The 57,671-nt window shown below is 51.3% G+C and carries 51 protein-coding genes (1 of these 51 running past the window's edge); 23 read left to right on the top strand and 28 right to left on the bottom strand.

The genetic code is table 11. The features are described from left to right. Positions 1-700: the 5' portion of a photosystem I biogenesis protein BtpA gene (gene btpA, locus NDI52_RS04195; RefSeq protein ID WP_190772631.1), read on the bottom strand. Its footprint begins 158 nt before the window's first position; only the first 700 of its 858 coding nucleotides appear in the window; its start codon is at positions 698-700; the stop codon falls past the left edge of the window. A gap of 524 nt (positions 701-1,224) precedes the next feature. Between btpA and rimO the strand changes: the two genes are divergently transcribed. The 5 genes from rimO to NDI52_RS04220 all read left to right on the top strand — a co-directional run bounded on the left by rimO (position 1,225) and on the right by NDI52_RS04220 (position 7,356). Beyond that, a complete protein-coding gene (rimO, locus tag NDI52_RS04200) occupies positions 1,225-2,592 on the top strand; it encodes a 30S ribosomal protein S12 methylthiotransferase RimO (protein ID WP_190772621.1) in 1,368 nt (455 codons plus the stop codon). A 9-nt stretch (positions 2,593-2,601) separates the two neighbouring features. After that, positions 2,602-4,068, top strand: a complete 1,467-nt coding sequence (locus tag NDI52_RS04205) for a DEAD/DEAH box helicase (RefSeq protein WP_190772620.1) — start codon at positions 2,602-2,604, stop codon at positions 4,066-4,068. A gap of 342 nt (positions 4,069-4,410) precedes the next feature. Continuing rightward, entirely contained in the window at positions 4,411-4,815 is a 405-nt protein-coding gene (locus NDI52_RS04210; RefSeq protein WP_190772619.1) for a GNAT family N-acetyltransferase, read from the top strand. A gap of 248 nt (positions 4,816-5,063) precedes the next feature. After that, on the top strand, positions 5,064-5,852 hold the full coding sequence (locus NDI52_RS04215) for a 3'-5' exonuclease (protein ID WP_190772618.1): 789 nt from the start codon (positions 5,064-5,066) through the stop codon (positions 5,850-5,852). 163 nt (positions 5,853-6,015) lie between these two features. Beyond that, the gene (locus NDI52_RS04220) at positions 6,016-7,356 is read left to right on the top strand and encodes an S-layer homology domain-containing protein (RefSeq protein ID WP_347280079.1); all 1,341 of its coding nucleotides are present in this window, start codon (positions 6,016-6,018) and stop codon (positions 7,354-7,356) included. 333 nt (positions 7,357-7,689) lie between these two features. Here the strand turns inward: NDI52_RS04220 and NDI52_RS04225 are convergent, their stop codons facing one another. After that, positions 7,690-8,454 carry a DUF6817 domain-containing protein gene (locus NDI52_RS04225; protein WP_190772707.1) on the bottom strand — a complete coding sequence of 255 codons (765 nt, stop codon included), beginning with the start codon at positions 8,452-8,454 and terminating at the stop codon, positions 7,690-7,692. A gap of 669 nt (positions 8,455-9,123) precedes the next feature. Here NDI52_RS04225 and NDI52_RS04230 point away from each other — a divergent pair. The 6 genes from NDI52_RS04230 to nblB all read left to right on the top strand — a co-directional run bounded on the left by NDI52_RS04230 (position 9,124) and on the right by nblB (position 13,484). Next, on the top strand, positions 9,124-9,882 hold the full coding sequence (locus NDI52_RS04230; RefSeq protein ID WP_190772708.1) for a histidine kinase: 759 nt from the start codon (positions 9,124-9,126) through the stop codon (positions 9,880-9,882). 182 nt (positions 9,883-10,064) lie between these two features. Continuing rightward, positions 10,065-10,247 (top strand): YqaE/Pmp3 family membrane protein, encoded by a 183-nt coding sequence (locus tag NDI52_RS04235; RefSeq protein WP_190772709.1) that lies wholly within the window; start codon positions 10,065-10,067, stop codon positions 10,245-10,247. Between the two features lie 107 nt (positions 10,248-10,354). After that, positions 10,355-10,777 (top strand): phage holin family protein, encoded by a 423-nt coding sequence (locus NDI52_RS04240; RefSeq protein WP_190772710.1) that lies wholly within the window; start codon positions 10,355-10,357, stop codon positions 10,775-10,777. A gap of 178 nt (positions 10,778-10,955) precedes the next feature. Continuing rightward, positions 10,956-11,999: a M42 family peptidase gene (locus NDI52_RS04245; RefSeq protein ID WP_190772711.1), complete on the top strand. Its 1,044-nt coding sequence runs from the start codon at positions 10,956-10,958 to the stop codon at positions 11,997-11,999. 233 nt (positions 12,000-12,232) lie between these two features. Further along, positions 12,233-12,706: a CBS domain-containing protein gene (locus tag NDI52_RS04250; RefSeq protein ID WP_190772712.1), complete on the top strand. Its 474-nt coding sequence runs from the start codon at positions 12,233-12,235 to the stop codon at positions 12,704-12,706. 115 nt (positions 12,707-12,821) lie between these two features. Beyond that, positions 12,822-13,484, top strand: coding sequence for a phycobilisome degradation protein NblB (gene nblB, locus NDI52_RS04255; protein WP_190772713.1), 663 nt, complete (start codon positions 12,822-12,824; stop codon positions 13,482-13,484). A 75-nt stretch (positions 13,485-13,559) separates the two neighbouring features. Here the strand turns inward: nblB and NDI52_RS04260 are convergent, their stop codons facing one another. From NDI52_RS04260 to NDI52_RS04300, 9 genes are all read right to left on the bottom strand, one after another. Next, on the bottom strand, positions 13,560-14,516 hold the full coding sequence (locus NDI52_RS04260; protein ID WP_190772714.1) for an asparaginase: 957 nt from the start codon (positions 14,514-14,516) through the stop codon (positions 13,560-13,562). A 198-nt stretch (positions 14,517-14,714) separates the two neighbouring features. Continuing rightward, the gene (locus NDI52_RS04265) at positions 14,715-15,215 is read right to left on the bottom strand and encodes a CGLD27 family protein (protein ID WP_190772715.1); all 501 of its coding nucleotides are present in this window, start codon (positions 15,213-15,215) and stop codon (positions 14,715-14,717) included. 95 nt (positions 15,216-15,310) lie between these two features. Continuing rightward, positions 15,311-15,733 carry a ribosome silencing factor gene (gene rsfS / locus NDI52_RS04270; RefSeq protein ID WP_190772716.1) on the bottom strand — a complete coding sequence of 141 codons (423 nt, stop codon included), beginning with the start codon at positions 15,731-15,733 and terminating at the stop codon, positions 15,311-15,313. Between the two features lie 234 nt (positions 15,734-15,967). Continuing rightward, positions 15,968-16,609 carry a bis(5'-nucleosyl)-tetraphosphatase (symmetrical) YqeK gene (yqeK, locus tag NDI52_RS04275; protein WP_190772717.1) on the bottom strand — a complete coding sequence of 214 codons (642 nt, stop codon included), beginning with the start codon at positions 16,607-16,609 and terminating at the stop codon, positions 15,968-15,970. 479 nt (positions 16,610-17,088) lie between these two features. After that, positions 17,089-18,372 (bottom strand): glycosyltransferase family 4 protein, encoded by a 1,284-nt coding sequence (locus NDI52_RS04280; RefSeq protein ID WP_190772718.1) that lies wholly within the window; start codon positions 18,370-18,372, stop codon positions 17,089-17,091. 595 nt (positions 18,373-18,967) lie between these two features. After that, positions 18,968-19,264, bottom strand: coding sequence for an acylphosphatase (locus tag NDI52_RS04285; protein WP_190772757.1), 297 nt, complete (start codon positions 19,262-19,264; stop codon positions 18,968-18,970). 414 nt (positions 19,265-19,678) lie between these two features. Then, complete coding sequence (locus NDI52_RS04290) at positions 19,679-20,062, bottom strand: DUF423 domain-containing protein (RefSeq protein ID WP_190772719.1); 384 nt, start codon at positions 20,060-20,062, stop codon at positions 19,679-19,681. Further along, positions 20,055-20,489 (bottom strand): hypothetical protein, encoded by a 435-nt coding sequence (locus tag NDI52_RS04295; RefSeq protein ID WP_190772720.1) that lies wholly within the window; start codon positions 20,487-20,489, stop codon positions 20,055-20,057. Before NDI52_RS04295 ends, NDI52_RS04290 begins: the two co-directional genes overlap by 8 nt. A 562-nt stretch (positions 20,490-21,051) precedes the next feature. Then, entirely contained in the window at positions 21,052-21,216 is a 165-nt protein-coding gene (locus NDI52_RS04300) for a hypothetical protein (protein WP_348256319.1), read from the bottom strand. A 1,055-nt stretch (positions 21,217-22,271) separates the two neighbouring features. Here NDI52_RS04300 and NDI52_RS04305 point away from each other — a divergent pair. Then, the gene (locus tag NDI52_RS04305; RefSeq protein WP_190772721.1) at positions 22,272-22,991 is read left to right on the top strand and encodes a universal stress protein; all 720 of its coding nucleotides are present in this window, start codon (positions 22,272-22,274) and stop codon (positions 22,989-22,991) included. A gap of 535 nt (positions 22,992-23,526) precedes the next feature. Further along, positions 23,527-24,540, top strand: coding sequence for a methionyl-tRNA formyltransferase (gene fmt / locus NDI52_RS04310; protein ID WP_190772722.1), 1,014 nt, complete (start codon positions 23,527-23,529; stop codon positions 24,538-24,540). 63 nt (positions 24,541-24,603) lie between these two features. Here the strand turns inward: fmt and pcrA are convergent, their stop codons facing one another. From pcrA to NDI52_RS04355, 9 genes are all read right to left on the bottom strand, one after another. Next, positions 24,604-26,949 carry a DNA helicase PcrA gene (gene pcrA / locus NDI52_RS04315; RefSeq protein ID WP_190772723.1) on the bottom strand — a complete coding sequence of 782 codons (2,346 nt, stop codon included), beginning with the start codon at positions 26,947-26,949 and terminating at the stop codon, positions 24,604-24,606. Positions 26,950-27,425: 476 nt separating this feature from the next. Continuing rightward, complete coding sequence (locus tag NDI52_RS04320) at positions 27,426-28,247, bottom strand: peptidoglycan-binding protein (protein ID WP_190772724.1); 822 nt, start codon at positions 28,245-28,247, stop codon at positions 27,426-27,428. 147 nt (positions 28,248-28,394) lie between these two features. After that, complete coding sequence (locus tag NDI52_RS04325) at positions 28,395-29,411, bottom strand: hypothetical protein (RefSeq protein ID WP_190772725.1); 1,017 nt, start codon at positions 29,409-29,411, stop codon at positions 28,395-28,397. A 374-nt stretch (positions 29,412-29,785) separates the two neighbouring features. Further along, positions 29,786-30,268 carry a hypothetical protein gene (locus tag NDI52_RS04330; protein ID WP_190772726.1) on the bottom strand — a complete coding sequence of 161 codons (483 nt, stop codon included), beginning with the start codon at positions 30,266-30,268 and terminating at the stop codon, positions 29,786-29,788. A 193-nt stretch (positions 30,269-30,461) separates the two neighbouring features. After that, positions 30,462-33,851 (bottom strand): PAS domain S-box protein, encoded by a 3,390-nt coding sequence (locus NDI52_RS04335; protein ID WP_190772727.1) that lies wholly within the window; start codon positions 33,849-33,851, stop codon positions 30,462-30,464. A gap of 183 nt (positions 33,852-34,034) precedes the next feature. After that, complete coding sequence (locus NDI52_RS04340) at positions 34,035-34,748, bottom strand: heme oxygenase (biliverdin-producing) (protein WP_190772728.1); 714 nt, start codon at positions 34,746-34,748, stop codon at positions 34,035-34,037. Positions 34,749-35,160: 412 nt separating this feature from the next. Next, the gene (gene bchM / locus NDI52_RS04345) at positions 35,161-35,844 is read right to left on the bottom strand and encodes a magnesium protoporphyrin IX methyltransferase (protein WP_190772729.1); all 684 of its coding nucleotides are present in this window, start codon (positions 35,842-35,844) and stop codon (positions 35,161-35,163) included. 38 nt (positions 35,845-35,882) lie between these two features. Continuing rightward, positions 35,883-36,410 (bottom strand): phycobiliprotein lyase, encoded by a 528-nt coding sequence (locus NDI52_RS04350; RefSeq protein WP_190772730.1) that lies wholly within the window; start codon positions 36,408-36,410, stop codon positions 35,883-35,885. Between the two features lie 236 nt (positions 36,411-36,646). Beyond that, positions 36,647-38,359 (bottom strand): hypothetical protein, encoded by a 1,713-nt coding sequence (locus tag NDI52_RS04355; RefSeq protein ID WP_190772731.1) that lies wholly within the window; start codon positions 38,357-38,359, stop codon positions 36,647-36,649. Between the two features lie 470 nt (positions 38,360-38,829). Between NDI52_RS04355 and NDI52_RS04360 the strand changes: the two genes are divergently transcribed. The 3 genes from NDI52_RS04360 (at position 38,830) to NDI52_RS04370 (ending at position 42,638) form a co-directional block, all read left to right on the top strand. After that, the gene (locus NDI52_RS04360) at positions 38,830-40,374 is read left to right on the top strand and encodes a glycosyltransferase family 39 protein (RefSeq protein ID WP_190772732.1); all 1,545 of its coding nucleotides are present in this window, start codon (positions 38,830-38,832) and stop codon (positions 40,372-40,374) included. 204 nt (positions 40,375-40,578) lie between these two features. Then, the gene (locus NDI52_RS04365; protein ID WP_190772733.1) at positions 40,579-41,076 is read left to right on the top strand and encodes an HNH endonuclease; all 498 of its coding nucleotides are present in this window, start codon (positions 40,579-40,581) and stop codon (positions 41,074-41,076) included. Positions 41,077-41,408: 332 nt separating this feature from the next. Continuing rightward, complete coding sequence (locus NDI52_RS04370; protein ID WP_190772734.1) at positions 41,409-42,638, top strand: bifunctional oligoribonuclease/PAP phosphatase NrnA; 1,230 nt, start codon at positions 41,409-41,411, stop codon at positions 42,636-42,638. A gap of 115 nt (positions 42,639-42,753) precedes the next feature. Here the strand turns inward: NDI52_RS04370 and NDI52_RS04375 are convergent, their stop codons facing one another. Next, on the bottom strand, positions 42,754-45,018 hold the full coding sequence (locus NDI52_RS04375) for a transglycosylase domain-containing protein (protein WP_190772735.1): 2,265 nt from the start codon (positions 45,016-45,018) through the stop codon (positions 42,754-42,756). A 22-nt stretch (positions 45,019-45,040) separates the two neighbouring features. Here NDI52_RS04375 and NDI52_RS04380 point away from each other — a divergent pair, with 22 nt between their 5' ends. After that, a complete protein-coding gene (locus NDI52_RS04380; RefSeq protein ID WP_277874453.1) occupies positions 45,041-45,172 on the top strand; it encodes a hypothetical protein in 132 nt (43 codons plus the stop codon). A 182-nt stretch (positions 45,173-45,354) separates the two neighbouring features. Here the strand turns inward: NDI52_RS04380 and NDI52_RS04385 are convergent, their stop codons facing one another. Both NDI52_RS04385 and NDI52_RS04390 read right to left on the bottom strand, forming a co-directional pair. Then, positions 45,355-45,834, bottom strand: a complete 480-nt coding sequence (locus NDI52_RS04385; protein WP_190772736.1) for a DNA starvation/stationary phase protection protein — start codon at positions 45,832-45,834, stop codon at positions 45,355-45,357. Positions 45,835-45,929: 95 nt separating this feature from the next. Beyond that, positions 45,930-46,259: a hypothetical protein gene (locus NDI52_RS04390; protein WP_190772737.1), complete on the bottom strand. Its 330-nt coding sequence runs from the start codon at positions 46,257-46,259 to the stop codon at positions 45,930-45,932. Between the two features lie 133 nt (positions 46,260-46,392). Between NDI52_RS04390 and NDI52_RS04395 the strand changes: the two genes are divergently transcribed. The 3 genes from NDI52_RS04395 (at position 46,393) to NDI52_RS04405 (ending at position 48,181) form a co-directional block, all read left to right on the top strand. Continuing rightward, positions 46,393-46,863 carry a PPC domain-containing protein gene (locus tag NDI52_RS04395; RefSeq protein WP_190772738.1) on the top strand — a complete coding sequence of 157 codons (471 nt, stop codon included), beginning with the start codon at positions 46,393-46,395 and terminating at the stop codon, positions 46,861-46,863. Between the two features lie 246 nt (positions 46,864-47,109). Continuing rightward, positions 47,110-47,376: a glutaredoxin 3 gene (gene grxC / locus NDI52_RS04400; RefSeq protein ID WP_190772739.1), complete on the top strand. Its 267-nt coding sequence runs from the start codon at positions 47,110-47,112 to the stop codon at positions 47,374-47,376. Between the two features lie 4 nt (positions 47,377-47,380). Then, the gene (locus NDI52_RS04405) at positions 47,381-48,181 is read left to right on the top strand and encodes an ABC-2 family transporter protein (protein WP_190772740.1); all 801 of its coding nucleotides are present in this window, start codon (positions 47,381-47,383) and stop codon (positions 48,179-48,181) included. A gap of 186 nt (positions 48,182-48,367) precedes the next feature. Here the strand turns inward: NDI52_RS04405 and NDI52_RS04410 are convergent, their stop codons facing one another. Continuing rightward, a complete protein-coding gene (locus NDI52_RS04410; protein ID WP_242045927.1) occupies positions 48,368-49,273 on the bottom strand; it encodes a DUF6671 family protein in 906 nt (301 codons plus the stop codon). Between the two features lie 36 nt (positions 49,274-49,309). On the opposite strand from NDI52_RS04410, the gene NDI52_RS04415 reads away from it, so the two are divergent. From NDI52_RS04415 to NDI52_RS04425, 3 genes are all read left to right on the top strand, one after another. After that, complete coding sequence (locus NDI52_RS04415; protein ID WP_190772742.1) at positions 49,310-50,257, top strand: RluA family pseudouridine synthase; 948 nt, start codon at positions 49,310-49,312, stop codon at positions 50,255-50,257. Between the two features lie 110 nt (positions 50,258-50,367). Further along, the gene (locus NDI52_RS04420; protein ID WP_190772743.1) at positions 50,368-51,270 is read left to right on the top strand and encodes a polyphosphate kinase 2 family protein; all 903 of its coding nucleotides are present in this window, start codon (positions 50,368-50,370) and stop codon (positions 51,268-51,270) included. A gap of 252 nt (positions 51,271-51,522) precedes the next feature. Then, the gene (locus tag NDI52_RS04425) at positions 51,523-51,903 is read left to right on the top strand and encodes a DUF2721 domain-containing protein (RefSeq protein ID WP_277874848.1); all 381 of its coding nucleotides are present in this window, start codon (positions 51,523-51,525) and stop codon (positions 51,901-51,903) included. A gap of 176 nt (positions 51,904-52,079) precedes the next feature. On the opposite strand, the gene NDI52_RS04430 is transcribed toward NDI52_RS04425, so the two are convergent. The 4 genes from NDI52_RS04430 to NDI52_RS04445 all read right to left on the bottom strand — a co-directional run bounded on the left by NDI52_RS04430 (position 52,080) and on the right by NDI52_RS04445 (position 57,596). Next, positions 52,080-52,544 carry a BON domain-containing protein gene (locus tag NDI52_RS04430; protein ID WP_190772745.1) on the bottom strand — a complete coding sequence of 155 codons (465 nt, stop codon included), beginning with the start codon at positions 52,542-52,544 and terminating at the stop codon, positions 52,080-52,082. 82 nt (positions 52,545-52,626) lie between these two features. Continuing rightward, entirely contained in the window at positions 52,627-53,826 is a 1,200-nt protein-coding gene (locus NDI52_RS04435; RefSeq protein WP_190772746.1) for a general stress protein, read from the bottom strand. A gap of 738 nt (positions 53,827-54,564) precedes the next feature. After that, entirely contained in the window at positions 54,565-55,410 is an 846-nt protein-coding gene (locus NDI52_RS04440; RefSeq protein WP_190772747.1) for a nitrate ABC transporter ATP-binding protein, read from the bottom strand. 167 nt (positions 55,411-55,577) lie between these two features. Beyond that, entirely contained in the window at positions 55,578-57,596 is a 2,019-nt protein-coding gene (locus NDI52_RS04445; protein WP_190772748.1) for a nitrate ABC transporter ATP-binding protein, read from the bottom strand. Positions 57,597-57,671 lie beyond the last annotated feature (75 nt).

The following is a 57,671-nucleotide window of genomic DNA, read 5'->3' on the forward strand; positions in this document are numbered from 1 at the left end:
CCCCATCCGCCGCCTGAATCAGCCGAGGGATGTTATCCCAGTTCGCCCCACTTCCAATAAAAACAGGTGTTCCGTTGGCCGCGGCGCTCGCCAACTCCAAATCCTCCAAGCTAGGAGGACTACCTGTGGCCCAACCCGACAGGATGACCCCATCAGCTAAGCCACGCTGAATCGTTTCTTGAACGGCGGTCGTAAGATTTGGAGAGCCCAATGGGCGGGCATGTTTTACCAGCACATCAGCCAGAATTTTGACATCGCTGCCCAATTCTCGCCGATAGCGCAGGAGCTCATGAGCTTGCCCTTCAATCAACCCCTGGTCAGTGGCCATGACCCCGGTGAGCACATTCACACGAATGAATTGAGCTTCCACACAGGAGGCGATCGCCATTGCACTCCGAGCATCATTCCGTAACACATTGATCCCCACGGGAATGGTGACCAGATTCATGAGGCGATGCACGGCCAAACTGATAGCACTGACCACAGCCGGGTCAACGCTATCTTTCGGAAAAGGTGCATCGAAAAAGTTCTCAATGATCAAGCCATGCACGCCACCCGAAGCCAGGGCAACAGCTTCCTGTTCGGCCCGTTCGATAACGGCCCGGAGGCTGCCTCCCCAACGGGGTGACGTGGGCAGGGGCATCAAGTGCACAACCCCAATAATGGGGCGATCGGTTTTAAAGATTTGCTTTAGGTCCACGTTGCCTGGCGTTTTGGACTCTTGAAACGTACAAATAGTCAGCGGTAGCCCGTTGAAACGAGCACCCACAACCCTATCACTTTAACAGGAAGCGGTACCGGGCATCTGAATTTGAACATGAACAGTCATGCTCACAGGGGTATCCGTTCTTAGGGGTGTGAAACTTTTCCGAGACGGGCATTCTGCCTATCTACTAAGTTTTAGGTAGGCAGACGCCGCTTTACAACGTTGTTCAAACGGATAGGGACGTCAGTTCGACGAAAATTGTCTCTTTCTAGAAAGGAGAGGCCACGCCGTGGTTTTGTCTCCCCTCTCCAGGAATATCCAAAAAATGTGTAGTTATGTAATGCATCTATGCGTTAAGATATCTTGCAGGAGACGGATGCGATTGCAACAGAGGGATCTTCTCATCAGAAAACCAGGAGGCAGTCTCTGCCATGTCTGGGTTTGGCGATCGCTTCGACTGAAAAGGGTGGATGATCCTTTGACCGTTCCACAGATTATTCAGGATTCGCCATAACTGCATGGGAGATAAGCCAACAATTGCCGTGTCCCACCTGGGCTGCGAGAAGAACCGTATCGATACCGAACACATGCTGGGTTTGCTGGTACAGGCCGGCTATTCAGTAGACTCCAACGAAGAATTGGCAGATTACGTTATTGTGAATACATGCAGCTTTATTCAGGCCGCCCGTGAGGAATCGGTGCGTACCCTGGTCGAGCTGGCAGAAGCGAACAAGAAGATTGTGATTACGGGCTGCATGGCTCAGCACTTTCAGCAGGAACTGCTCGACGAGATCCCTGAAGCTGTAGCTGTTGTTGGCACCGGAGATTACCAAAAGATTGTCGAAGTCGTGCAACGGGCTGAGGCCGGGGAACGGGTCAAGGAGATTTCCAAGGAACCCACCTTTATCGCCGATGAGACGATTCCGCGTTATCGCACCACCACAGAAGGGGTGGCGTATCTGCGGGTGGCAGAGGGCTGTGACTATCGCTGCGCCTTTTGCATCATTCCCCACTTGCGGGGAAATCAGCGATCGCGCTCCATCGAGTCCATCGTGACCGAAGCCAAGCAATTGGCAGCGGAAGGGGTTCAGGAAATCATTCTGATTTCCCAGATCACCACCAACTATGGCCTTGACCTCTACGGCAAACCCCGCCTGGCCGAGCTATTACGGGCTCTAGGTGAGGTGGAAGTGCCCTGGATTCGGATGCACTATGCCTATCCCACCGGACTCACCTCCGATGTGATTGCCGCCATTCAGGATACGCCGAATGTACTGCCCTATCTGGATTTGCCCTTGCAGCATTCCCATCCAGACGTGCTGAAGGCGATGAATCGTCCCTGGCAGGCCGATATCAACGATCGCCTGATGGATCGCATTCGTGAAGCGATGCCGAATGCTGTGTTTCGTACCACGTTTATTGTGGGTTTCCCCGGTGAAACCGATGCCCACTTTGAGCACCTGACGCAGTTTGTAAAACGCCATGAGTTTGACCACGTGGGCGTGTTCACCTTCTCTCCGGAAGAAGGGACCGCGGCCTACGACCTGTCCAACCAGCTTCCTCAAGATGTGATGGATGCACGACGGGATCAACTAATGGCAATCCAACAACCCATCTCCCTCAAGCGTAACCAGGCTGAGATTGGCCGTGTGGTGGATGTGTTGATCGAACAAGAAAATCCCGGCACAGGCGAAAAGATTGGGCGATCGGCCCGCTTTTCTCCCGATGTGGATGGCCTGGTCTATGTCCAGGGTGATGCTCGTCTCGGCACGATGGTGCCGGTACTAATCGAAGGGGCTGACCCCTACGACCTTTATGGACGGGTTGCTGATGTTCAAACTCAACTTCGAGGCGCGCTCAGCCGTGTCTCGGCTGAAACTCGATGAGGAAACTAAATGACAATTTCTTTTGCTAGCTTGGGCCTGTCTGAGGCGCGTGTTCGTCACCTAGAAAAAGCTGGATTTACGACTCCCACCCCCATTCAAGCTCAAGCGATCCCCCATCTGCTGTCCGGCCGGGACGTGGTGGGCCTAGCACAAACGGGTACGGGAAAAACCGCCGCGTTTTCTCTACCCATCCTGGAGCAAGTGAACCTGAATCAACCTACGGTGCAGGCGCTGATTTTGACGCCCACCCGTGAACTGGCGCTTCAGGTCTATCAATCGATTCGTACTCTGAGTACCGATCGCCGCCTTTGGGTCCTGCCCGTTTACGGTGGTCAGGCGATTGACGCTCAAATTAACCGTCTGCAACGGGGCACACAAATCGTTGTGGGTACCCCCGGTCGTGTGCTAGACCTCCTCAAGCGGGGCGATCTAGTACTGAATGACTTGAATTGGTTGGTACTGGACGAAGCGGATGAAATGCTCAACATGGGCTTCATTCAGGACGTTGAGAAGATTCTGAGCAAGGCTCCGGCCCAGCGTCAGACCGCCTTCTTCTCGGCCACGATGGATCCAACCATCCGCGAATTGGCTGCCAAATTCCTACAGACTCCTGTATCCGTACAGATTGAGCAGCCCAAGGCGACCCCCACTCGGATTAACCAGATTGCCTACATGGTGCCCCGTGGTTGGACCAAGGCTCGTGCCCTGCAACCCATCCTCGAACTGGAAGATCCCGAATCTGCGCTGATTTTTGTGCGGACCCGGAAGACCGCCGCGGATCTGACCCGGCAACTGCAAGCGGCCGGCTACAGCGTGGATGAATACCATGGCGACCTCAGCCAGTCTCAACGGGAGCGTCTGTTGCTCCGCTTCCGTCAGCGTCAGGTGCGCTGGGTAGTGGCGACCGACATCGCAGCTCGGGGTCTGCACGTTGAAGACTTGACCCACGTGGTCAACTTCGATTTGCCCGACACCGTAGAAAGCTACGTTCACCGGATTGGTCGTACTGGTCGTGCCGGTAAAGAAGGTACGGCGGTATCGATTGTGCATCCCCTGGATAAGCGTAAGCTACGGGAGATCGAGCAGCACACTCGGCAGCGGCTCGAAATCGGCCAGATTCCAACTCGTGCCGAAATCGAAGCGCGTCATCTGGAGTCGCTGCAGTCGCAATTGCGGGATGCGTTGGTGGGCGATCGCCTCGCCTCCTTCCTCCCGATCGTGTCGAACCTGAGCGAAGAGTACGACATTCGGGCGATCGCCGCGGCAGCTCTGCAAATGGCCTATGACCAGACCCGTCCTGCCTGGATGCGGTCCGATCAAATCTGGGTAGATGAGCCCACAGAATCTCCCCGGCCTCGCTCTTCGCGGTCTCGCTCTGGCTCTGGCTCTGGTTCTGATGTGCCTCGGCCTCAGAAGAAACCGATCCCGCGTTCGCGCCCTGCTTCGCCGCAGCATTCGGCTCCCAAGTCCCACTAATTTGCCTGGTTTTGAGGGGCATTGCCCCTCAAAATTAGATGATTGCCGGGCTTTTCAAGTATCTTGAACCCAAGGCTAATAGGGAGCGAATAGCTATTCGCTCCCTATTCACTTTTGAAGCCGTTTTCTATTTGAAGCCTAAAGGCTTGCTGCTTCAGTTTGAGCGAATACTCGTCCGTTTAAGTTGGTCTGCATTCAAACATGGCTTGATCCCTGCCGCTTTCCCCCAGAGTTTGCTTTGAAAGCTATTCTTCATATGCGAAGCGCATAAAAACGTTCCTTTCAGCCAGCTTTAAAACACTTTTTAGTATCAACTTTCCGTAGTAAGTAATCGCAACAGTAATGATTACGTTTTCAGAGAAGCGAGATATTTCAATTGATAAAATTCTTTCGTTATACGAAGCGAACAGTTGGTCTTCGGCTCAAAAACCTCAAGCTCTCTATCAAGCATTGATAAATTCCCATAGTTTAGTGTCGGCGTGGGATGGAGAGAAACTGGTTGGAATTGGTAATGCAATCTCCGATGGATTTTTGGTTGTTTATTATCCCCATCTTTTAGTGAGTCCAGACTATCAGGGGCAAGGTATTGGTCGAGGGATGATGGAGATTTTGAAGAAGCGGTATGAGGGGATGCATATGCACATGTTGGTCGCCGATCAGGAGGCGATCACCTTCTACGAAAAATGTGGGTTTACAAGGGCCGGGAAAACAGAACCCATGTGGATATATGCAGGTGATGATCACTAAAAATTATGGAGCGATCGCCCTAAAAAAACATTGCGGTTAACTGTTTAGAAGCCTTAGAAGATTTCTGCATCAGAATTTACCCGTGATGTGGGTGCTTTGCCCGGTTCGCGGGCAAAGCACCCACATCACGGAGGTAATTTTATTACTGGAAATTTTCTTAACAGGTGCCTGAAATTGTTAGTAATTGAATATACATGGTGAGATAAGGACTCGTTTTCGTGGGGAAACAAGAGAAATTCACTGGAGCTATGCTCTCCTCTGATCTGCTGGCATTTTATCGGCAGATTAGCCAGCGGCCTTTGACAGTAGTGGATTTAGAAACAACAGGCCACATTCCGGCCTATAACCGGATCACTGAAATTGCTATTCTTCAGGCTCGGCTGGAGGATGGTGTTTTCTATCGTCAAAGTACGTTGGTCAACCCAGAGACACGCATTCCTGAAAGAATTGTGCATGTTACTGGGATTACGAACTCCATGGTTTGTGAGGCTCCGGTGGCAGCGATCGCCCTTCCCGATTTCCTGTCATCGCTCAACCAGGGGGTCCTCACGGCCCACAACTTAGCTTTCGATTACGGCTTTCTTCAAGCCGAATATAAACGTCTCGATCAGGAATTTGTCCGTCCTGCCTCAGAACAGCTTTGCACCGTGGAACTAGCGCGGCTCATGTTATCCGACTTGCCCTCCCGCAGTCTGCCGGCACTGGTGCGTCACTTTGAGTTTGCGGTAGGGCGATCGCACCGGGCGGCGGCAGATACGGAGGCGTGCTGGCTGTTAGCAGAAAGGTTACTGACCGAGATTCAGAACGAATCCGATGCGGCCTTGTTGCGGCGATTTTCCCGACAGTGGATGCCCCTGAAATTAGCGGCACAGTTGTTAGGTTGCTCTCAAGGGGAAGGGCGATCGCGTATGGAAAAAGCCGGAGTTGAGTATCGCTGGTCAAATCGGGGCCAGGGAAGCGTGCCCATGTATCGCCGGGGAGATGTTGAACGGCTCTACGATGAGGAGCAAGGCGGGGCCCAATTGTCGTTTCTTTAACCTGCAGTAATAGCTGTGGGCTTGAGGACAGAGAGGCTGCATGTGGCGTCTCTATCCCAAAAATGGTAGTACGTTATTTCTCAAGCTAGAAAATTGCGCCGACACGTTATCCGATGCGCTAGCGTAGGAGTGCTGTTACAAAACATTAGGTTAGGGCTACATCGTGGTGCGACGTTCAGCAGTGTGGGCTGGAATCCTGATGGCGGTGGTGCTGCCGCTGAGTTCCTGTGCAGGCGGAGGGCTACAGGGAGCCTTTGCTCCTGACCCGCAGTTGCAACAGGGGACAAACGATCTGCAAGCCACGGCCAATTTGCCGCCAGATTTTCCTCAGGAGATTCCGCAGTACCCGGGGGCCGTGTTGCGATCGGTCACGGGTGACAGTAGTGGAACCAGTGGAGCGACTTCCCAGGTGCAGACCCTGTGGGCAACGCGAGATGCTGCGGCGCAGGTGGCGCAGTTTTACCGACAGGAGTTTCAGAAAGATGGCTGGAGCCTGGAGTCGGACAACGAGACACGCCTGTTTGCCACCCGAGATGGATTGGAGGTGCGTCTGGTACTCGCGGATGCGTCTCTAGCTGGCAGCCCCTCACCTGAGACGTCACCTGATTCCCCTCAGGCTTCCCCAGAAGGCAGTCCTTCCCCTTCAGTGTCCCCCAGTCCTGAAGCCTTGACGGAATTTACCCTGAGCTACGGTTCTTCGGGTACGACCGCCGATGCCGCACCAGGAGACGCGACGGTTGGAAGTGCTAACAATGGAGAAACAGAAGCACCTCTGACGGATAGTTGGGCAACCCGACCTTCTCCTAACGCCTCTGCGTCTGCTCGTCCTAGCCCTGCCGGGAGCCCACAAAGTTTTTCGGATATTGATCAGGCTCCTACGGAGTTGCGTTCCTACATTAGCGACCTGGCGAATTTGGGGGTGCTGAAAGTGACGCAAAACCCCGAGGAGTTTAAGCCGAATCAGACGATCACCCGGCGAGAGTACGCGCGATGGTTAGTCGCAACGAATAACGCGTTATTTAACGATGCGTCAGGGAAGCAGATCCGGTTGGCAGTGGCGAGCGATCGCCCCACATTCCAGGATGTTCCTACCTCCGACCCGGACTTTGCCGCGATCCAGGGCTTGGCGAACGCGGGGCTCATTCCCAGTCCTCTATCAGGTAGCAGTACCACCGTCCGTTTCCGCCCCAATGATCCGCTGACTCGGGAGGACTTAATACTCTGGAAGGTGCCATTGGATACGCGGCAAGCATTGCCCCAGGCAAGCCTGGATGCGATTCAACAAACCTGGGGTTTTCAGGATGTGGGCCAAATTGAACCTCGGGCTCAAAAGGCGGTGCTGGCGGATTTCCAGAACTCAGATTTGTCTAATATTCGCCGGGCATTTGGCTTCACTACATTGTTCCAGCCGAAAAAGCCCGTCTCTCGTGCTGAAGCCGCTGCCGTGCTCTGGCATTTCGGCACGGAAGGCGATGGAGTCAATGCAACGGGCTCTGCTGGTTAGCTCTAATAAACTCTAAGACAAGGGGTGTTTTCAGTCACGCCCGTTGTCTTAGGAGATTTCCAGTAATGAAATTACCCCCAGAATGTTGGTGCTTTGCTCGCGAAGCGGGCAAAGCACCAACATTCTGGGTAAATTCTTATGCAGAAACCTCCTTAGAGACGGTTTGAAACGCTGATTTTCTGTGACATAGCGCATGAAAAATCAACGTTTCAAACCGTCTCTTACCCGTTTAAGGAGATTTCTGAGAAACAATATCCCCATTATTTGGAAAAAAGGCGCGGCGAAGCCGCGCCTTTTTTCCAAATAATGGGGAAGTTCTTATCTGGAAATCTCCTAAGTGCGCAAGAAGGCTCGGGCTTGTTTGAGGCTTGAAACGATTGGGCTAGGAAGCCGATTTTTAAGGATTTGCCACTGGGCTGAGGACGATTGGGCCTGAGGCGAACTGTTGAAAGAGACCTTTTCGTTACGTTTCAGGACATTGGGAACAGCAACGGTAGTGCTTTCCTGGAAGGTTTGACTGAGTTCTTTTACCAGAGATGCATAGCCTAAGATGTTACCTATTTTGGTAGCCAGAGCAATTTCGTCTGCTATAGGAGCAGTCTCTAGCTTCTGGCAGTAAAGCATCCCGAAATCCAAATGATCTTCCAGATCATTAGCAAGGCGTATGAGAATAATTTGCTGTTCAACTGGCGTTAGCGTTGAGATGTTCTCAAGGGTTTTCTCCATAGACTGCACGTTCCATGGAAAAGCCGTGTAGTGTGCTATGAGGGATTCTATTTCTGCGCCAACAGCAGCGATGACAGTCTTCTGGTTTGTCTTGGTTACTCCGTTGCGATCGCTGCCAAAGTTTCCCTGAGCATAGGCAGCATGGAGAAGACCTGCTACAACAACCTGGATGGGAGCTTTTTGGGCTACAAGGATGCTGGCTGTTCCTACCAGGTGTGCCAGAAAGGGTTTGCCATTTGCGCGATAACGTCCTGAGAAGAGTGTGATAGCGAGTTCGTATCCCTTCAAGACATACTGCAAATCGGGCTCAGAATAATTAGCCTCAACTAGCTGATTGTAAAGCTGTAAATTCGTTTGGGCGTAAGCGTGCATGGTTGTACCCCAGATGAATTTTAATAGCCCGTCAACAGGATGATTTGAGAATAAAGTAATGCTAACTTTATAGCCCGTTATTTATATCAGTATCGGTTAAAAGACATAGATGTCGTTCTTGATGAATTTTAGGAATTCGAGTTTTTGTACATTCAGCCGATATAGAAGCCAGTGCTCTAAGTTTTAGTTTTGGATCTGTACAGGAAGGTAGTCTCTTACTAAGTAGAACTATCAGACTCCCTGTGGTTAAAGCGCGTAATGCTATATCAAGAAGATGTGTTTCTTAGAAACGTATGAGTGGATGGATGGCGATCGCTCTTCAGTCGCTCATACAGAAGAAACTTGTATTAAAAGCTACCTGATTTACGGCAATTCAACCAAGGGGTTATTGGCTTAAATCTATCTAAATTGCTATTTCGGCTACTCCTATTTACGGTTGAATGCTGAAATGTTTTGCATCTAAAAAATAAACATTTTTATTAACGGTTAAGGGATAGTTCGGTTTACCGCATTCGGTGCGGTTTTTACTACCTGTTTTTGCGCATGTACCGAACTCAGGATATAAGCATATAAAAGTTTCGCTTGGTAGGATTAAAGCGTTGTCGGGAAATTGGATTCGAATCGGATACGATGACCTGGCGGCCTGTCATTGCGTGAAGGAGAAAGCTTATGTCAGGCTCGATTCGAGATAGAGTTTCGGAAGATTTGCAGAAAGCAAAGTCAGAAGGTGGGTTGCGTAGTGATCGCATCAAAGCCATTGTGAAAGCAGCGGTTTCTCAGGCGATCGCTGAACTGAAAGAAGGCTCTGGCGAGATTGGTGTGATTGCTCGAGATGCCATTGCCGCCGTTGCTGATGACGTAAAAGAAAAAGGCCAGGATGCTGCTGAGAGCCTGCGTGCGTCAGTAGAAGGGGCCGTCGAAGGAATTAGCGAAAAACGCAAGCAATCGATCGCCCAAACCCAGGCCCAAGTTGATATATTGCAGGGCGAAATCATTGAGCAAGAGCAACAGCTTCAGTCGGACATCGAAGGTGCTCTCGTGAAGATTGAAGAAACCAGTAATGAGAACGACAAAACTCATCTGCAAGCTGTTATTGCATCCGTCATTGCTAATCTTCGGGATACTGAAGCCTTTGCTTCAATGCAAGAGCAATATGGCAAACTCAAAGCCCAGCTAGCCATATTAGATGCCAATTTGGCGGCTCGCTATGGCGAACGTTATGAAGATGTTAGAAAGCACCTGGATACTGCTCGGGTATGGTACGACGACTCCAAAACCAAAATGGAGCAGAGCGGAAATGCCCCAGGCCATCAACAAAAGGTTGAATTTGAGCAAAAACTGAGCGATCTAGGTACTGCTCTGGCTCACAAAGAAAAGCAAATCAAAGAAAAACTGAAGGATCTGTGGATAACCTCTAAAAAACTGTAAATGGGCCCATCGATATAGTTTTAAGGCTGTCGAAAGATAGATCCTCTCAAGACGCCTTTCATTAGATAGGTGGCTACACAAAACCAACAGGTTATCTCTATAAGAATCTGTGTAGCGCCTGGTATGGAGTAAGCGCTTGTAAACGCTTTTTAAGTCCTTCCCATGATTACAAGGAGATTCGTATGAAACTCGTTCGTTTCCTGTTTGCTGTTTTAATTCCCCCCGTTGGCGTGCTGCTGACCTATGGCTTTGGCCCCACTCTTTTAATTAACGTTGCGCTGACAGTTTTGGGTTATGTTCCTGGCATCATCCATGCAGTATGGGCGATCGCTAAGCATGACGAAAGACTGGGCGAAATTCGCTAATTCACCTGTAGCTTCTGCCTGTTCCAGGCAGAGCTACAAGAGGTGAATCGCTGTTGATAAATCGATTTAGTGTAAACGGTTCAATTTCAATTTGGGAGTAAGAACCTATGTTTGGATATTTTTTGACTACTTTGATTACGGCGTTGAGCCTGTTAGTGGTCGACCTGATAGTGCCCGGTGTAAACCTGGCTAACTTCCCTGCGGCCATTGTGGCAGCGCTTGCCATTGGTTTCGTCAACGCTTTCGTGAAGCCCGTTCTCAACCTGTTGTCCTTGCCTGTTAACTTCCTGACTCTGGGTCTGTTCTCCCTGGTAGTGAACGGCCTGTGCTTCTGGTTGGCGTCTGTCCTGGTTCCTGGCTTTATCGTGTCCGGGCCTTTGGCCTTCCTATTTGGCCCCGTTGTGCTGTCCTTCGCCAGCACCTTCCTGAACAACTACTTTGTTGCCAAGCGTAGCCCTGATGCGATCGCAGGCAGCAACCGCGCTCCTCTCAACACCCCTGTTAAAACCACCACGGGTGAGAACGCTTAGATAGATGCCATGATTCGGAACTGTGAGAGTTCTGGATCTCCCTGTCTCCTTAAATCCCTAACGGTTTGGGGATTCCGAGAAAGCCTGAATATAGAATGTGCGCGGTGCTCTGTGCCGCGCACATTCTATATTTGGGTCGTTAACCTGATAAGTAGCTCACCACCTTCCTGAACGCACTATGAGTTTAGATTTCGATGCTCTCTTCAATCGCATTACCGAATTAGTTCTGTGCCACTCACCCAGTGGTGTGGAGTCAGAGGTGGATGATTGGCTGCTTGCGAAACTTCAGGCATTGGGGGTGGAATGTTGGAAAGATGATGCCGAGAATGTTGTTGCCAAAATTCCTGGTCAGGACTCAGAGCGGGCGATCGCGATTACCGGCCATAAAGATGAAATCGGCGGCATCGTCAAAGCCATCGAACCCGATGGGCGTTTGCAGATACGGCGTCTGGGTGGAGCATTTCCCTGGGTGTATGGGGAAGGCGTCGTGGACCTGCTGGGCGATCGCCAAACCCTCAGCGGCATTCTCAGCTTTGGCTCCCGTCACGTCTCTCACGAATCGCCTCAAAAGGTGCAGCAGGAGAATGACCCGGTACGCTGGGAGGATGCCTGGGTCGAGACGAAACGGGATCTGGTGGAACTGGAGGAGGCCGGCATTCGCCCTGGCACCCGTATGGTCGTCGGCAAGCACCGCAAACATCCCTTTCGCCTGAAGGACTATATTGCCAGCTATACCCTCGATAACAAAGCCTCTGTCGCTATCCTGCTAGCCCTGGCCGAGCAACTTAAAGAACCGCCACTGACGGTCTATCTTGTCGCCTCTGCGAAAGAGGAGGTAGGCGCGATCGGTGCCCTCCACTTTACCCTCCGCAATCGCCTCGCCGCTCTGATTGCGCTAGAAATCTGTCCCCTTTCACCGGAATATCCGATCGAAGATGGACCCGTCCCCGTTCTCCTGGCCCAAGATAACTACGGCCTCTACGACGAATTTTTGAACCAGGCGATCGCCACCGCCGCCATGGAAGCCAACATCCCCATCCAATTCGCTACCATCAGCGGTTTTGGCAGCGATGCCTCCATCGCCATGAAAATGGGTCACGTTGGTCGTGCCGCCTGCCTCGGATTCCCAACCCAGAATACGCATGGGTATGAGATTGCGCATTTAGGGGCGATCGCCAATTGCATCCATATTCTGAAGGCTTTTTGTGAAATGGGATTTTGAAAGGCAGAGGGTAGGAGGGAAGAGAAAGAAAGTAATGGGTAGAAAAGAATTACGAAGGATTAATGGTCTTCTAACCTCCACCTCTAATCTTCTTTCCTTTGCCTTCTGCCTCCTGCCTTTCCCCTCCAACCGACTCATCCATGTAAAAACCTGTAAACCCCAACCGTCCCCTCTCCACAATTCCTTACAATGAGGCGTATACGGTTTAACACATTGAAATTTTTAGGATCTTTATGACAACAACGGTTGCCGCAGTCATGACCCGCGATCCGATCGTGGTGACTCCGGAAACGCCTCTGAAAGAAGCCATTCAGTTAATGGCGGAGAAACGCATTAGTGGCTTGCCTGTGCAGGATACAGCAGGGGGGCTGGTGGGTGTCATTTCAGAGGGGGATTTGATGTGGCAGGAGTCGGGGGTAACACCACCTGCTTACATCATGCTGCTGGATAGTGTGATTTATTTGGAAAACCCCAGCAGATATGATCGGGAATTGCACAAAGCCCTGGGGCAAACCGTGGGTGAAGTCATGACCCGTGCCCGTCGCAAAGGGGATTTGGTAACCGTAACGCCTGAAACTGAACTGCGAGATGCTGCCAACCTGATGCATGAGAGAGATGTACATCGGGTGCTGGTGGTAGAAGGCGAAAAGCTGGTGGGCATCCTGACCCGCGGCGACATCATTCGCCACATGGCCTCTACGATTTAGACCTGAGCTGTTATTTGAGCGGGTCTTATTGGCCTCTTCGGCTCACCCAGAGGGTGTGCCAATCGTCACGCTATTTCAACTGGTTATAAATTCACGCTTTAGGAGTGGGGAACGCATGAGTGTTACGCCAGAGTCAGTCAAAGCATTGCTAGAAGCTGAAGATTTTGGTCAGCGGTTACGAGGGGTAAATCAACTCCGGGAACTGGAACCAGCAACGGCTTTTGACCTGATCCAACCTGTCATCACCGATAGCAATGTGCGGGTGCGCTATGCAGCCGTGAGCCAGCTTTCCTCGCTGGGTGGACAGGATCGAGACGTATCGTTGCAGGTGTTGCGCGATCGCCTCAACAATGACCCTGAAACCGATGTCAAGGCCGCTGCCGCCGATTCCCTGGCCGCTCTAAAATTGACGGAAGCCTTTGACGATATGCAAACGGTGTTCAACAGCACCCAGGAATGGTTGCTTCAGTTCAGCATTGCCGCTGCCCTCGGTGAATTGGGCGATCCTCGGGGGTTTGAGCTGTTGCAGAACGCTATCCAATCAGAGAATGAGTTGGTTCGAACGGCAGCCATTGGAGCTCTAGGCGAACTGGGTGACCCTCGGGCAATTTCGCTGCTGGCCCCATTTGTAGAAGATTCTGACTGGCAGGTGCGCTATAGAGTTGTGCAGGCGCTGGGCCGCATGAAGCAAGACCCCGAAGCCCATCAATTAATTGAGGGAATGCTGGGCGACAAGGCGGAACCCGTGGCCCAAGAAGCGCGGAATGCGATCGCCTAATTCGGTCTTAAAACCCGGTCTTCGAAAAAGAGGGGGGCAGAAGCCCCCCTCTTTTTCTTATGAATTAGGACTGAATTACAACAAAGTCAGTTCGCCCACAACATCCAAGCGCTTGATGTCGCCCAGAGACATATATTTCTCGGATAGAGTTTCTGCGATGGAGGGGGTAATCCAACCCATCTGCCTGAGCAATTGAGTAGCAACAGCGTACTTGGCTCGCTTCGCCCCATCCATGACTTTAATGGCCAATCCCAACCCTTCGCCGACCCGAGCGACGCACTGCACGCCTTCCGCACCCGATTTGCTAACCACTTCCCCAGCGGTCAGACGAATCAGTTCAGTGTCAAATTCGCCATCCCCCGCGATCAGATTAGGGTGATGGGTCATAGCGCGGAGAATGCGCTCCATATCGAGGCTATTGCCAGAGGCTAGCTGGGCATAGAGGGTAGCAATCTGTCCCAATTGCATGAAATAAGTCGGAACTCCGCAATCATCCCGTGCCGAAATGAATTCCGCAGCCGGCATCTTGAGAAGTTCGGCAACTTTGCCCAGAATAAGTTCTTGTACCGGATGATTGCGTTGCATGTAGGAGCTGAGAGGGTAGCCGCCTTGCTTCGCTACAGCCAACATTCCGGCGTGTTTACCGGAGCAGTTATACTCCAATGGGCTGCGTTTGCCTTCAGGGATGGGACATTGTAGGGCAGAGGGGTCGATATCAGCGCGCCAGAGGATATTGAAGGCTTGCCGTACCTGTTCTGGTGTACCCCGGTGGGAGCTGCACATAATAGCCAGGTCGCGATCGCCTAACTTCAACCGCTCTAACGTACCTGTAGTTGTAACGGCCAGGGCTTGAAAGGGTTTTAACGCTGAGCGAATAAAGGTGGAAGTTTCGGGATCCCCGGCCACCGAGAGAATTCGTCCTTTTTCATCGGCCACAACCGCCTGAACGTGGTGCCTGGATTCGATAATTCCCTCACGCAAAAGGCGAACTTCGACTTCCGGTGCGGAGTGGCTGCGTTTTCCTCGGGTCATGGTAATACAAGCAATTCCTTAATTCGGCAGGAAAACCCTGCACAACCTCATCATCATAACGGTCAGCGGCAATCTCAGAGGAACAATTCAGACGCGAAATGAAACGCCAGACACCACCTTTTCTCAAGGTTTTTCTGCTGAGAGAGGGCTGTTTTTTTCAGGGTAGGGATACACGAAAAATTAACGTTTCAACGAGCGCTAAGGAAGAAGTAGCCAGGCGAATACACAAGCTAAGAATAATCCCACAAAGAATAAGAAAGTACGTCGCAGCCGCTGCATAATCGGGCTGATTTGGTAGCTGACAATCAGCCGATCGCGCTGCAACACTTCCTCAGGCTTCGTCCAGGTTTGCCCGTCGTACCAGCCTGATTCTTCGTAGAAAATGGTTTCTTTGCGCAGGCGATCGCGCACATACAACCATCCCAGCGCCAGGTTACTTAGGGCCAGGAGGGGCAGGGCACAAGCACCCACTACTCCGCAGACAAAGAAATGACCGGGATCTTTGACCGGTGGAAAACTAATAGCGGCCACAGGCCAAACGATGACCCAGCTAAGGCTCCACAACACGATGAGTGGTTTAACGTAAGGCCACCAATCGAGGGTGGCCCACCGGAAAAACCAGGATTCCGTCAGGTCACGGAATTCATTAATGGGCTGCTGCTCTGTGGGGACGGGACAAACAGGCGCAGAGGACTTCATGGAACCAGCGTATAACGTACCTCTAAATCTATCGGGCTACTGAATTTTTGGAAAGGGTTGATTTTTCGTGTGTAAAACACACGAAAAATCAACGTTTACGGCGTGAAAGAAACGTGCTCCGCGTGGCCCCAGAAGGCTTCTAAACCATAATACTCACGCTCTTTGGGCATAAAGATGTGCACAATTACATCGCCGTAATCCATCACAATCCAATTGCCCTCTGACTGCCCTTCCACACGCCGGGGAGCCCGCTGCCAGGTATCTCCCACCTCTTGTTCGATGCTGTTGGCGATCGCCCGTACCTGAGGCAATGACATCCCTGAGGTAATGACGAAGTAATCCGCCAGATAGGAAACGTCAGAGACTTTCAGTACAACGGTATCGACCGCTTTGCGGTCATCAGCAGCCCGGGCAATGGTCAACGCCAAATCTTCACCACTCACGTCCTTTCCCGTTCGCGATGGGGTCGATGCGGAATAGGGTGTAGTGGTGGGATTAAAGGAGGATTGATGGATCATTCAGTATTTAATACCTCAAATCGACTATGTCGTTGCAGTTGAGTTGTTTAGTGAAGCTGGATAATCGAGATCTCAGAGAGGGTTACGGATATGATAGACAATCTCGCAAAAGACAGTGCTCAGGACGTTAATTTTTGTATGCACCGAGCCCCAAAACGGCCTCTCTAAAGACTTTGCTTCGTCAATGTTCAAACTTGGGGAGATAGGTTCTTCGGGTTTTACCCGCATTAAGGCTTAGGAAGCCATGCTATAGGGTGGGGCCGCCTGGACATTGGGAAGCTCAGCGTGCCAGCGATCGCGATGCAAAAAACTATTGCGGGTTTCGATCGCCAGGGGGTGAATGAGACGGCTAGTGTTTAACAAATAACGCAGAGTGTAATCGCAGGTCATCCACACCGCTCGGGTGAGATTTTGTTGGCTTATTTGGCGCAAAGTTTGCAGTTCTTCACTATCGCCTCGTCCCGCTTCCAGAGTGTCAGCCAGAAATACGGCACAACTTAATGGTCCCATATTTGGCCGTCCCAGGGTATGGTCGGCGATCGCGGCTAAAACTTCGGGATCCCGAACTCCAAACTCATCACGGGCTACGAGGGCGCTGACATCTGCGTGAAGCAGATGTGGATTGGCATAAGCGACGGGGTCAATTAGCAACCCTTCAGCCGTTGCCATTGCTAACAGTTGGTTGGGTTTGAAGTACTTGGCCAGGTCATGCATCAGACCTGCCGTGGCTGCTTTTTCAATATCAAGTTGATGTTGCTGGGCCAGGGCGATCGCCATCTCCTCCACACGCAATACGTGAGCAATCCGCGATTCAGGCACCTGATTCGCCATCCAGTCCAATACCTGCGTGCGTAGCCCTGCATCCAAAAACGCCATCCGATTCTCTCCCAAATCTGTCTCCGGAAGCCCAGGTCAAACTCTCAACTGGGCTTGATCCAGGTTCCTACACAAAACTACTAACCCATCATTCGATTTACGCAAGATGAGTCAGTCGTCCTCTCCAGTTTATCTTTATATTGCTAGTGTCAGGTGGAGTGAGTGGGAGGACTGCTTCCGATTGCTGCAGATGGCTCAACTGACGGGACAAAGGCTAACTGTATAGGGTGTTAGATGTTAGAGCGATCGCTTACCCTGGCGGGTAGTCCACTGTATAGGTAAGGGTGTGATGAAAGGGGCACGAAGCACCCCTTCCATCGCACCCTTATCTACACATCTAGAACATGACCATCGACCCCAAGTGGCATGCAGGATTGCCAGGACGTAGGGGAAGGGTGAAGTAACCATAAATCCTAAAAGATACGTCGCCTGTAAAGTCAGTGACACAGCTTTCGGATTTATGGTTGATTGGATTGGTATTAGTGCCCTGTTGTCACTTCTTCCGGTCGCAGCGTAGGTGGCTCTACTGCTGGGGGTTTTCCAACAAGCTTGGTAAATAGGCTTTCATAGCTATCGAGTGCCTGTTCTAACGAGTAATGTTGAATGGCATAGTGACGACCCTGGACGCCCATTGCTTCGGCTTCAGCAGGGTTGTGGTACAGCCGCAGGATTGCGTCTGCTAGTAAATCGGGCTGTTCTGGAGGCAATACCATGCCGCCCTGGCTCTTAGAAACTGCCCTCGCAGCCATACCATTCAGGGGAACTGAGGCAATAATAGGGCGTCCACTGGCCAGGAGAAGCTGAACCTTAGACGGCATATTAAAAGCAATTACGTTTCGTTTCTGCACCACGAGACTGACATCTGCCGCTGCCAACATCTGTGGCAAATTTTCTCGGGGCTCAAAGGGTAGGAGCATGACGTTGTTTGTTTGACACTCCTCACAAATTGTTTGCAGGCGTTGACGTGCCTTCGCTTCGCCCGCAATGACAAACACAATGTTAGGGACGTCTTGGAGTAATTTTGCAGCTCTGATGACGGTTTCCATGCCCTGAGTCAGAGCAATATTACCCGAATAGAGCACAACAAATTTACCCGTTAACTGGTGCTTGATACGAAAAGGGTTGGGGTCTCGGACTTGGGGGCGAATGAAGTTGACATCTACCCAATTAGGGATGCAATGCATCTTGTCGCGGGGCACCCCTTTCCCCATGAGATTCTCGATAAAGCCATCTGAGATGACTCCAATAGCGCTGGCTGTTCGGTAAGCAAACCGCTCTAATAATTCAAACAAACGAATCGCCCATTTATTGCTCAGGATGCCGAGTTTAACCGCTGCTTCTGGCAGAATGTCTTGCAGGCTAATAACCACAGGACATTTGTAGATCAATCGTAAGAGCGCAGCCGGAACACAGGTTGGTAGAGGCGGTACCGTCAGCAAAATAACTTCGGGTCGCCAGCCCCGTAACGCTTGTATCAAACTCGTAACCGAAAAACTTCCATCCAGCAAAATACGAGTCATTAATCCGAGTTGAGGCCGGATCCACACATAGCTTCGCTGGATAGTGACACCATTTTGCTCTTCAGTGCAGTAAAACTTGCCTTGATATTTTTGATACACCTGGCGCTCAGGGTAGTTGGGCATACCCGTGACGACACGCACAGTGTGTCCTCGACTGGCTAGCCCTTCGGCCAGTTCGGTCATGAGTGGCGCGATACCGATGGGCTCTGGATGATAGTTATAGGAATAAATGAGGATTCGCATATAGCCCCGAACACAACGCAGGCTGAGGTTTGTTTTGAACAGAATGACCTGTGGTACTCAGTAACCTGCTCCAGGCTATTTCAACTGAGGCGCTATGGCATCCTACCGTTCAGAGAGAGACCTACTCCGCAAGGCAGAATCACATCTGGATGGTTACTTAAGCTCAGGAACAAGCATTTGCTTCAAAGAACTACTTCACAAGTTGCATATTGCTGAAAGTTGTTTCTAGCTATAGATGCAATTGGAAATAGCATGGGGGTCATACTGGAAGCTGGGGATGAGAATAACGTTTTGCTCTTGGGTGTTCCGTGGAATCCCGTAGCTCTTCAAGGAAGCTTCACTTTTCTGCGATGTTATATAAAGCTTCCGTGAAGTTTTAACAAAGTTTTTGTATTGTTTAAGCAAGGATTGCAAGTATTCTCCTTTCCCCTATATGGAGAGTAATGAGCGATAAGTAATCTGTTAATTTTTCCTTCATAGCTGTGGCTTATTGGGATGAGGATAGTTGCACCGGACAGATTCTTTAAAGTTCTTGCTTTGATGGACCTGAGCGCATGCAAAAGCAGGAACTTTAAAGAATCTGTCCGAAGGACCGTTACTGGGTAACCTGGAATGTTTTGAGGTGCTCTGGGGTTTCGTAAGTGACCTGGACGCTGGTTACTCGGGCAGTAGGCGGGCCTTGATGGCACCAGCGAATCATTTCCTCAATTTGTTCTGAGGTTCCTTCAAAGACGGCTTCGACACGACCATCTCGCAGGTTTCGTACCCACCCCTTGAGTTTCAGCAGAATCGCGGTATCCCATGTGGCGGCTCGATAGCCAACCCCCTGCACACGGCCTTGAACAAAAACATGGGCTCTGATGATTGCCTGGTGGGCATCTTGTAGTGCCATAGATTTAGGTTTACGCACAGAGTAATAGGTCCCTTTATTCATCAGTCTGCCGTAAAAGGGGACGTAGCTAAGAGGGATAGGTTCCGAAGTGCCTTAAGAAACGTCCTGTTGCTTTCACAACTTCATTGAGCCTATGCATAAAACGGTTGCTCAGTGAGGAGTTAGGAGATTTCCAGATAAGAACTTCCCCATTATTTGGAAAAAAGGCGCGGCTTCGCCGCGCCTTTTTTCCAAATAATGGGGATATTGTTTCTCAGAAATCTCCTTAATATCCTGCATCTACTCCAACCAAAACTCAGAACCCTGGTTTTGCCGTCGCTTCACGGTGACAAAACCAGGGTTCTGAGTTGTGCTGAAAAATGTAAGCCAAGAAAAAAGTTGGACTTTCCCTGCTGAAAGACCAGAACAACATTTCTACTTGAAGGAAAGGGCTGCGATCGCCAAGCACCCCCATCCCACCAGAAACGCCACTCCACCCAGAGGCGTGACGGCTCCCAACCCCTTAATGCCACTCAAGCTAAGGGCGTAGAGGCTTCCTGAGAACAGAAGAATCCCAATTAGATAAGCAACTCCGGCTGTGACAAGGAGCGATCGCCCCTCATCTACTCGGCTCAGCCAAAGGCCAACCGCTAGCAGTGCCAGAGCATGGTACATCTGATATCGAGCGGCCGTCTCAAAAATTTCTATAGCCCTCTCAGTCAGTTTTTCAGACAGGGCATGGGAAGCGAAAGCTCCGGAGGCTACGGCCAGGCCTCCTAAAATGGCTCCCATCATTAAGAATATTCGAGATTCAGTCATGGGTAGGCTCCGCACGGTTTGTTGATGCTGCCTCATAGAGGATGAGACGATTGCCATCCGGATCATAGGCATAAATCTCACGCCCATGGGAGGGGGTGAGAAGTTCCCCTAACGGGACGGTGTCGTGCCACAATCCTTGCTCTTGCAAAAGGATATAGGTGCTTGTGAGGTGGGCGATCGCCGTCTCTAACTGCTCAACCTCCAGGCAAATGCTAAGGGCGGCTCCGGCAGGGGCCACAAACTCAGTGCGATGTTCTGTTTTGGGGTTGAACAGTGCTAAACGCAATTGCAGGAGATGAAACTCGGCATATTGCTGGGGAATAAACGTGACGGGAGGTTGTCCTAGAAATGAGCGATAAAAGATGACTAACCGCTCCAATTCGGGCGTAGCCAGGGCTACAAAGGCGGCGTGGTAGCGGAATCCCATAAAAGGCGCTGCGTGTGTGGGACAGTGCTGACGTGTACACCGGAAAACAGAACTCCAATTTTGCCTTGCGTTGCGGTACAGAATAAGAGTTCTGCTTGCCTTTAAACAGGTGCAGGACGTGAATATAAAAACTATCTAAAGTAAGAGGTTTCGAATTTTTTGAGGCTTCATCCTAAATCACAGAATGATTCTCTTTTTTGAAATTCTGTTGAGTAGAAATTATTGATTTGTCAGAAGCACAGGTTTGTTAACTCAACCCTTGCATGAGTTTCGTAACATCCTTTAGTAAAAAATAGGGCTTTTGGGTAGTGAAGGTAACGATTTTCTGAGAAAAACAAGATTTTCTTATTCGTAAACTTAAGAACACCTTAAGAGGAACGAAAAACTAGAATAGTAGGCGTAGTCTTAAAAACAAGATACCTCCTAACTGCGTCTCCAGCCTCACCTGCCTTCCCTCTGGCATTATTGGGTGAGGCTGATCTCTTTTTAAAGGTGTTTTTAAGCACAATTAAGAGCTTTAGCCTGGCGATCGCAAAGCTTTCGATTGTTTATATGGTCACCATCAGCGTTTCTGGTGTTTTGAAGATGAGGATGCAAAATATACCTCTTCCTCAAACTTATAGGTAAACTCACGCGTATCCGTGACTTGAGCTGGCACGCGGAGTCTTTGTTCTGCTGCATAGAGCGATGACAGAACAAGGGCTCCGGCTCGATACACACTATCCATAGGGTTGAGCGACTAGAGCTTCCATGTAAGAGGGAAAGATGAATGAGAGGCTTACTACGAGGCATGTAGCTGTAATTTGTAAACCTGGCTACATCTCGTGGAAATTCCCAGCAAGTGTATTGGATTACAGGTTTACCAGCATCATTTGAGGTAAGTATAGATTCTCGATTAGAGATCCTCCTGGGCCCTATTTGAAAAGCTTATTTCATGTGCTCTTGAGGTGTTCTAAATTGGTCCTTATTTGTATGCAAAATACAGCCTAAACTAGCTATCCATTTTGTTACTATTCTTGACTTTCCTACGGAAAGAAAAGTCCCATTGACGATCTATGTTGCCGGTGTTAAGCTGAGTTTCGGCAATTGAAACTATGTATCTTTTCATCCATGTAACTGGATGGTGCGAAATGGTAAAAGTTTCACTGCATCTTGGTTCCGGCCTTGTACTTTTTGGGTTAAGTTTTATCCCTTCGTTTTTATCTTCCTGACACAGGAACGAGGAGTGTGGTCTGAACCTCTATCGGGATGGCTGACGTGTCTTAAGCTGAGCTATGGTTACTCCTTAGGGAGCTACCTTTGCCCGAAAAGGTTGCCTATAATCGTTTTTGTCTTCTTAGAAAACCCCTGTATAGACCTCAGAATTATCGGGTTTTGGATGGAGGTGGCCTTCCTCTCCTCAATATCGAGCAGTTCTGACTGGCTTTGGGTAGAGAATAGATGAGTGCAAGGCTCTATTCGGTGTGTTCCTAAAGTGGCCGATTGTCTATGCACGAATAAGTTGAAGCAGATCTTCTGTTGATTCAGCTTGTTCAGTTTTTGCAGGACTGAAAGGGTGTTTCCGGATTAATGGTTTGGGGTGCTGTTTTACAGGAAGGTTCTGGTTGTTAGAGGCGATCGCCAGAGCCCGGTTGATTCTCTAGAACTAGCTTCTCTATGGCTGTGATAGGGGCAACTGCTTTGTATCCCTATCTGGGCTTTCCATGACATCCTTCAAGTTGCAACTTTTGACTTTTGAACCTTCAAAGTTTGGCTCATCCATGTTGACGGAGGGAAACCACGGTGAAGATTAAATCCACACTGGTGCGCTTACAAAATGCCCTGGGATGGAAGGATCTGGCAAGCCAAATCGTTCTGTCTGAAGGCCTAACTCTGGGTGGGGGTGAGGATGAGCGTTCTTCCAAGGAAACCATGAATGTGCTAATTGGCTACAACGGCTCTGCCAATAGCCAAATTGCCCTGGATATGGCCCTGTGGATTGCCCATCAAACTCGCCTGGCATCGCAAACCCGAGTGCTGGTGCATGTGGTGTATATCGTCGATCGGCGCAAACAGCCACCTCGCGAAAATCCTGTTGATCTGGGAGGGCGATCGGCCTGGCCGTACCCACGGACCTCTACGCGCACCGATTTGGTCCACGCTTCGGGGCTACCCGTGTTTTCTTCGGGGCGTCGTAGTACGGACGTGCTAGCCAGCCAGGCAGCCCAAAGTTGTCTGACGGTCTGCCAGGTTGAGCCAATCCCTGCTCCTGAGAATCTCCTGGATCAGGCAGATTGCATTCTTTGGCAGGCTCGCTGCCTGGCGGAAGAATGGCGTGGCTCTCTAGAGGCTCACCTGCGCTTTGGTAGCTACCCTGACGAGTTGCTGAATGTGGCCCGAGAGATTGATGCTAACTTGATTGTGGTGGGCTGCAGCTCTCCAGAGCATGAACTGGTTCGTCAGTTGGCTCCCCTGTCTCCCTGTCCAATTTGGGGTATTCCTCATCAATTGGAAGAGTTTTAATTACTCCACACTTCGTGTCAAAACTTGGCCTCTTGTTTTTGCCCTTATTTAGTGAGGACAGAAACAGGAGGCTAAGTTTTGGCCTAAGAGGTTTATCAGAGCGCAAGCCCGTACTTCACCCGAACTCTGCTTCATATAGCATGTGCAAGTGCGTTAAATAGAGCAACGGTGGGTGGTGTGGGGCACAAAGTGCCTCATACCACTCGATATAGATAGATTTCTTGTACTAGTACGCTGAGGCGAAAATCCATCACCCATGTTTTTGTGTGGGGTGCGAAGCACCCCACACAAAAACATGGGTCGCGAACTTAGGCTGCAGCTTACTAGTCTCTCCCTTTGCCGCAACGATCGGTACAAAAGCTATAGTATTTCAGCAATTCTCATTTTGAAATCAGGCCCGAAAACCGCGCGCCTTTGGCACGCGGTTTTCGGGCATCAAAGCCAAGAGTTCACGCCCGTAGGGCGTGAACTCTTGGCTTTGATGCCCATACTAAGAATTGCTGATAGTATTTGCTGAGTAATCATGCAGGTGTCCATGAAACTGGTCTTTTTTGGAACGCCCCAATTTGCCGTGCCTAGCCTGGAGCGGTTGCTGGCAGAACCGGGGTTTGAGGTGCTGGCAGTGGTAACCCAACCCGATAAGCGGCGGGGGCGGGGGAAGGAGTTAAGCCCATCTCCAGTGAAGGCGATCGCCCAAACCCATAATCTTCCCGTCTGGCAACCCAGGAGAGTGAAACGTGATGCCGAAACCCTGGATGCATTGCGTTCCTATGAAGCCGATGCCTTCGTTGTCGTTGCCTATGGGCAAATCTTATCTCAAGAAATTTTAGACATGCCCCGCCTCGGTTGTATTAATGGTCACGGATCGTTACTCCCGGACTACCGAGGGGCTGCTCCCATTCAATGGAGCATTGTGCATGGCAAGACTGAGACAGGCATTACCACGATGCTGATGGATGCGGGGATGGATACCGGCCCCATGTTGATCAAAGGTCAGGTACCCATTGGTTTATTTGATACCTTTTTTGACGTAGCCGAAAAGCTTGCAGCGCAGTCAGGGGATTTGCTGGTGCAAACGCTGCATGGCCTGGAAGCAGGAACGCTGATTGCCGAGCCACAGGATGCTGAACAAGCCACCTATGCACCGCTCATTCAGAAAGCAGATTACTGGGTAGATTGGGGGAAAGGGGCGATCGCCCTCCACAACCAGATTCGTGGCTTTTTCCCAAACTGCGTGGCAACCTTTCGCGATAGCTCTATCAAACTGCTAAAAACCGCTCCCCTGGGTGTCGTGGATGACCAGTTACCGCCAGACCTGCAAGCTCTGGCTTCGGAGTGGCAGCCTTTCCTGCAAGCAGAGATCGAGGTTGGGGCGATCGCCACAATTCTCAAAGGCTGGGGGCCTGTCGTGAAGACAGGTGAGGGGCTGCTGCTGCTCCAGGAGATTCAGCTACCGGGGAAGAAAGCTCAGAGTGGCGCAGACTTTGTGAACGGTAGCCGTCTAGAGGTAGGTGAGCGGTTTGGAACGCCACAACTCAAACAGGCATAGCCTTCACGGAACTTATGTATGCTTATTGTGTGTGGTGTGCGAAACACCATACACAAAGCATTTTTATTGGACCCGTTGAAGCGGAACTAATTTGGGGTCGATGATCTTCTGACCCAAATCAGGGAACTTGACGGCAATGCACATCTTCTTGCCGGTACCAAAGATGTGGGTAACCTGGCCGGGGCCAAAGGAAGGATGCATCACTTTCTCGCCCACTTTCCAATCAGAGATGACGGCATTGGGATTGGGTGCCGCGATCGCCCGTGCCCGCATTTCTTTCATCGGGGTTGCCATCTTTTTGGGCTGAGCTGTTGCCACATTGCTGATTAGCCGTTCTGGTGGAATTTCTGCCAGGAAGAGCGAGGGGCTGGCCGGTTCGCGATTGCCGTAGAGGCGGCGTTCTCGGGCATAGGTGATGAAGAGCCGCTCCTGAGCACGGGTAATGCCCACGTAGCAGAGGCGGCGCTCCTCTTCCAGGGAAGCCGGATCCTCTAAGGAGCGATAGTTAGGGAAAAGCCCCTGCTCCAGACCCACTAAAAAGACAACGGGGAACTCCAGTCCCTTAGAGGAGTGGAGGGTCATGAGGGAGATGGAAGACTTCCCTTCGTCCAAGTTATCCAGATCTGAGGCGAGGGAAGCATTTGCCAAAAATCCCACTAAGGAGGCGTTGTCGTTTTCCTCCTGGAATTGCAGAGAGGCGTTGTAAAGCTCCTGCACGTTGCTGATGCGATCCTGGGCTTCGTCAGTATCCTGAGTTTGCAGATCGGCAATGTAGCCCGAGTCCTCCAGAATGCCCTGCATGATTTCAGAAGCCGAGGCCGTTTCTAGCTGCTCCTGATATTTCTGGATGATGTCGACAAAGCTAAACACCGCTTTGGCCGATCGCCCCGCCAGGGTCTGTACCGATGTCTCATCGCAAAGGATATTCCAGAGGGAGACATTGGTTTGCTGGGCCGCTTGCTTCAACCGATCCAGGGTGGTTTTGCCCACGCCGCGTCGGGGTACGTTGATGACCCGCTCAATGCTGACGCTGTCGTCAGGGTTGGCGATCGCCCGCAAATAGGACAGCACGTCTTTGACTTCACGGCGATCGTAGAATCGCAGCCCTCCCACAATGGTATAGGGCAACTGAAAGCGGGCCAGCACTTCCTCAAACGCACGCGATTGGGCGTTGGTCCGGTAGAGAATTGCAAAACTACCCCAATCCAACTCGGGGTTACTGTCCCGTAACTGGCGGATTTGACCGACAACAAACTGCGCTTCCTGTGTCTCGTCGTCTGCTCGGAACAGGTAAATGGGCTCCCCTTCACCCCGTGTTGCCCGTAACACCTTGTCGATGCGTTCCGTATTGTTGTCAATTACTTCATTCGCCACTTCGATGATGTTGGACGTGGAGCGGTAATTCTCCTCCAGCTTGACCATCGTGCGGGTGTCATCGTCCGGCAACCCATCGCCAAAATCCTCCTGGAACCCCAGCAGAATGCGGAAATCCGCAGCTCTGAAGGAATAGATGCTTTGATCGGCATCGCCCACAACGAAAACGGAGCGGTAATTCCAATCCCCGAAGTCGGCAGTGCTAGCTCCATTAGTGACGAGCATCCGGATCAAATCGTACTGGGTACGGTTGGTATCCTGATACTCGTCCACGAGGATATGGCGAAAGCGTTTGTGCCAGTAAGCCAACACCTGCTCATTCTGGCGGAAGAGTTGCACGGGAACCAGAATCAGGTCGTCGAAATCCATGGCATTGTTAGCTGCCAGGGCCCTCTGGTACTCGGCATAGACGTCAGCAATTACCCGACCCCGGTAGTTCGGCTGCTCGCGCTCTACATCCATCGGCGAGAAGCCCTGGTTTTTAGCGTTGCTGATGGCGTATCGGATTGATCGCGGGTCAAACTTCTTATCGTCCAGATTTTTGGAAGCGACAATACCTTTTACAAGGTTTTGCACATCAGATTCATCAAAGATGGAGAAGTTCCGGGTACGTTGCCCGGCAGGGTCCTGGTACTTTTCGATGTCAAACCGTAAGATGCGGGCGCAGAGGGCATGAAACGTACCGATCCACAAATCCTTGGTGATGTTCTTGTAGACATAGGAGCGGAGCCGCATCTGCTCCCGTTCGTGCAAAGCTTCCAGGGGCTTGCCCTTCTGTGCAAGAGCTTCCTGCTCAGCGAAAAGCTTCTCGATCCGCTCCTTCATCTCCCGGGCAGCTTTGTTTGTGAAGGTAACTGCGAGGATGTTCTCCGGATCGACCCGATGGTTCAGGATCAGGTTGGCAATACGAAAGGTGAGGGCACGCGTTTTGCCAGAACCGGCCCCAGCAACCACTAGCAGTGGGCCACAGTGGTGCTCAACGGCGCGACGCTGAGAGGTATTGAGTTGGGCTAGAAAGTCTAAGGTTTGCGGCATTGGAACGGGGGAGGGAGGAGGAGAGCGGATGGATCACCCCCAAGGCTTGGAGCTATATCCAGTGGGTGCTCAGAGTTTACAGTCTAAGGGTTGAGAAGGGTACTTGGCAAAGGGCGATTTTCGCCATTTCGGGTGATAAAACCCTCTGTAATTCTGGAGAACTCGCACAAAGTATATAGCAACGTGCGAGTGCGTTAAGTACAGCAACGGTGGTGTGGGGCACGAAGTGCCCCACACCACCGTACTTAATCAACCCGCACATTGCTGTAGGTTCTCAAGAATACATTTGTTTGGGTCGGCCGTTCACATGCCTGAGCGTTTTCATAGAGGTCCGTCAAAAAGGGCTGATGTAGCGACTACATCAGCCCTTGCTTAGGTATTCAGGCCAGGGTTCAAAACCCATGTGTTAGGGCGAAATCCTCAGAAAGACTGTCCTTTACAGGTTCGACGGCCTGGCAACAGGAGCAAATTAGAGCTTAGAGTTCGTAAACCCAGCTTGCAGAAACCCAGCCCTGGTCAGTTTCATACCAGCCACCGTAGTAGTCGTAGAACCGGACTACAGCACCGTTGCCATAGCCGCCAGTAACGGCATACCCCGAGCCTGGGCCTGAGCGAGCTACCAGTTCGCTACCGTTGGTGGAAATTCGAATAGAGCCGGAGCCACCGTCACCACCGGGATTGCCACCGCCACCGCCACCGCCGCCACCGCCGACGGTCCAAGTAGACGAAATCCAACCGCCGCCAGCGAGTTCATACCAACCGCCCGAATAATCTACAACAGTAACGCTGCTGCCATTCGAAATGTAGTCGATCGCAGCGTAACCTGTACCCGGACCAGAACGCACTGTCAATGGGCTACCGTTGGTGGAAATTGTGACCGTATTGGGGCCACCACCGCTGCCACCTTGTCCAGGGTCAGGGTCATAGCTGACCCCACCGAGAGCGGAGGCCGTCGCAGGGCCAACCACACCATCTACGGAGAGCCCGTTGTTCCGTTGAAAATTGATTACGGCTTGTCGTGTCGCAGAACCAAACACGCCATCTAATGGACCAACGCTGTATCCTAAACCATTCAGAACACTTTGAATTTCGTAGACGGCAGCACCGCGATCGCCGTACTCAGTATAGGCTTGAGCATCCGAGGGGGTAGTCAAAACCATAAACCCGGCGATCGCCCCTGCGGCTATCCCGAGCATGGCTGGATTGACTAAACCCATATCTTCTAGAGAGCGGACCTTCGGCGCTTCCGAGGGGTCTTCGTAGGCGGCAAAGGCATGAAGGAAAGCGAAATTTTCCATAGGTTCTTACCCACGCAAAAACAGATGAACAGAACCATCAGCCGATTTTGGTTAAAAATGGCTGAAAATGCTCTAAACCAGGGTTTTAGGGGACAACTCTGGTTGTGGCGATCAGTTTAGCCTACAATTCTACGGATTTGGCTGAGCTTAACGACAATTTGCTTTTCCTAAACCATTGTCGTAACTAACAGAAACCTCGTCTCCCGGTTTAGGATCTTTTGTAGATAGATGCGTTAACGTTACATCCTCCATTTGGGCGATATTGCCGCGCCAAACCTCATGGTTTTTATCGTCTTTACGGTCATAGCTTAGGTTCGCGGTGAGAGTTTGACTACTTTGGTGAGGTTTAAGATCAATGCGGTTGAATCCAGACTCTCGAGTGTAGTAAGCCGTGAAATCAAATTTATTCACAATCGTTCCAGCGCAGCTCATAGCTAAATTATTCTGATTTGGCTCCTGGCTGATGAAGCTGTCGTAGCCTCCGGCAAAGCCATCATAAAAGCCTTCCCGGTAGCCCCGGTCGTAACTCTCATTGCCGCTCGCCGAATCGGCTGGAAAAGCAAGTTCGGGGGTGTTTTCGCGCTTTTCCCGACGAAATGTTTCGCCGCTCTGAAAGCCTTCTTTGTAGCCCAGATCGTAGCCCTGCTGATATTGATCCGGCTGCTCAAGGCTCGAGGAGGCAACAGATTCGTCAGGGGGATCAACAGGAGAAGTCTTGCCAACTTCTTCGACGCTGACTGTGCTATCAGCTGCTACGACTTGCGTCAGACAGGTCCCGTCTAAATAGAAACGGGCATAAGTGGTGGAATCTTTAGAAATTGAATAGGTGCGGCTGCCGTCGTCATTTTCGGTCATGGCAACCGGTGCGGCATCGGTGAGCGTGTTTGCGTCTGGTTTTGGGCCGAAGGTGAGGTGGGGTTGCCCCTGTAGGGTTGTAACCTTTGCCAGGTAACCGGGGGTCTCACAGAGCATATTGGCAGGGGGGGGAGAAGCGGTCGCTGCTTCTGAGGTTTTAGAACCAGTTGCTATTAAGTCCGGCAGCCGATTACATCCCAGAAGCCCGAAACTTCCCAGGCTTAAATAAAAACCACTCCAGAACATCCAACTGAAACGGTTTTGTAGCTTGCTCACCGATGCCTCCCCGTCAATGGCAGTACTTGCCAAAGATTATAGGAACAACAGTTTATTTCAGCACAATTATTTAGACAGAACTTATACTTCTTTCTGATTGAATGAGGTAAGGGAGGGGTAAGAGATGAGCCCCATGCCCCTCTCTTACCTCATTCAATCGGGCAATGCTTGATGCGTTGATGTTATAGCAATGTGCAAGTGCGTTAAGTACAGCAACGGTGGTGTGGGGCACTTAGTGCCCCACACCACCGTACTTAATCAACCCGCACAGCGCTATATAGCCTGACAAAATCTGGTTAGGCTAGTTTACGGTTGAAAAACCGCACGAAGTGAGCCTTTTCAAGGTTCTGAAATGGATGGAATGCCGGGCGGATTATCTATAGGTTTGAAACTACCTGCCCAGGGCATCAGTACACAAAAATACCGCCTGATTCTTGTACATCTAAAACTTGACCGATCGCATCGCCAGTCAAATCATTACCGCTACCTGGCTTGAGGATGACCTCAATGGCGTTGTTTGACTGCACTCTGACATCAAATAAAAGGAGTGGAATGTTGCTATCCGTACTGGTTTGAATGGGGTTAATGCTAAGCAGGACGGAAGGATTGGTGAGTGTCAGGGTTGCCCGTGCGTTAGGGGCCAGAGTGTTGGGACTAGCGTTGGAAGTGTCGGTAAAGCCATAGTCCAAATCAATCCCGGTCTGGTTTAGGAGGGAGATTTGGACGGGAAAGCGAGGATTCTCGATACGGGCGACAGGTTCCCAAACAAAACGCTGGTTGGCTGTAGGAGCTGTGGTTTGAGTCTGAGCTTGGGCGGCTCCCTCTGTCACATGACCGAGCAGGAGAAAACCTCCCAGTAAGCCAGTCATGATGAAGTATTGATTGCGCATAGAGCTCCTTCCAAACACGTTCATCGAAACTTATTCGCGGCAATTCTGCAGGCTTCTCTAGGGGTAGACGCAGCGTACACGGCCAAAGTTTCATCTAACAATACTCTGGACAGTTTTTCTAAAACCCTTGCTTTTGCGTGCGCAAAGCGCACGCAAAAGCAAGGGTTTTAGAAAAACTGTCCGAACTAATGATCTAAGGATAGGGGAAGGTCAGGATAATTCGCAGATGCTGCTGGCTGCTTTCAGCACGAATGGAGCCGCCTAGCTTTTCTGTGAGCTTGCGCACCAGGGCCAGCCCTAGCCCTGTGCCTTCATGCTGCCAGGGATCGCTGCTGGGAATGCGATAGAACTGGCCGAAAATGCGATCGCACTCCTCCGGGGGCAAATCCACCCCCGAGTTGGCAAACACGAGCTGGAGCTGCTGGTCCACTAGCCGTCCTGAGATAAAGATGCCTTCCCCGGTGGGCGTATACTTACAGGCATTATTGAGCAGTTCCATCACAATCCGTTCCAGGTAAGCCAGGTCGGTTTCAAGCACCAGATCATCGTTGATGTCGATCTGGAGGATTTGCTCTTTACGAAGGATGCGATCGCGAAACGCCTCGGCAATGTGGAAAACCCACGGACGCAGATGAATCTGGAAGGGAATGATGGGTTCAATGTCGGAATTTAAGCGGGTCAAGTCAAGCAGATCATCAATGAGTCGAATCTCACGGTTGCAGGCATCTTTGAGGATATGGAAGTAGCGTTCTAGCGCTGGATCGTTACCATCTCCTAAAATATTGCGCTGAATCAGCCGCAACTCCACCATCTCCGTCGCCATTTTGATATTCGCCATGGGAGTTCGCAACTCATGGGAGACGGTGCTCAAAAAGTCGTCCTTTAACTGATTGAGACGTTCTAGCTCCCCGACTTGAGTTTGGGCCAGGTGATAGAGATGAGCCTGGCGCAGGGCGATCGCACACTGGCTTGCTACCTGCTGTACCAGTTGGAGCTCAACTTCCTCAAAGTATTGGTCAGCCGGTCTCACCAGCCACATATCCCCTAATACTCCCTGATCATCCATGATGGGGCAGATTAGCGTTGTGCAGGCATTCATACCCGGACGCACCGAGGTGTAGTTGAGGGGACAAACCTGCACGCTTTCGCGGTTGAGTAAATGGCGGTAATAAATATCAGGATCACCAGACTCAGCAATTGAAAACTGAGCATTTTGCAGAGCTTCGAGACCCGGATTATATTCCCACTTAATCGTGACTGTAGAGTGCTCAGGGTCATACATTCCTACATCACAGCACAGTACTCCCAACTCACGCCCCAAACCATCCACGGCTGTTTGGAGGATGTGTTGTTCATCAAGGTTGTCGCGCATCTGGGTGGTTAACTGACGTAGCAGGGCTTCAAAGCGTAGAGACTGCTCCAGGGCGAGGGTCCGCTCGTGCACCTGGTGTTCTAGCTCTGCGTTCAAGTGCTGAACCTGCTGGTAGAGCTCAGACTGTTGGATGGCGATCGCCAACCGCTCACAGAGTTGCTGCAAAAGCTCCACCTCAAAGGGTAGCCAGGTGCGAGCGTCAGAACATTGGTGAATGCAGAAGAGACCCCAGAGGCGATCACCGCAGAGAATGGGTATGACCAGGTGGGCTCGAATCTGGAATGGGGCCAGTAATCCTTGATGACAGGGGGATAACTGCTCCTGCAGCAAGTCTGAGACGGCATGGATTCGTCCCTGACGGTAGGGCTCGACTAACTCCGCCCGAAAGCAGGGGTCATAAACTGTGGTTCCGAGAACAGACTGCCAAGGTTCCTGAACAGATTCCACGACAATTTTCCCGCTCCAGTCAGGGTTAAAGCGGTAGATCAGCGTGCGATCGGCTTCCAGCAGTTGCTGTACTTCCTGAGCCGCCGTGGTCAGGACATCCTGTAGATTCAGGGATTTTCGGATTTGTTGGACTGTAGCGGTTAGCAAGCGTTCGCGTTCTTGCTGCTGTTTCACCAGCGCCTCAACTTGTTTGCGCTCTGTGATATCGATGGCCACGATGGTCAACAACCAGCCCTGGCGGTGCTCGTCGTATCGCACAACAGAATTTTCTGAAATCCATCGGATGGAGCCATCGCGGTGGCGAAAGCGGTACTCCATCGTAACTTCCGTACTGCCCGCCAGAATGCGCTCCGTGTTGGGGACCAGAACCTGCTCCATATCCTCCAGAAAAATCCGCGATCGCCACAGGTTTTGATCGGCTTGGATCTCAGCAGCGGTATACCCATACAATCGCTCACAGGTGGCCGAAACGTAGTCGTATTCCCAGGTGCGATCGGCATACAACCAGATGCGGGTGATATAAGCCGCAGAATTATTGAGGATATCCTCCAAATGCGCTTCAGCATCGTGCAAAGCAGCCTCAGCTTGTTTGCGCTCAGTAATGTCTTTAATGGTGCTCAGAATACACAGTTGCTGGTTAACCTCAACAATGTGAGCGGAAAGTAGCCCGACCCGTAACTCGCCCGATTGCATGCGCAAGGTCGCCTCGTAGTTACTCAGACGGCCTGACTCCTGAAGGGCCTCTAACATTTGTGTACGGGCCTCAGCCGTCTGCCAAAGATTCAGCTCAGGAATGCGCCGTCCAATCACGTCGTCACGCTGGTAGCCGGTAATCTGACAAAACTGCTCATTGACCTCAAATAGGCGATCGCCCTCCAATGTCGAGATAGTCATCGGCTCGGGATTCGCGTGGAAGGCTACGGAGAACAGCGTTTCACTCTGTCGCAAAGCCTCTTCGATCTGCTTTTGCGAGGTAATGTTTAAGCCTTCAGCCAGCAAAAACTCGATTTGTCCCGCCGGATTACGAATGGGTTTTAACGAAAAATCAATGGTGATAACGGAACGGTCAGGAGCCAGGATATTCGTCTCGTAGCGCACAGGCTCTCCGCTCGCTGCTGTGGCGATCGCCGCCAGCAAGCGATTCTGAATTTCGGAAGAAAGTTGCCAACAATCCAGTTCCACAAAGGGTCGTCCTATGAACTCTTGCGGTGTCAGTTGGCAAAAATCTAACGCCGTCTGGTTGTCAACCAGCAAGCGGCCATCCGGACTCAAGAGACTAGCCAATTGAATGGATTGCTCAAAGGCTGAGCGAAACCACCAATCGGTGTCAGGAGGTGTTGTGGGGGGCCTGGTTGTTGTAGCAGATGGCTGCAGGGAGGGCTGAGGTAGTGGTTGAGGCTCAACCGCAATCGACGTTTCACGCAAAATAATTAGATAGTGTTGCAGTGGGTCTGAGGGGTCAACCGCACTCACTCGATACATTACCCACTGACAGCGACCATCCACGCATCGAATCTGCCCTCGTCCGGATTGGGGAAGCTCCTGAGGCGTTCCTACCTGCCAGAGCAGGGGACTCTCCACAAACAACGTTTCTAGATTGTGCGGTCGTGAATCGTCAGAGGGCCAGCCAAATAACGCGTAGGCGGCGGGATTGGCTGCAATGCAGTGCCCTTCCTGGTCAACCAGCAGCATAGGATCAAAGGCTGTCTGAAAAAGAGCCAAAAATGAGCGATCGCTTGATAGTTGAGACGGCCTCTCCTGCATGCTTACCTGATACTATGCATCCCTAATAAGGTGATAGCTTTAGAGTTCCTCATCCTTATCTCAAATTGACTTTTTCAACGAAATTTTCAATAAAATTCTATGCAAGCTTATATTTACAATCAAAAACCTCAACGCTCCGGAGAGCATTGAGGTTTTGATATTAACGAATTAGAACCAGAAAAACTATTCGGCTGTTGCTAATTCAGTGCTACCCCGACGGGCACGGCGGGTCAACAAGTTGAAGAGTTGAACGCCGATTGCCTTGATCAGATTACCTTCCAGTTCCTTGAACATGATCATGTTCCGACCAAAGGCATCGTTAGCTTCTTCAACAATGCGATCGACGGTAGCTGCATCAACATCTACGCCATCGAGCCGCTCGCGGTACATTTTCTTGAAGGCTTTCTCGTCAGAAATGTTCTCAAACTCATAGAAGCGAGTGCCACCCTCGGTCAGGTTCATGGCATTCTGAGCAATCTTCTTGAGGATTTGCCCACCGGAGAGGTCACCCATATAACGGGTGTAGAGATGAGCAATCATCAGCTCAGGCGACTTCTCACCCACTTCATGAATCCGGGCGACGTAGTCTTTTGCAGCATCCGAAGGAGCTACTTGATCGCGCCAGTTGGAACCGAAATAGTAGGCCAAATCTTCTTCGAGGCTGGCTTTGCGGTTTAGTTCAGGGAAGTACAGGTTACCCAGAATGGGGTGATTCTGGTGTTTCTGCATTTCCTCCTCCATCGCAGAGTACACAAAGTAGAGGTTAGCAACCAGCTTGCGGTAGGACGTCGGCTCAACGGTCCCTTTCAAAAAACACGCGATAAATCCGGTGTTCTCCGCCATGGTATGGGCTTTTTTGGTTCCCTCGCGGAGTGCTGTTGATAAATTGCTGCTCATTCTAAAGTCCTGCTAAATGTCCAACTAAATGCGTCTACTGGGAAAGGAGTTCACTGGGGGTGCCAACGAAAACCGCGTATGTATCCTAAATTGCTACAGTAGACCCATTTGATGAGAGTTTCTATTAAAAATCGTTACGCCGTGGGAGGTATTCACAAAAGCTGATGAAGCCATGTGAAGCGCCAGACAAAAGGTAGAGAACAGGATACAGAAGGGACGAGAGGATAGGGGAACGAAAGGGCAGAGGTCGGAGGAGAGGAAGGGGCGGAAGCCAGCTTTCTGCTGAATGCTCAACGCCTAACCTGGAGAACTCTAATGAAACGCATGGCTGCTTTTCCTTGAGTCATCTACCTTCCTTCTTCTACCTGATCCTGCCGTTCCGTCTGCCCTCTGCTGACGACCTTATTTCTCTCTACTTAACAGCTTCTAGCAATCGGGAAAAATAGAACCGGGTCTTCGTCATGGTGTTGCGCTGAATCTTCCAGCCGCCAGCTTCAAGAACCTTAACAATGTCGGCTTCTTTGTGCAGGTAAGCGCGAGTGGTTTTGCTGGGGCCGGGAAAAAACTCACCAATCTTCTTGAGCAGACTATAGGCCGGAGTTTTGGGGGCAAAGCTCAGCAGTAGACGGGATTCCGCCAAGGAACTGAGGTGATTGATCATGCGGTTGGCTTCGTCTTGGGGATAGTGAATCAGCACATCCAGACAAACCACGGTGTGATACTTGCCACTCAGCCCTTCCAGGTCTTGAACCGCGAATGTGGGGTTGTCGGCTTGGCCGAGGGTGGCGATCGCCCGTTCCCGTCCCTCACTCACCATCTTCTCGGAAATATCGCTGGCAAACACCTTAGCGCCTTCTTGAGCGAGAGGAATGCTTAGGCTGCCCACACCGCATCCAGCGTCACAAACGGTGATCTCGGAGAGATTGCCATCAGCCTTCAGCCACTCCAGCACGGTGTCTACTGTGACCTGATGACCTTTGCGGATGTCGAGTTGCACTTTGTTAACTTCGCCATCGCCATAGATGCGCCGCCAGCGGTCGAACCCAGTGGCGTTGAAATAATCTCGAACAACGGTTTTATCGTCCAGGGCTGTCATAGGAAAATTGGGATGTGATGGAATTGGCGTTAAAAACTTTACTGAGCCCCGCCCATGCGAATCTCAGAGTAAAAAGCGGCTGTGGTGACGCCTTCTGGGGTCTTGAGAACGCGAGTCCGCAGGCGTAGATTGGGGCCTGCAAACCAGATACGCTCCTCAGCGGAGACGGAGTCAATGTCGGTAACCAGGGTCAGGGCTTCATCCTCACCCATGGTGTAATGGCCTGCGAGAACGGGGCTTCCGGTTTTGTCGGGGTTGGATTGCAGGATACGCCCTTGAGTGGGATTGGTGTCATCGGCGATCGCCACAACCACCGTCGAGCCTCGCTGTTTGTCAGGAGAGTGAGCCACAAATCCTTCCCAGCGAATTTGCATGCCGCCAAGGGCCGTTGCGGGGTTCACCTGCTGCTGCTGGCATAGTTGCACCACGGTTGGTGCATCGTTCTCAAGCCATTCGATGTAAATGTCGGATTTGCCGCTCTCAGGGGTCTGGGCGGTAGAGTGATGGTGAGTCCGCTGGGAAAACCATTTCCCGGTACTCTGTTGGAAGAATTCAGTAACGTTCATTTGGGTGGTTGGAGGAACCGCAAGTCTGACTTTGAACAGCTATTAACAGATTTTACGGTACCGTAACAACCGATTCACCTGTGATGCCTGTTTTGTTGGCAAAAGGGGTGTTGACCCCAGCAGCACTTGATCTGAATAATCGAGTGCTGCATAACGTGCGGTACTCGAAAACGCCCATTGTGGTCTACGTGAAGTACAGACCACAATGGGCACTGCAGCTTTTGCTGAACTGAGGTTTAATAGGGCTTCTTAATAGTGCGGAGAATGCATTGGGCGTCCAGGAGATGGCGATCGCGCTCCTCCAATACCTCACACTGATCCGCCACTTGAGCTAGATAGGGCTGGCCAATCGAGAGTTGGGCCAGTGCCGATTGCAGGGCTTCTGGATACTGACGAACCCAGCTCTTTTTCAGAGCCGATGGCTTGAATGCGTTATCGTCAACCAGCCAGTAATCAATGTTATAGGTTCGGATCACTTCCCCTAAGGCAATCGGGAGACGGGAGTATTGAGCCTCCATCAGGTCGATCGCCCTCTGGCGGATCTGGTTGCTGTAGCCGACATGGTACGGGATCGTGAACTCGCGTGAGACGACGACGGAGCGATGGCTGAAGGTGGGAATGGTGTCGGCGTCCCGTGATAGAGAAGCGATGCGGCTATCCTTGGGCTGCTCGGCCAGAAAGCCGTAGATTTTGGGTAGCCGCCCTTCGGTGTAATTCGTGTTGGGGACGGGAGAAAGGTAGAAAGGGTAGGCGAGGACGAGCAGGCTGACTAGAGTGATGGCCCCCCAACGCCATAAACTCTGGCGGCCCTGTAATGCTCTCAATGCCGCATCTAGTAGGATTCCCAGGCTACAGGCGGCTGCCAGGATGAGAGTAAAGCGCAGGGTATAGGCACTGTAACGGCTGGGCAGGTGGAGTCGGAAAAGGAGCAGATGCGCTGCCAGGAAGAGGGCGATCGCCACTGCAGGTAGCTGTACGAACACGTTAAGGTTTTGCAGCCGCCGTACCAGCGGAAACCGTTGGGGATAACGTAGCAGCAGGGGTAACAGCAACCCAAATCCCATGATGGGTGGCTTAAAAGTCGGCAAGAGACCACTCCGCATCCCGTTGATCCAAAAGGCAAAGGGTTCGTTGTTAAAAAAGACGCTGCGGCCACCCGGGTAGAACTCTGGCAGTTGTAAAGCTTCCTGGCGAGTGATGACGGGGCCGTATTCTGAGGTGCTGAGGACAAAGGGAAGGAGTACCAAAAAAGCCGCTACCAACCCTGATAGGCTTAATATCCATGTCCTTCGTTCCGGAGCCCAGCTCAATCTGCCATGCTGCCATTGCACCAGTTGCAGCACGAGCAGCCCCGAGAATACAAAGACATATTGTGGATAAAACAGACCCTGCAGCACCATTAATATAAGGCTCCAACCAATCTGCCGTTGCAGGAGCGCCTGCAGAAAGGCCAGAAAAATTGGCAGCATGAAAGCACGAGGGCTAGCAGAAGCCAAATCGTCATGCGACCAGATGAGTTGATTGGTTAGAAGCGCGGCCAACGCTCCTACGAAGGGAACGGGCAACAGCAGCAAACTGAGGCGATAGGCCAGGCCTGTTGTTATCAGTGCCAGCACGGGAGGAATGAGTTTGCTCAGCAGCAGCGGTGTTAGCCCCAGGCTCATCAACCCCCGGTAAAGCAGCGTATACGCCCAGGGGGCAACGGATTGAAAATAGTCGGCAATCAAATCATTCGGGAACAGGGTCGGATCAATGAACCGCCACATCCAGAAAACGTGCTGGCGAGCGTCATCCTGCACGATGTATGGGCTGCTGAAGGCTTCGTAGAGGACGGGGATGAGGTGGGCGATCGCGATCGCCATACTCACCCAAAACCACAGCCGCCGCTGAGCAACGGTGGGAACGTCCGTCGTTGGAATCAGCCAGGAGTGCAGTTGTTTTGCCAGCATTAGAAAGCGCCCAGGAAACGGTGAACCGGATTGCAACGGACACGATGTCCGCCCGATAACCTCGAAGATTCTATACCATCCTCATTGAGCTACATGCCGATCCTGGAGTGCAACCAGGATGTGCCGCCATGCCGCAGCGGCACATCCTGGTTGTATCGAAAGCGGGTGTGTAGCTGATTAAAGGAGATAGGCTTCCTGCATCCACACTCCCAGGTTATGTGCAGCATTTCTCAGTATGGGCCTCAAAGCCAAGAGTTCACGCCCGTAGGGCGTAAACTCTTGGCTTTGAGGCCCGAAAACCGCGCGCCGAAGGCGCGCGGTTTTCGGGCCTGATTTCAAAATGAGAATTGCTGGGTTATGTGATCTCCGGTTAAAGCAGCATCATGTGCAGGGGTGCGGCGCATAATGCTGCTCAACCGGATTTGCGATTAGTCATACAATACCTGGATAATTCCTGGAGTTCTTTCCCGATGCCTGCTCGTCCTCATCCCATTACGACCCGTCGCATCTGGCTGGGGATCTGCGGGGTGCTGCTGGTGCTCGGCATTTTCTTTCGGTTTTATCATCTGGGCTACAAGGTGTATTGGATTGACGAGGTGAATACAACCTTGCGATCGCTTGGCTACACGACTGCCCTGGTCGAAGACACCCTGCTTACTGGGAAACCTTTCACTGTTGCCGATCTCCAATCCTTCCAACAACTCAGCCCTGAGCGTGGCTGGGACGACACCTGGAATTCTCTACGTGGTTCAGCAGAGCATACTCCCCTCTACTTTTTGCTATCGCGGTGGTGGGTTGAGCGGTTTGGGTCAACCATCGTCGTTTGGCGTAGTCTGGCAGCGGTTTTGAGTCTGTTGACCTTTCCTGCTCTGTTCTGGTTGTGCTGGGAGCTGTTTCAAACTAGCCTGCCCGGATGGTTAGCAATAGGGTTAGTGGCGGTGTCTCCCCTACACGTGCTCTATGCCCAGGAAGCTCGCCCCTACAGTTTGTTGGCGTTGATGACGCTATTGTCGTGTGCCAGCCTGCTCTGGGGTATGCGAACGCAGCGCTGGCATAGCTGGATCGTTTATGGCATGACGATTGCTTTGGGACTATATACCCAATTGTTGTTTGGGTTGGTGGCGATCGCCCACACTCTCTACATCCTTTTAATGGAAGGTCGCCTGACCCAAACCGTGCGCCGCTTCAGTGTAGTGACGGCGGGAGCGATCGCCGCCTTCACGCCCTGGCTATTTCTCCTAGCCGCTAACCTCGCAACAGTACAGCGCAAGACCGCTTCTCTCAGCGAAGCCACGCCCTTCAGCAAACTGGTGGATGGCTGGTTTCGAGTGCTAAATCAGATGTTGATTGATTGGGAACTGGCAGGGTGGAATGTTGTGCTGGTGGTGGGTGCGATCGTCGCTACCGTTATCCTGATTCGCTATGCTCCCCGACGGGCCTGGTTGTTGCTGGTACTGGTGGGTGGCGTGTCATTTTTGGGATTGGCACTGCCGGATCTGGTAGTGGGAGGGGAGCGATCGCTGCGAGTCCGCTACTTATTCCCTACTGCTCTCAGCTTGCAGATTGCTCTGGCCTATAGTTTTTCTCGGTCTATCCCGGCTAAAACAACCTGGCAGCAATGGGGGCAGGGGTTGCTCGTTGTTCTTCTCGTCAGTCAAATTGCCAGTTGTGCTGTCACCTCTCAAAAAAACCTCTGGTGGAACAAAAGTCGTCCTCGCAGTACTTACTACCAACCGGTCTCCGCAATACTGAATCAAGCCACAAATCCACTAGTCCTGACAGAGAGCAAGGTTTCTGATTTGCTGGCCCTAAGCTACTGGTTGCGCCCCAACCTGATGCTTCAGGCAATCCCCTCTCCTGAAGCGATTGATATAAGTTCAAACAGCCATACCTTTTACTTATTAAATGGTTCTTCCGAAACTCAGGCGGCCCTGACACGCCAGGGGTACACCTTACTGTTGCTATACCCCTTAACTCCGGCGGCAGAAGTACGACTCTGGCAAATTCAACCTTAGAAACCGCCAAATATAGAGGCTACGAAATACGGAATACTTCGTAACCTCTACATTTAGCGGTTTTAAGTTGCCCAACTGGGCTCGACAAATAATTGCAAATTGTTGCAGAAATGCCTTAATAACGGCCCCTTCCCCGGCTTTCTGAGGAGTTGTGTTACCATTCTTGACAAGATTCTTATCATTAACCAACGATAGGCAACGTTAATGGGCAAAGTTCTGGTGTTGAATGCCTCCTACGAACCCCTCAACATCACGAGCTGGCGGCGAGCAGTGGTACTGCTCATTAAGGGAAAGGCTGAACAGGTCGAACATAACGGAAAAATGGTCTACGATGCCTTGCCCCTGCCTTCCGTGATCCGCTTACGACATTATGTCCGGGTTCCCTACAAGGAGATTCCCCTCACCCGCCGCAACCTCCTCCATCGGGACTCACATTCGTGTCAGTACTGCGGATATACCGGCGAAGACCTCACGCTCGATCATGTGCTGCCGCGATCGCGAGGGGGCGAAGATTCCTGGGAAAATATTGTCACTGCCTGTGTTCGCTGTAATGTTAAAAAAGGTAACCGTACTCCGAAAGAAGCCAATATGCACCTTCGTCGTCCACCCCACCGTCCTCACAGCGGCCTCTACTTTGAAGTGACTAAGCACATTAAAAGTGGGCTTCACCAAGAATGGCAAAAATATGTGATTGGCATCTAAACCCCCGGTTGATTTTGACTGGGGGTTTGTTTTTGCTGGCCTATGCTCCATGGGCGGCTAGAGGAGGAGCTTTCCCTACCTCCTTTGTCTTACCTCCGGTACTCGTCAAGATTAGTTACAATCTTCATAATGGCTTCATCGTGTGGTGTGGAAATTGGAACCTACGATGGGGTGCCTGAACCAGGATTTTTTGAGAAGATCATAGATGTAACGACTTTGTCTTGATCGTTGACTTGGGTGCTACTGCAACCGTGGGAGTTCGCTCCCAGTAGCCCCGACGCTTCCTTATCACCTTCACGTCCTTAAAAACCTCCCAACAATATAATTTTGTGATGACAGACCCTCTCCTGGCTGATCCGGAAGCGGAAATAGCCCTTTCCTCTGAACGCCCCAGAAACGGTAGTTCTTTCAAACCAGAGTGGCCTAACGCCTCGATGCAAGGGCGGCGGCTCTCTGAGCAGCGAGTTGAAGCCCTCGACCGGATGTTGAAGGCGCATCGGGGCGATCGCCAACTGGTATTGCTACAAGATTTTCCCGATCCTGATGCTCTCTCCTGTGGCTGGGCTTACAAGCTCATTGCTGAACAATATGAGATTCGCTGCGATGTCGTTTATGCGGGTACTCTCAGCCATCAGGAGAATATTGCTCTGGTCAAGCTGACTAATTTGCCTGTTCAACGTTGGACAGCTCAGCTCTGTAAGGAGAAAGACTGGACAGCCTACAACGGCTGTGTGTTCATTGACAACCAGGGCACCACGACTCAATTGTGGCCCATGGTGCAACAGGCCAAAATCCCTGTAGCAGCGGTCATTGATCACCACAGTTCCCAAATTGAACTGAACGCCGAGTTCACCGATATCCGTACCAGTGCCCGTTCAACAGCGACGATCCTAACTCAATACTTGCAGGGTGGTTTGTTGCAACTCGATACCAGCAACAGCCAGCACATTAAATGTGCTACGGCTCTGATGCATGGTCTTCGCAGTGATACGAACCGCCTGATGCAGGCTCAGGAAGAAGACTTCATGGCAGCTGCTTATCTGAGTCGCTTCTATGACAGTCAACTGTTGAGTGCGGTGCTGCAATCCTCTCGCTCGAAGCGGGTGATGGATGTGATTGAGCGATCGCTCCGCAACCGCATAATGGAGAACAACTTTTCCATCGCTGGCGTTGGCTACCTGCGCTACGATGACCGCGACGCGATCCCTCAAGCGGCTGATTTCCTAGTTACGGAAGAGAACGTTCACACGGCTCTGGTTTACGGCATCGTCCACGACGAGGATGAGGAACTGGAAGTGGTGATTGGCTCTCTCCGCACCAACAAACTCACCCTGGATCCCGATGAGTTTCTCAAAGAAGCCTTCGGCCAGGATCCTCAGGGGCGGTTCTTCGGCGGCGGTCGCTCCATGGCCGGCGGATTCGAAATTCCCATGGGCTTCCTGTCAGGCTTCAACGACAATTCAGACTATGCCCGCATTAAATGGGAAGTGTTTGATGCCCAAATCAAACAAAAACTCCTACGTCTGGTCAACCCTGAAAATGGTGTGATTCGCACGACCTAATTAACAAGCCTAAAGTTAATGCCACCCCGTTTTATGGGGTGGCATTTTTGGTCAATGTGTGGATAGGATGTGGTGAAAGGGGGCACGAAGTGCCCCCTTTCACCACATTCTTGGTTTATTGCAAAATGCGACCCATATATTCGCCCCACAGTGCAGCCGCGTCACTACTACGGCCACTGGTCGGCGAGTTGTCATCGTTGCCAAACCATATGCCCGTTGTAATGTTTTGACTCGGAACGAAGCCTACGAACCAGAGATCGCGGTAGTCGTTGTTGGTACCTGTTTTGCCAGCTTCGCCTAAGCCTAAAGCGGCCGCCCGACCAGTGCCGCTGCTGATGACAGACTGGAGAAGGTCTGTCAGAGTGGCAGCAATGCCGGAGTCTAGCACCTGCTTTGCTGGAATGCCCTGCTGAGCCGCGTCATAGATGATACGGCAGGTTGTGTAAACCTCAGGGTTTTCGCAATCACTGCTGTCAAAAATGCGGCGAATGGTGTGGGGCCGATTCAGAACTCCTTCGTTGTCAACGGCTGCATAAGCTCCCGTTATATCCAGCAGCGTCACTTCACTTTGCCCCAAGGCTAATCCTGGGTTAGCCTGTAGCTCTGTAGTGATGCCCATGCGTTTGGCTAAGCCAATCACATTATTTAAGCCAGCTTCACGGGCAACCCGTACCGCAATAACGTTCTCGGATAACGCCATCCCGGTGAACATGTTGGCGCTACCGCCTGTACGTTCGCACCCGCGAAACTCCTGGCCTTCCCAGGACATGCCTTCACAGGAGAACTCGGTGTACGGCGAGACACCCTGCTCCAATGCAGCAGCATAATCAAACAGCTTGAAAGTCGATCCTGGCTGGCGAATGGCCTGACTGGCGCGATTAAATTGGCTTTCCAAAAAATCTTTTCCCCCCACCAGAGCCAGCACCTCTCCTGTGGCGGAATCAACGGTTACAAGCGCCCCCTGGGAAAATCCCGAAGCGTAACCCGTTGTCTCTATGGAGTTACGGAGGCTGGTTTCAGCGACACTCTGAAAGTTTTGATTGAGGGTGCTTTCCACCACAAAGTTACCTTCCTGAGCCAGTTGGCTCCCCAGAAGGGTTTCCAGTTCGGTAAAAACCTGACCGTAAAAATAGGGGGCGATGTTACTGCGGAGTTCTTCGATAGCGGCAGGGTTTACGTCAATGCGCGATCGCCGTGCGCGATCGGCTTCCTCTTCGCTCACCATGCCCTGGGCCACCATGCGGTTAAGGACGCGATCGCGATACTCTACCGCTGTGTCATAGTCCTGAATGGGGTTGAAGTTGTTGGGTGCGGGCAGAATTCCGGCCAGAGTCGCGGCTTCTGACAGGTTCAGGTCCTTGGCAGACTTGCCAAAGTAAAAGCGAGCCGCATCTTCAAACCCATAGTTGCCGTACCCCATATATACCCGGTTAAGGTACGTCAGCAGCAGAAAATCTTTGCTGTAGAACGTTTCCAATTTCAGCGCGACCACCGCCTCCCGCAATTTGCGCCCAGCCGAGTCCTCAGTTCCTACATAATCGCGGTAGATATTACGCGCAAGCTGCTGAGATAGGGTGCTGCCGCCTTCCAATAGGCGACCACCCCGAATGTTGGTGACCATGGCTCGCAGGATACCCAGCGGGTCAACTCCAAGGTGCCAGTAATAACGGACATCCTCTGACGCGATAACGGCTTTGGGGAGGTAAGCTGAATAATTGGATAGGCTCTGTGCCTCCTGGTGAGAGCGATTGCGTTGAGGATTGAGCACCGTCTCACTATCTCGGGCATAGACGATGACCGGCCCCTGAACCGACTCGGGTAATGGCCGTACTGAGAACTTAGTCCACTCCATCCCAATCCACATGGCGGTCAGAGCGGTCATCCCTGTAAAACCGTACAAGCCATACTGAGCCGTACGAACATACCAGGGCGGCGGGTCAACGTATTGAATTCGTACTGAATCGGCCAAATCTGCTGGCCCCAGGTTCAGCACATCGCCGTGGCGGAGAGGCAGTTTGGTGAGTCGACGCTTACCCCGGTAGATGCCATTGGTAGAATTTTCATCTCGCAGCATAAACGGCGACCCCGGCTTCCGGCTGTCCCGTGAAAGAGATAGATGCACCTGGCTGACCACGGGGTTGCGGACCACAATGTCGCAGGAGCGAGAACTCCGTCCCAACAAGTAGCGATCGCCTAACAACGGATAAACCTGTTTATTCCCGGTTTCTGTTTCTTCCACCCACAGTTCGGGAACACGGGCATTGGGCTTGACTTTCAGTCGAGAAAAATTGACCCGCGCGGATTGCACCGCTTGGGTTAGGCTACCCAGAAGGGTTTTAGAAGGCTTGGGAGGGGGAGTTGGGGTCTGTGGAGCAGCCATGCTTAGGTAGGGATGGGACAGGATGATGGCTCACACTGGATACAGTCGGGACGATCGCAATTTCGGAAAAAGTCGGGGCGATCGCATTCTCCATATCCTAATCGATTTGTTTGCCCTACGACTTGTTCCCCATATTGGATTGAGGTCTCTTTAAAAACAAAAGTAGGAGCGAGCCCCCCTCGCTCCTACTAGTTGCCTTAATCAGGCTAATCAGGAGTCAACTTCCATATTCAATATACGAAGGCACCCCCTGGGGGTACCTCGTTCAACCAGAGGAGCCAACTAGGTGATTGTTCATGTCCCCCATTTGGGGGAAGCTATTTGTCCCAGGCTCCTCTATGCCAGCAAACCGTCCCCTTTCTTCACAATTTCCTTCAGGAACCAGCGGTGCTTCTGGTGAACCTGTACGAGACGGGTGTAGAGGTCAGCCGTTCCAATGTCGCCTGCGGTGGCAGCGGCGTCTGCGTCTTTGTGCATTTCGTCAATGATGTGTTCGTGAGTGGCGATCGCCTCCTCCACCATCTGCTTCACAGACAGCTTGCCGCTGGAAGGGGTAACGGTAGCGGTCGTGAGGTAATCCGTAGGGTCAGCCACAGGGGAACCATCAATCATCAAGCTGCGCTCGGCCAGTTCATCCAGCATGGCGAAAACTTCGGTGCCGTGCTCTTCGAACAGCAGGTGCAAATCTCGGAAAAAGGGACCAAAGGTGAGCCAGTGGTATTTTTTGTAGTTAAGGTAGGCAACCAGGGTATTGGCTTGCTGACGATTCAACGCTTTGACCAATTCTGCTTGCTTGAGATCTAATGTCGTTGTCATAGTTACGTGCTCCTTAGTTTGCACATTGTGTGGATGCAGGTTGCAATGGTCTAAATCCATCGTCTGGGATGATTTGTCTATCACCCGCTCTACTCTCAAAACGCAAGAAAAAATGAAATTTCGGCTCTATACCGTTGCCTGGCATTAAGTTTGAGTTGTTGTGCCCGGTAGCCTCTCTGGCAACGGCTGAGGTCCTGAGCATTCTGAAGAGGAAGTTTTGCTCGATAGCTGTCACTCACCCCTTCTTCTAAATCATACTCATAACGAGTACGTTTTGCAACATTATTCTCTGTGGGTATATTCATATCTAGCACCAAACCCCAGAATCCTGATGTCTCGTTGCCGTGCGACAGCAAAATCAGGGTTTTGGGGTTGGGGCCGCTCCGGTACAAGAGATAAGTATGGGAGGCATGACTGCTGCCCATAGAGATAGGGTGAGGCTTGTAAACGCTTGAGTTGTTGCGCTTTCTGAAGTTATTTCATAATCTGGCAGGGATGGGCGATCGCCCAGTCATAATGAACGCAATTCATCTCAAGCTTGTGTGGTGTGAAACTTCTATGAGCCAATCTGTTGTGCGAGCGGTCAGAGGGCCGCTGATTCTGCTGGGAACTGCTTTAACCCTGGCTCTGACTGCTGTGGATGCTCACGCTCAGCGTAGTCCGGTCTACAATCCGCTACCGTTGCCCAGTAACAACCAAGTTACCGATACCCTATCTACAGAGGACATTCCCACTGGCAGTGGTGGGTTTGCGCGAGATTATCTGGTTTCCTTTGAGGAGGGGGATCAGGTCGTGATGGACTTAACATCTGATCAATTCGACACCATCCTGACGCTGATTGCCCCGGATGGCACCGCCATTGGTCAGAATGATGATGGTCCCGATGGCTCCACCAATTCTTTGCTATTTGCACGCATTACCCAACCCGGTAACTATATTGTCCGGGTGAGCCCGTTTGGTGGGCAGGGGCAGGGTGAGTTCACGCTGAACGTAAATCGCCTGCGTTCTGCCGATGAGCCCTGCCGATAATCCTGGCTATTTTAGAGTTTTCGCGAGAAACTTCAGCTTTTCTCCGGTAAGACTTGAGAGACTAACGGCTTATTTTTCGTACGATGTCGTACGAGAAATTAAATTTCCCCCCTAAAGGGTAGTTGAAACACTAGAACCAAAAGGAGAGAGTAGAGGCTTCACCCCGGCTCTCTCCTTTTGACCTGTCAGCATGGGTGATTGCGATAAAATTAAGAAATATAAATGTGTTGCTTGGGAGGACTGACAATGGCCGCCAAAGTCGAAATTTACACCTGGAGCATGTGCCCCTTCTGCATTCGCGCCAAGGCGCTATTGGATAAGAAAGGGGTAGAGTACACCGAATACTGCATTGACGGTGATGAGACTGCTCGCGCCAAGATGGCCGAACGGTCTCACGGGCGTCGCTCTCTTCCCCAAATTTTTATCGATGACCAGCACATTGGTGGTTGCGATGACATCCACGCGCTGAACTCCCGAGGTAAGCTAGATTCCCTATTGGAAGGGGTTGCTTAAACCAATGGGGTCGTTCGTTCGCTCCATTCTGAGTAAGACTGGGACGCTCCTTTCGGTCTACTACGCCTACATGGTGGAGTACCGGGCTGAGTTAATCCTGTGGGTACTTTCGGGGTCGCTTCCCCTGATTCTGATGGGAGTCTGGATGGAAGCGGCTCAGGGAGGCCAATTTGGCCTGACGCCGGTCGACTTTGTTCGCTACTTTTTAGCGGTATTTCTGGTACGGCAGTTTACTGTAGTCTGGGTTATTTGGGATTTTGAACGAGAAGTGGTGGAAGGGCGGCTCTCCTTCCGTCTGCTGCAACCGTTAGATCCAGGGTGGCATTATTTTGCGACGCACTTCGCTGAGCGGTTTGCTCGTATACCTTTCGCCATCTTCTTAATTGGCTTATTTTTCCTGATCTATCCGCAGGCGTTTTGGATTCCTGATCCCATCTCTTTCTGCCTTGCAATGGTCGCCATTCTTATGGCCTTTGCTTTGCGCTTTATGATGCAGTACACATTCTCGATGCTGGCTTTTTGGATGGAACGGGCCAGTGCGATCGAGCAGTTTTGGTTGTTGTTTTATCTCTTCTTGTCTGGGTTAATTGCCCCTCTAGAAATGTTTCCACCCGTGGTGCGTACCGTTGTACAGTGGACTCCATTTCCTTACATGATTAATTTTCCCGCTAGCTTATTGGTCGGCATGCCCGTCAATGTCCTCCAGGGGTTTGGCATGACAATCCTCTGGTTCCTGATATTTCTCGGGCTCAATCGCTGGTTATGGCGCTTGGGATTACGGCAATACTCCGGTATGGGCGCATAGGACAAACTGAAAAGGGTATGGCACAGCCATACCCTTTTCAACAGGATCACAAACAAAACAACCTGTAATTCTTTTTGTGGGAGTGGCGGCTCTGCCGCCACTCCCACAAAAAGAATTACAGGTTATTAAATGCATGATCCTTAGGAGATTTCTGAGAAACAATATCCCCATTATTTGGAAATCTTCTTAGGGATTGCAATAGGGACACTGGGCGGGATCGGCCACATCGGGAGAGGTGGGATCAGGTTTAGCCTGAGTAAATTGGCATTGTTTGCATTGGTAGATTGCTGTGACAGGAAGTTCGGTTGGCATGCCACAGAGACCGCAGGGTAAGCCTGGTTTCCGTTGCACCACATCAAAGCCGGGATAGTCACATTGAGGACAGTGCTGCTGGAGTTTGCGGACAAGATCCTGGGTGGCCTGGGCGATCGCCCCCATTCGTGTCGGGTTCATCATGGCCCGCATGTCGGTTTCAAGGTGGATCTGCCCAAACCTGGCCAGCATCCATCCCGCCAGTTCCTCTAATTCTGTTTCGTCTGTAATGCCTTTATAGATATGTTCAGAGCTTTCCGGCTCAGGCATTACCACCAACCCGTGGGAAGGGAAGCCAACTTTCCGGGCAAACTCCCAGGCTTGCTCCAGGTTGGTAATACTGGCGTGGCTGAAGTTGGTTTCGGTGGAGGTTGCTTCTCCCACCAGTTCCAGTCCACTCTCCTGGTCCACCAGCACCACCAGTTCACGGTTCAGGGGAAGCATGGGCAGAAAGGGGTGGGGGCCAAAGCTGCCTTCGCTGGCAATGCCCAGAGTTTCGCCGGTCAATTCCAATGCCTGTTGGATTTTGAGTTTTGCGGTTTGCAATTGGTCCGCAGGCCGCTTGATATCGCGAGTAAAGGTGCCAAATTGGTCGGTGTTAAAAGCTTGAGGGACTCGGGTTTGGATGCCGAGTTGGTGAAGAATAGGGGCGATCGCCTCCTCTTTGCGATGCATTGTGGCGATCACGGCCATCCGATTTGCAAAATCCCAGTTTCCCATGGCGCTCAAGTAACCTTCTAAAATTGAGTCTACATCCCCAAGACTCCAGATGTTGCTCAAAACACCGGGTGTCTTAGCCTCTCCTGTCGGACAATTTTGCTAAACAACGGTTGGATTTATCGCGAACAAGTGAATGCTGACAGCGCAGGCCAATCTTTGTTGGATTACTACGCGCAGCATTACCGCCATTCCACTCGAGAGGAATGGGCGGAGCGAATTCATGCGGGCCAAATTTTTGTGAATGGGGTAGTTGCAACGGCAGAAATGTTGCTGCAACCGGGGCAATGGCTCGCGTATCATCGGCCTCCCTGGGAGGAGGAAGAGGTGCCGTTGCATTTTGATGTGCTCTATGAAGACGAGGATTTATTGGTGATTGCCAAACCCTCGGGGCTTCCTGTCATGCCGGGGGGCGGCTTTCTGGAGCATACATTGCTCTGGCAACTGCAACAGCGCTATCCTGATGCGCCGCCCATACCGGTGCATCGATTGGGCCGGGGAACTTCAGGGTTAATGTTGTTGGCGCGATCGCCCCTTGCCCGTCGCTATCTGGCCCGACAGATGCGCGAATCTACCCTAAAAACTGATCAGTCTTCAGGCTTGCGCAAAACCTATCGAGCGTTAATTGGGGCGAGTGCTCTGGATAACCACACTATCCTTACGTATCCGATTGGCAAGGTTCCCCATTCAATTCTGGGCTATGTATATGCGGCTAGCCCTGAGGGTAAGCCTGCCCACAGTGAAGTTCAGATAGTTCGTCGTGCTTCTGACCAGACGTTGGTGGAGGTGACGATTCGGACGGGACGACCCCATCAAATTCGTATTCATCTGGCAGCAGCAGGTTATCCATTGGTTGGTGATCCCCTTTATGGAGTTGGGGGAGTGCCGTATGACAGCGGCCATTCTTTTGGAAACGGCAAAGCTGAACGTTCTCCTTTCCCTGGAGATTGTGGCTATTACTTGCATGCTTATCGCCTCACAGTTCCACATCCTCGTACGGGCAACGTCCTGCACTTTTGTGCCCCCCCGCCAGATGTACTGAGTTAATGAGACTGCCACTCAATACACCCTTTTGTAGAAGGGTTTTCTATGTAAATAGGATTAGGCTGAGCTTAAATCATTTTCCGAATCTTTGGCGGAAGAGTGAGAGGAAAACTATGAGCTTGTTTGAACCGTTTATTGTTAAGCCGAACTCTAAAATAAAACTAAAAGATTTTGACCCTCGATATTTGAATAATTTTGAGTATAAGGATATCAGGATAGACAAAAAAGAGTTGAAGGAGCGATCGCCCGAGGTCTTAAAAGCGAGCATCGAGCGGCTAGCAGAGTTTCAAGACAAACTCTATGCACAGAACACCTATGCTTTGCTCTGCATCTTTCAGGCTATGGATGCAGCAGGAAAAGACGGCACCATCAAGCATGTTATGTCAGGAGTTAACCCTCAGGGATGCCAGGTGTTTAGCTTTAAACAACCCTCTGCTGAAGAGCTGGATCACGATTACCTGTGGCGGTACTCCAAAGCGGTTCCTGAGCGCGGCAGAATTGGTATTTTCAACCGTTCCTATTACGAAGAAGTGTTAGTGGTGCGCGTTCATCCAGAGTTATTGGAACGGCAACAACTACCTGCGTCCCTTAAGGAAAGCAGTAAGGTCTGGAAGCAGCGCTTTGAGGAGATCAATAACTTCGAGAAATATTTAGTGAACAATGGCGTTGTTATCCTGAAGTTTTTTCTCAATGTTTCGAAGGAGGAACAAAAGGAACGTTTCATGAAACGGTTAGAGCTACCTGAGAAGAACTGGAAGTTTTCTGCTGCTGATGTTAAAGAGCGCCAATTGTGGGATAAGTACATGGATGCCTACGAGGATGTTTTTAATAACACGAGTACGGAATGGGCACCGTGGTATATCATCCCTGCCGATCGCAAATGGTATACACGGCTCATTGTGGGCGCTATCATTCACGAAACCCTGGCAAATCTTGGGTTGGCCTATCCCGAAGTGACAGCAGCTCAGAAGATCACACTGGCAGAAGCAAAACAGCTTTTGGAACAAGAACCGTAATAAACTAAACATGTAATGGAGTGTGGAAGAGGTACGAAATACCTCTTCCACACTCCATTATATGGCTAAAACACTATTCGAAAATGCGTGAAACCTTAATTTTGGCCTGCCGCTCATAGTGAACCTTGAATAGACGTTACGCTTTGCTATGAACGAAAGATATAAAGCAACGTGTACAAGGGGTATTTCTGCTGGAACTTCAGCAGAGTGCTTTAACTCAGGTCTTACAAACTGCCATTTCACCGGTTGTTCTTGTATCGGGGATTGGGTTTACTGATCCTCTCCATGACGAATCGGTTTGCACATACCACTGGCTGTATTCAGCTCTTGTTGAAACAATCTGAAAATACTGATTTTGATGAACAGACTCATCGCTGTAAGACGCAAATCCGTATTTTATATGGGCGATCGCGCATTCTTCTACTTGCCATCGCCCTCGGCAGTACTCTTTTTGTGAGTTTGCTGGTTATAGCTCTATTCACAACCTTTTTTGTAAATATTGATCTTCAAGGCATCATTATCATACTATTCACTGTTAGCTTGATATGTCTTGTAGCATCTGTTGTGCTGTTCATTCAGAACATAAGTCTGACTCTCAAAGCTTTAACAGAGAAACTGCGGGGTCAAATGTAAGTGTAATGTGTTTTTAATATACAGTTGTATTTTCTTCTCATGTTGCTCTTAGTGTTATGTATCGTCTAACTATTATTAAAATAGGCTATGCATACTATGCATAGCCCGTAAATGATTGAAGGTTAAATGCTCTGTGAATCGGAGGTAGATCAACCTTACATCATAGATGCTATTTGTTACTGAGCGGGCTGCGCGGGAGCCACTACGGCATTCACCTTAACATCAGTAACCCCTTTAATTTCCCGAGCTAAAGAATCAATGCGCTCCAATTGAGGTTGCGTTGGTACAGTGCCTGAGATAGTGACGACTCCATCCTTTGCCTCGGTGGTTAACTGGCTGGCGGGTAGATTGGCTTCCAGCTTACTGCGTACCTCGCTTTCCAGGTCACCATCGGCCCGTTCTAAATCTCCACCTCCGGCATTATTCCGTTGTTCTCGGGCACGAATATCGGAGTTCAGCTGCCGTCGCCGGACGGCGCTCTCGCCATCCTCTTGAACGGTTTGTGAATCTTCCCCCTGCGGTACTTGGCCTACCTGAGTGGTGTCATCCGGGGCATCTGCTGCGGTTTGAGCCGTATTGCTGCAAGCAACACCGCCTAATAGCAGAGCGCTACTCAGAAGTAATGTGGTGAGTGTCTTCATAAGGAATTGCTGAATGGGTTATGTCATTTACAAGGAGATGATTTTACGCAGATAACTCTGCGTAAAATCATCCCAAATGGACTTAGTGAGGGTCTTTACGGTGATCAATGATGATCACTTCGGGCTCAGAGCTACTTTTTTGAATGCGAGGTTGGGTGCGATCGTCCCGAGCGCTATCCAGCCCTGTGCGTGCACTTTCATCAATTCCTATGCGCTCATCACGGGTTCCGGCTGAACCGCTGAGTCCTGAGGCATTCATGCTCGAATTGACAGACGCCGACTCATAGACCTGCCAGGATGCTGGTTTACGAGCTGCTAAAATCTCATGAGCCTGGTTGATTTCGGATGCCGTGCCGCCAACAACCAGAAGGAAATCTCCGTGCTCTAAATCGCTATCGTACTGTTGCGCCTGATCAGCTGGGATACCGTAGCGCGATGCTTCAAAGCGATCGCGCACGTCTAACCCCACAAAGGAGTCACGCCGGGCTATCCGCTTGGCGGTTATAGAAACATGGCTGAGAGGGAACCCTGAGCGATGCAACTCGGTTACAGCTGCTTCGGCGTCATGCAATGTAGAGAAGCGGGCGATCGCATGCTTGTTGCGCCCTGCACCAACCACATCCTCGTGTGGCACAGAGTTGGCTGTAATGGGATGGGCAATACGGGGGTCTGGATGGGCTGAGTGCATCGGCATCGGTGCAGCAACAGGAGCCGCCGTTGTTGTGGTGCTCGGAGCATCGTAGACCTTGTAGGATTCCACACCCCGGCTATGGAGGATCTGCTCAGCCTGAGCAATCTCGTCATCGCTGCCATCCACAATCACCAGGTATTCCCCACGCATAATGCGATCGTGGTAGCCGTGGGCTTCGTCTTCGGGAATTCCCAGACCCGCCAAGGCACCCAGTAAGCTTCCGGCTACCGCCCCAATTGCGGTTCCTGCCAGTGTCGTTGCCAGTGTCGTAGCGGTTGCCCCCGCTACCAGAATGGGGCCAATTCCCGGAATTGCTAGGGTGCCCAATCCAACCAATAAGCCAGTTATGGTTCCCAGCGCTCCACCTGCTGCCGCACCCGTCTTTGCGCCTTCATCAGTTTTGGTGTGGTGAGTCGCCCCAGCAATGTTGCCCTGGTCTTCGGAATCTTTGGTCAGGATAGAAACCCGAGCCATTGGGAAGCCTGAATCGCGTAGCTCGTTCAGGGCATGTTCTGCAGCACGGCGGTTCGGAAATGTTCCGATTGCGCGGCGATGTCTGGCTGTATCGACATCAGAACGAGTGTTAACCATAATTTTGTCCCTCCGAAACGAGTCAAAATCACTTGCAAAGACATAGCTTTAGGGGTGATTTTGATGAATTCGCTTAACTAAAATGTGAATGGTGAGTACATCAAGCTTGCTGTGCTTTTTGAGCTTGATGGCCATCATTAATCAATAGTTGGGCCCGCTCACTATTCAGATTCAATTCCTACAAGTTAACGGTTGAGTTATCTTTAAACCCTCTATCTTTTGGGCCGTTTCAAGTAACAGCGTGTTCGTAAAATTGATAGATATTAGCGATTCATAATGCATCATTTTCCGCATTAGTGAAGTACGAAAGCTAGGTGGGAGCTTTGTTCTACATCTATCTCTCGTACTTCTCTAGTTTAAAGGGATTACAGCGCCTTAGGCTTGAGTCAGACACGGTTGTTTTTGTGAGAGCCGCGCTCCGCGCGGCTCTCACAAAAACAACCAGGTTTTAAGCGGTTGAAAAACGCTGTATAAGTAGCTATAGCTAGACACAAGGCATAAAGGTTTGTACTACTCTCAGTGCAGACATGTGGCCTTTCAGGTCTTATGTTTAATCGAGTTGAGCGACTGATTTGTAACAAAAACGCTAGATACAAAATCTTTTGGCCTGCGCCAAAAGATAATTTTGCTGTCCCCAAAGCACCACTCAAATTATCTTTTGATGTCGAGCCTAAAGATACAAAAAAGGGGTTTCAAGCATCACTAGCTTGAAACCCCAAGGGTCAGAGGGCTGCCTGATTACTCCACATCATCGTGGGCAAAACGGTTGTATAGGAAGTCGAGTGCGTAGTTACGCAGCTTATAGTATTCGGGATCTTCCATAATGCGATCGCGATCCCTTGGTCTGGGGAAGGGAATCGTCAGTACTTCACCAATATTGGCGGCGGGGCCGTTGGTCATCATGACCAGGCGATCGGCCAGGAACAACGCTTCATCAATGTCGTGGGTAATCATCAACACGGTGCAACGGTTGTCGTTCCAAATTTTCAGCAACTCTTCCTGAAGTTCTTCTTTGGTGATGGCGTCCAGTGCACCAAAAGGCTCGTCGAGAATCAGCACTTCTGGGCGGATGGAGAGGGCGCGGGCGATCGCGACCCGTTGCTTCATACCCCCAGACAGTTGCGTCGGCTTTTTGTCCATCGCATCGGACAGGCCGACCATCGCTAGCGTATCCCGAACGATGGCCCGCTTCTCTGCCTCAAGCTTGTTAGGATTAACAGAATCTACAGCCAGGTAAACATTTTCGAAAGCAGTCAGCCAGGGCAATAAGGCGTAGTTTTGAAACACAACCATGCGATCGGGACCAGGACCCTTGATCGGGTTGCCTTTCAGTTGCACACTACCATCGGTGGGCTGGCTGAAACCCGACACCATATTCAGAAGTGTGGACTTACCGCAACCAGAGTGACCAATTACGCAGATGAACTCACCCTGGGCTACGTTCAGATTGACATCTTTCAGTACCGTGTAAGGCCCTTTGGGAGTCGGATAAACCTTGGAAACCCCTTCGATCGTTAGAAATGGTTCGGCTACGCGTTGGCCTGGCGAACGATTCGTTACGGAAGTATCGAGTATTTGCTGCATAGTGCTTGATGAGGAATAAGGGTGAACCGGGAAGTGCTTGGTTGCCAATCTCAGGAAAGGGCAGAGTGTTTAAGGTAAGGAGCCTCACAGCTCTGCCCAAAACTGAGCGGATGGATACAGCGGCGTTTGCAAAACCGTCTGAAGCGTTTGTGTGTACCGACAAACAACTAGGCGGCGACGGTTTGGGGAACGACCGGACGGACTCCGTCGAGGGGAACTTCAGCCACGCTGAAATCACGCTTGATCGTCAGGTCGTTGAGGTAGGAGATGGGGTCGTCCGCATCAAAGGCTACGCCGTCGAACAGCTCAATAGAATCACTGCGGAACTTCACATCTGTAATCCCGATTTCCCGTGCCGCTGTGCTAAAAACGCCCACCCGGCAAACTCGCTCCAGAATTTCCACCCAGTTGCGGGGGAAAGGAATGTCGCCCCAGCGAGCCATCTGGGTCATCATCCACAGATGCTCAGTACGGCTGGGACGGTTCACACCACCGCCAAAGAACAGGTGGTGAGCATACTCACGCATGGGTTGATCCCGATTGCATACAAAGGTAGTGGGATCGCCCAGGTGGATGTACTCCACATCGGTGCTGATATACTCACGACGCGAGAGAAGCTGGCGAATTTCTTCGTGGTTCGCTTCATCGGCGCAGTAGCGGCAAGCTTCCAGCATCGCCTTCACCAGCGCAATGTGGGTGTTGGGGTAAGCGTTGGCCCAGTCTTCCCGAACCCCGAGCACTTTGCCGGGGTGGCCCAGCCAAATTTCCAGGTCGGTGGCAACGGTGAAGCCTGCATTTTCCATCGCCGCTCGTACGTTCCAGGGTTCCCCCACACAGTAGCCATCGATGGTACCCGCCTTGAGGTCAGCAATCATCTGAGCCGGAGGGATAGTCTTGAGAGACACATCGTGGTCGGGGTCGATGCCACCAGAGGCGAGCCAGTAGCGCAGCAGCAGGTTGTGCATGGAGGAAGGATGTACCATCCCCAGGGTGTGCCGCTGATCGGTGGTTTCCAGCAACATCCGCTTGAAATCTGCAGCGGTTTGCACCCCTAACTCGTAGAACTTTTTGTCCAGGGTGATGGCGTTGCCGTTGCGGGTCATGGTGAGAGCGCTGACCACAGGCAGAGGAGTGTCCTGGTGACCGCCAGCGCAGAACCAGACGGGCATCCCGGCGGGCATTTGTGCGCCATCAAGGTAACCACCGACGATGCCATCCACGATGCCACGCCAGCTAGTTTCCCGTACCAGGTTCACTTCGTCCAGGCCATGCTTGGTGAAGAAGCCTTTCTCCTGAGCAACGACCAGAGGAGCGCAAGCAGTGAGGGGTACGAAGCCGATTTCGAGGTTGACTTTTTCTAAACCATGACGAGCGATCGCCTCGGTCTTGCGAGCCCGCAGTTTCTTGATCCGCTTCTGTTGGTTGAGGAAGTAAATCAGCTCAGAACGCAAGCTGTAGTAGCTGGGGTGGTTGACCACTTCCATCCGCTTGCGGGGACGGGGGATGTCAACTTCCAAAATGCCGCCGATCTTGGAAGCGGGGCCGTTGGTGAGCATAACGATGCGATCGCTCAACAGTACCGCTTCATCTACATCGTGAGTCACCATTACAGCGGTAACCTGGTTTTCTTCGCAGATTTTCATCAACTGCTCTTGCAGGTTTCCGCGAGTCAGTGCGTCTAGTGCACCGAAGGGCTCATCCAGCAACAGCAGCTTGGGACGGATAGCTAGAGCGCGGGCGATCGCTACCCGCTGTTTCATGCCTCCAGACAACTGTGCGGGGGGCTTATCGACTGCATGTTGCAGACCCACCATCCGAATGTGGTCATCTACAATCTTTTCCCGCTCGGCCTTAGGCAGGTCGCCCAACACTTCATCGACTGCCAGCGCGATGTTTTCTTTGACCGTTAACCAGGGCAGCAGAGAGTAGTTCTGGAACACGACCATGCGATCAGGGCCTGGGCTATCGACCCGCTTACCCTCCAGGGTTACAAGACCATCGCTAGGAAGATCCAGACCTGCGATCATATTCAGCAGAGTAGACTTACCACAACCGGAGTGACCGATTAACGAAATAAACTCACCTTTTTTAATTTGTAGGTCAATTCCCTTAAGGGCAATGTACTCGCCACCGCCAGAGAGCGGGAAGACCTTTTCGATTTGATCAACACCAACAAATACTGACATAAGCTTTCTGGAAAGAATGGAGGACTGTGGGGGAATAGGCGATGGATGTATTTGTGAATGAGGTGAGGATAGATA

This window comes from Leptolyngbya sp. PL-A3 (assembly GCF_039962325.1).
GTDB lineage: Bacteria > Cyanobacteriota > Cyanobacteriia > Elainellales > Elainellaceae > Vacuolonema.

Excerpts from the sequence above, each read along its gene's own strand:
- rimO (WP_190772621.1), top strand. The coding sequence starts at position 1,225 with ATGGGAGATAAGCCAACAATTGCCGTGTCCCACCTGGGCTGCGAGAAG.
- NDI52_RS04205 (WP_190772620.1), top strand. The coding sequence starts at position 2,602 with ATGACAATTTCTTTTGCTAGCTTGGGCCTGTCTGAGGCGCGTGTTCGT.
- NDI52_RS04210 (WP_190772619.1), top strand. The coding sequence starts at position 4,411 with ATGATTACGTTTTCAGAGAAGCGAGATATTTCAATTGATAAAATTCTT.
- NDI52_RS04215 (WP_190772618.1), top strand. The coding sequence starts at position 5,064 with ATGCTCTCCTCTGATCTGCTGGCATTTTATCGGCAGATTAGCCAGCGG.
- NDI52_RS04225 (WP_190772707.1), bottom strand. The coding sequence starts at position 8,454 with ATGCACGCTTACGCCCAAACGAATTTACAGCTTTACAATCAGCTAGTT.
- NDI52_RS04230 (WP_190772708.1), top strand. The coding sequence starts at position 9,124 with ATGTCAGGCTCGATTCGAGATAGAGTTTCGGAAGATTTGCAGAAAGCA.
- NDI52_RS04235 (WP_190772709.1), top strand. The coding sequence starts at position 10,065 with ATGAAACTCGTTCGTTTCCTGTTTGCTGTTTTAATTCCCCCCGTTGGC.
- NDI52_RS04240 (WP_190772710.1), top strand. The coding sequence starts at position 10,355 with ATGTTTGGATATTTTTTGACTACTTTGATTACGGCGTTGAGCCTGTTA.
- NDI52_RS04245 (WP_190772711.1), top strand. The coding sequence starts at position 10,956 with ATGAGTTTAGATTTCGATGCTCTCTTCAATCGCATTACCGAATTAGTT.
- NDI52_RS04250 (WP_190772712.1), top strand. The coding sequence starts at position 12,233 with ATGACAACAACGGTTGCCGCAGTCATGACCCGCGATCCGATCGTGGTG.
- nblB (WP_190772713.1), top strand. The coding sequence starts at position 12,822 with ATGAGTGTTACGCCAGAGTCAGTCAAAGCATTGCTAGAAGCTGAAGAT.
- NDI52_RS04260 (WP_190772714.1), bottom strand. The coding sequence starts at position 14,516 with ATGACCCGAGGAAAACGCAGCCACTCCGCACCGGAAGTCGAAGTTCGC.
- NDI52_RS04265 (WP_190772715.1), bottom strand. The coding sequence starts at position 15,215 with ATGAAGTCCTCTGCGCCTGTTTGTCCCGTCCCCACAGAGCAGCAGCCC.
- rsfS (WP_190772716.1), bottom strand. The coding sequence starts at position 15,733 with ATGATCCATCAATCCTCCTTTAATCCCACCACTACACCCTATTCCGCA.
- yqeK (WP_190772717.1), bottom strand. The coding sequence starts at position 16,609 with ATGGCGTTTTTGGATGCAGGGCTACGCACGCAGGTATTGGACTGGATG.
- NDI52_RS04280 (WP_190772718.1), bottom strand. The coding sequence starts at position 18,372 with ATGCGAATCCTCATTTATTCCTATAACTATCATCCAGAGCCCATCGGT.
- NDI52_RS04285 (WP_190772757.1), bottom strand. The coding sequence starts at position 19,264 with ATGGCACTACAAGATGCCCACCAGGCAATCATCAGAGCCCATGTTTTT.
- NDI52_RS04290 (WP_190772719.1), bottom strand. The coding sequence starts at position 20,062 with ATGACTGAATCTCGAATATTCTTAATGATGGGAGCCATTTTAGGAGGC.
- NDI52_RS04295 (WP_190772720.1), bottom strand. The coding sequence starts at position 20,489 with ATGGGATTCCGCTACCACGCCGCCTTTGTAGCCCTGGCTACGCCCGAA.
- NDI52_RS04300 (WP_348256319.1), bottom strand. The coding sequence starts at position 21,216 with ATGGATAGTGTGTATCGAGCCGGAGCCCTTGTTCTGTCATCGCTCTAT.
- fmt (WP_190772722.1), top strand. The coding sequence starts at position 23,527 with ATGAAACTGGTCTTTTTTGGAACGCCCCAATTTGCCGTGCCTAGCCTG.
- pcrA (WP_190772723.1), bottom strand. The coding sequence starts at position 26,949 with ATGCCGCAAACCTTAGACTTTCTAGCCCAACTCAATACCTCTCAGCGT.
- NDI52_RS04320 (WP_190772724.1), bottom strand. The coding sequence starts at position 28,247 with ATGGAAAATTTCGCTTTCCTTCATGCCTTTGCCGCCTACGAAGACCCC.
- NDI52_RS04330 (WP_190772726.1), bottom strand. The coding sequence starts at position 30,268 with ATGCGCAATCAATACTTCATCATGACTGGCTTACTGGGAGGTTTTCTC.
- NDI52_RS04335 (WP_190772727.1), bottom strand. The coding sequence starts at position 33,851 with ATGCAGGAGAGGCCGTCTCAACTATCAAGCGATCGCTCATTTTTGGCT.
- NDI52_RS04340 (WP_190772728.1), bottom strand. The coding sequence starts at position 34,748 with ATGAGCAGCAATTTATCAACAGCACTCCGCGAGGGAACCAAAAAAGCC.
- bchM (WP_190772729.1), bottom strand. The coding sequence starts at position 35,844 with ATGACAGCCCTGGACGATAAAACCGTTGTTCGAGATTATTTCAACGCC.
- NDI52_RS04350 (WP_190772730.1), bottom strand. The coding sequence starts at position 36,410 with ATGAACGTTACTGAATTCTTCCAACAGAGTACCGGGAAATGGTTTTCC.
- NDI52_RS04355 (WP_190772731.1), bottom strand. The coding sequence starts at position 38,359 with ATGCTGGCAAAACAACTGCACTCCTGGCTGATTCCAACGACGGACGTT.
- NDI52_RS04360 (WP_190772732.1), top strand. The coding sequence starts at position 38,830 with ATGCCTGCTCGTCCTCATCCCATTACGACCCGTCGCATCTGGCTGGGG.
- NDI52_RS04365 (WP_190772733.1), top strand. The coding sequence starts at position 40,579 with ATGGGCAAAGTTCTGGTGTTGAATGCCTCCTACGAACCCCTCAACATC.
- NDI52_RS04370 (WP_190772734.1), top strand. The coding sequence starts at position 41,409 with ATGACAGACCCTCTCCTGGCTGATCCGGAAGCGGAAATAGCCCTTTCC.
- NDI52_RS04375 (WP_190772735.1), bottom strand. The coding sequence starts at position 45,018 with ATGGCTGCTCCACAGACCCCAACTCCCCCTCCCAAGCCTTCTAAAACC.
- NDI52_RS04380 (WP_277874453.1), top strand. The coding sequence starts at position 45,041 with ATGATGGCTCACACTGGATACAGTCGGGACGATCGCAATTTCGGAAAA.
- NDI52_RS04385 (WP_190772736.1), bottom strand. The coding sequence starts at position 45,834 with ATGACAACGACATTAGATCTCAAGCAAGCAGAATTGGTCAAAGCGTTG.
- NDI52_RS04390 (WP_190772737.1), bottom strand. The coding sequence starts at position 46,259 with ATGGGCAGCAGTCATGCCTCCCATACTTATCTCTTGTACCGGAGCGGC.
- NDI52_RS04395 (WP_190772738.1), top strand. The coding sequence starts at position 46,393 with ATGAGCCAATCTGTTGTGCGAGCGGTCAGAGGGCCGCTGATTCTGCTG.
- grxC (WP_190772739.1), top strand. The coding sequence starts at position 47,110 with ATGGCCGCCAAAGTCGAAATTTACACCTGGAGCATGTGCCCCTTCTGC.
- NDI52_RS04405 (WP_190772740.1), top strand. The coding sequence starts at position 47,381 with ATGGGGTCGTTCGTTCGCTCCATTCTGAGTAAGACTGGGACGCTCCTT.
- NDI52_RS04420 (WP_190772743.1), top strand. The coding sequence starts at position 50,368 with ATGAGCTTGTTTGAACCGTTTATTGTTAAGCCGAACTCTAAAATAAAA.
- NDI52_RS04430 (WP_190772745.1), bottom strand. The coding sequence starts at position 52,544 with ATGAAGACACTCACCACATTACTTCTGAGTAGCGCTCTGCTATTAGGC.
- NDI52_RS04435 (WP_190772746.1), bottom strand. The coding sequence starts at position 53,826 with ATGGTTAACACTCGTTCTGATGTCGATACAGCCAGACATCGCCGCGCA.
- NDI52_RS04440 (WP_190772747.1), bottom strand. The coding sequence starts at position 55,410 with ATGCAGCAAATACTCGATACTTCCGTAACGAATCGTTCGCCAGGCCAA.
- NDI52_RS04445 (WP_190772748.1), bottom strand. The coding sequence starts at position 57,596 with ATGTCAGTATTTGTTGGTGTTGATCAAATCGAAAAGGTCTTCCCGCTC.